Below are 57,671 nucleotides of genomic sequence, written 5' to 3' on the forward strand. Positions count from 1 at the left end.
GCGATCGGTAAAATCGCGAAGCGGCCCAAACAGAATTCGTTTCGGCTGCGCGATCGGCATGCCCCGTATCAGGACAAGCCCGGAATTAGGATTCGGGTTTGCGTCCGATATAGATCGATGCCACACCCAGGGTCAGCGGTGTGTATCGCACGTCAGTTAAACCGGCGGCGGTGAAGTGTTTCAACAGGTCAGGTCCGGACGGAAAGTGTCCGACCGATTCGGGAAGGTATTCATAGGCGGATTGGTTATTCCGCGCCATCCACTGGCCGATGCGTGGCAAGACGTGTGAAAAATAGAAGCCGTAAATCTGTTTCAACACGGGGATGCGTGGTTTGGAAAATTCCAACACGACGACGTGACCGCCCGGGGCGCACACACGCGTCATTTCTTGTAGGCCTCGGGCGGTATCGGCCACATTCCGCAAACCAAAAGCGACGGTCACGTATTGAAAGCGGTCCGATTCAAACGGCAACGCTTGGGCGTCGGCTTCCAGGAACCGAACGGGTTTGACCGGGCCTTCGGGTTCGGCGTTCTTGTCGGTGGCGATCCGCAGCATGGCATTGCAGAAATCGCTGCCGAAGACACGCACGCCCTGGGGGACTTTCCGGGCGATCGAAAGGGCCAGGTCGCCGGTTCCCGTGCAGACATCCAGCACGGGGCGGGTGGGCTGAAAATCCATCTTCCGGACCGTCCGCCAACGCCAGTAACGATCGATGTTCAGCGACAGCAGATGGTTCATCCGGTCGTAGCGTGGAGCGATCTGGCGAAACATTTCGCGGACGCGGTCGCCGCTTTTGTCGACGGCGGATGAATCGGACGTCTGGCTCAAGTGATCAACGTTGGGAAAGAGATGCAAAACGTGTGTGATGAAATCGGCGTCGGTCACGCCCCGACAATCCAACGCCCAGACATTATGATCGTCTGGGCAGTGGGGCCGTGCCCAAACGCATGGGCAGTGGGGGGCCGTGCCCAAACGCATCGGGTCGGTGCCGGGCACGACGGGTCCGGCACCATGTGGGTCCCGGACCAGGCGAAGTGTCGGACGGGCCAGCCTAGTATCGGAATCCGTGGGACGATGGGCTAGCGGGCGGAAGAAAAGCCGACAAACGGCCAAACGGATCAAACGCCAGCCGGATAAACGCCAGCGACCGCATTGCTCTGCGTGGGGGCCGCCCCTGCCCGAAACACTTTGCCGTTTCATCCTTCACCGGTCCATCCCATCGTCATTGAATTTGATCTTCGCCGACTGAACCATGCGGACGTTACTGTTTGACATCGATGGAACGTTGTTGACCGCGCATGGAGGCGGTCGTCGGGCGATGCTGCGAACGCTGCGGGAAGAATTCGGCTTGGAGCATCCGGAAATGGTCGGATCATTTCACGGCCGCACCGACATGGGGCTGATGGCCCAGATGTTGGAGATGAACGGACTGGAGCCCACCCAACAGCGACGTCGACGATTCCGCGTGGGTTATGCGGAACGGTTTCCCGGTGAATTACAACGCAGTGGTGGCGAAGTGTTTGTGGGCGTCGCAGAATTGTTGAAGGCGTTGGCACCAGTGCGGTCTTGCCGGCTGGCATCGATGACGGGCAACTTGCCGGAAACCGCGACTCGCAAATTGGAGCACTTTCATTTACGACAATTCATCCAGTGGATCGTCGGTGGGGACTTGGATGCCCAGCGGAATGATCTGGCATCACGAACGTTGGAAACGATCCGACGCCGACACGGCGACGATGCGTGTCAGGACGTCGTGGTGATCGGTGACACGGTGGCCGATATCGTTTGTGCGCGTCACATCGGGGCGTCGGTGGTCGCGGTATGTACTGGGGGCGAGACGTACGAGGAATTGTCGGCGGCAGGTCCGGATGCGATCTGGCACGATTTTTCGGATCACCAGGGCGTGGCCGAGTGTTTGTTGGGCGACTTATGAGCCGCCGCGTAATCACGTTCTTTTTGAAAGCGAGCGTTGGTGCGGTTCGCCGACCCGACAATGATGGGACGATCCGGTCGGTGCGATTGAGTTTCGAATTGACCGCTTTGACATTCGACCAGCGGACAACGGGATGATTCTGCATGTCGACATGGACGCGTTTTATGCGTCGATCGAACAACGTGATCGTCCCGAACTGCGTGGCCGGCCGGTGGTGGTCGGTGGAACCGGTGGGAGAGGTGTCGTCCAGGCGGCCAGTTACGAAGCACGCCGATTCGGCATTCACAGCGCGATGCCGGGACAACGTGCCGTCCAGTTGTGCCCCGACGCGGTGTTCGTCAAAGGTCGCATGTCGCACTATGTCGATGTGGGGCGACAGGTCCGCGCGATCTTTCATCGATTCACGCCACTGGTCCAACCGTTGTCGTTGGACGAAGCGTTCTTGGATGTCACCGGCAGTCGCCGGTTGTACGGTTCGGCCGAAACAATCGGACGCACAATCAAACAGGCGATTGCCGATGAAGTCGGCTTGACCGCCAGTGTCGGGATTGCACCGCTGAAGTTTGTGGCAAAAATCGCCAGCGATCTGCAAAAGCCCGATGGCTTTGTGATGGTCGACCCGTCGACGGTGCAAGCGTTTTTGGACCCGTTGCCCGTGTCACGTTTGTGGGGCGTCGGCAAAGTCGGACAGCGAAAACTTGGTGAGCTGGGGATTCGGCACATCGTCGATATCCGAAAGCAAGACGCCGACCAATTGCGACGTCGTTTCGGCAGTTGGGGCGAACACCTGTGGCGACTGGCCAATGGAATCGATCCCCGCGGGGTCGTGCCTGACCGTCAGGCAAAACAAATCAGTCACGAACGAACGTTTTCCGAAGACCAGACTTCCGGCGAAGTTCTGTCCAGCGTCGTCAGTTATCTAAGCGAACAGACCGCGTGGCGTCTGCGTCGCAGCGATCGCGTCGCAAAGACGGTGACGCTGAAGTATCGTCGCGAGGACTTTGAGACATTCACACGGGCACGGACGCTGCCGCAGACGACGGATTCGACCGGGCTGATTCTGGAAACGGCGATGACGTTGTTGGAAGAAATGCGACAACGCCAACCCAGGCCGGTACGGCTGATCGGTGTTTCCCTGGGAGGGCTGACCGACGTGCGACCGGTGCGTCAAATGTCACTGTTTGACGACGAGACCCATCAGGCCGATCAGCGAGCGATTGATCGCGTGTCGGACAACCTGCGCGACGCGATGGGGGACGGCGTCATCCACCGCGCCAGCAGCCATGTTTGGTCACAACGAAGGAAACAAAAACCGTCGGATCCGCCCAGCGATGCGGATCCGACGGGCGATTCGCAGGACGGTCATCGTCGCACGTAAATCGGGTTGCTGATCACAACCGGCGGCTGTTTGCCGAAATTATCGCCGTAGACCCGGCCCAGTTCACGTTGTTCGCCGATCGCCGCGACGACGATGAACGTGTCGCCATCAAGCGACAGCGGTAAACGCTGATCGAATTTTATGACGCCATCGGCAAAGGCATCCGGATGGGTTTGACGACGGCGTGTCAGTTCTTCCACGCGGCGGGCGCCGACGAAGACTTCCACGCGAGTGACGTCCAACCAGTTGGGACATTGGATTTGGACCGCCAGTTCGGCGTTGCCGTCGCTCAGGGTGACTTCGTCGCCGATCTGTGCCGGGCGGTCCAGTTCCTTGGCGTGCAATTGGACCGTCATGAACGGACCGGTCGACATGATCGCGCGACCGGCTTCCAAATTGGCCGTCATTTCATCGATGTCGATCTGCGCCGGATCGTCGGTGGATGATGCGACCCAATTGCGAAGCCAGCCACTGCCGTGATGGTTGTAATGGGCATCGGTGTTGACGACGCCGGGGATGCGTTGGCCTTCGCTGATCAGTCGCATCCACTGCAAGATTCGGTTGTCTCGTAAATCATCCGGCGTGATCTCGTCGGGATCATCAAAGATGGCTTCCGGCGGGTGGACTTCGACCACGTCGGCGAACTGGAACATCGACGCAAAGCCACCGTCGTCGGTGCCGTCCTTGTCTTTGTCACGAGCCATCTGGTTCAAGTTGGGGTGATTGATCTGAACCACTTTGTCGGATTCGTCGTCCCACATCGCCAGCCGTTGGATTTGCGTGATCGGGTTGGTGTCAGTGCGCGGGCCGCCGCCGCTTTGGGCATGGGGCGTCCATTTCAAGGGAAACGCGTTTTGGTGATTCAGTGGCAACGGTCCGCCGGTCAATTCCATTCCGCTGCACGTGGCCATCAGGTCCATGGCGCCCAGTTCGCCAAGGAAGTCTTCGTATGATTCGATGCGCTGGTGTTCGGTGCACGGTCCGAATTCGATGTGTTCGCACACCAGGTTTTCGACGCGTCCACGCTGGGACGACGTGTTGTCGCCCGACGGGGTGCTGTGGCTATGCAGTTCGGCACTGACCCAACCGTCGGTGTTGATCACCCGGTTCAGCGTGACGTCGACGGTGATCTGTTGACCGTCGGCAACCTGGATGGTTTGGATTTCGGCGTCGAATTCCGGCCCCCGGCTGATGATGCATTCATAACGTCCAGCCGGAATGCTGCGGGTGAAGTTTCCATCAACGGTGTAAACACAGTTTTCCACACTACCGTCGGCGCTGTCGGGGCCGAACATCGGGTTGGCGGTTCCGTCGATGCCGTAAAAAGTCCACTTGGCAGGCGACGGGTTGCCAAGGCTGTCACGGGTGGAGGCAACAATGCTGGTGGCGGCCGACAGTTTGATCGTGTGATCGGCGGCACTTGGACCCACGGTTAGTTCGGTGGTCACCGCTTGATGGCCAATCGCTTCGGCACGGACCTGGTACTTGCCGGGGCTCAGGTGCAACGACGTGTTCCCGTTTTCGGGGAGATGAATTTTGGTTTGCGATTCCGGCGTCAGCGATGCCAATTGGTCAGCGTCGGCCGACAGGATCGTCAGCGTCGGACGCGGTTGGTCACCGACCAATCCGTCTAGCTGAATTGTTTGCGGGGCGGATCCGCGAATGACGCCGACCAGATCGACCAAATTGGCGGCCGGATACAGGCGAACCGTCCACCGGATTGTCTTGTCGTCGTTGCCCGAATCATCGTCGGCGGCCGGCGGGTAGGTCACGCGGCGCATCCGTTCCCTATCCCACTGCATCACCCCGTTGCCGAAACCCTGTCCGGTGATGCCATAGCACTGGCGAAAGAACTCGTCACGAAAGAACGCCACGTTTTGGCCGTCGATCGATACCGTGTCGAACTGGAACGTACGGTCGGCACGAACGCCGTCGGCCGCGGAGTCTTCGCCACGGATGGCCGTGGTGACTGTCACGAAATCGTCGCCGTCGCGCAGTTCGTATCGCACCGTCGCGTTACCGCCGGAACCGTTGCGTGCGGACGACGACGTGCATTGCCAAAAAACGCCGCCGTCGACGTCGCCGCTTTCGACCGCAGATGGGTCTTCGAACAAGAATCGTGAAGCGGCCGGATAGAACGCGCTCAATTGATCGCTCATTCCGTCCCGCCGAGTCAGGTCGATCAATCCCGCACCCGCATCGCGGACGGTCATGTTGGCATCACGGCCTTCGACGGGGTTGGCGATGACGGCGATGATTTCGTCGTTGCGAAGGACGAAATCGCCGTCGATCCAGTCGATTTCCTTGCCGCCGATCGACGGTCGGTTGGTGGGATTAATCTGGAACAGGTCGGCGGCGGGTGCGACGGTGCAGCATCCCAGCCACCCCACCAAAACAAATTTGCCAAATGAGATCGGCATAACAGCGGCTCACTACTTTGTGTCTGTGCAGAGACATGAATTCCTCAAACCAACATCGCAACTTTCCCGACAGGAAAGTTGGGTGGGGTGGGAATTAAAGCAGACAGCAGTGCCAAACGCTTCCGATCTTCACGCCGAATTGATGTTTCGACTGTTCAGATGTGAGCCAGGGCGGTAGGTGGAGCAAAATCGGAGTTTGCCAGCCGCCTGGTTTGCGCAGGCGGCCCAGGTGGCGACTTCGCCAGGGTCTGGCTAGCGGATCAAGCTCATGTAGAAGCTAAACATTCGCTCGTCGTCGGTATCCGCTTTGGCGACCGGGAAGGCGAAGTCAAATGCCAACGGGGCGGGGCCCATCATCGGGATGGCCACACGCAGACCGACCCCGGGCGCGACCCGGAAATTGTCTTTGTTGATTTCGATGTCCTGTTCGACGGTCCCGAAGTCGACAAAGGCGACACCACGGAACGCATCGTCTGCGGTGATCGGGAACATGTATTCGATGGCGTTGAGCCATTGGAATCGTCCCCCCACCTCCACACCGGCGATCGACGGGCTGGCGCCGCGGAAGTCAAAACCACGCATGGTCGCGTAACCACCGGCGAAGAAGTTTTCAAAGATCGGTGTTTCTTCGCCACTGATTCCGATTTGAGTCGAATACGACAGCGTCTGTCGGCCGGATCCGTCGGCACGTTGTGCCAGCAACCAGTACTGGCGGAATTCCGTTTCGAATCGGGCATAGTCGTAATCCCCAAAGACTTCTTCAAAACTGAATTCGAAGTAGTGTCCTTCGCCGGCTTGGATCGGGCTGTCACGGGTGTCGTGGACCAGGGCGATTTGGCCGCTGTACAGTTCGTTGTCACCAAGAGCGCTGTCCAGTTGCGGAATGCCCAAGACACGCGGGTTGGTGACGTCGACGTTTTGCCCACTGATACCCAGGCTGATTGAAAGGTCGGGCGTGATGCGATAGCCAAAGCTCAGGCGACCGCCCAGGCGTTCTTCGTCCCAGTCATCGAATCGCCGGTCATACAGGAACCCGCTGACGTTCATGCTGATGGGCAGATAGCCGAATAGGTTGGGATCACCGAACGATGCGGTGTAGCGTTGGAATTGGCTGCCGGGGACCGCTTCGATCCGCAGGGTTTGACCGGCACCGCGAAACGCCGTACCGCCGATCAGGTCGGACCAAGACGTTGGAAAACGAGTGATGTCAAAGTTGCGTTCGTCAATCGTGATTTGACCGGTGACGCCGGCGTCGCTGTTGACGGCACCGCCGAACATGATCCGGCCGGTTCGGGCGGGGTATCCGTTGACGATCAAATCGGCGTCACGAATGGGCGGCATCATGGGGGCCGGCGGTGGCGCGTTCAGCACATCGCCGCCCATCGGGGAACCGAACGGCGAACCGTACGTGTCGACCGTGTTGCCCGGCATCGGTGCGGGAACAGGGACGGCACCAGGTGTCGTCGGGTATTGTCGCGAAACATAGGGTTGGGGTTGGCCAAAGCCGACGCCGTTGTCGACGTTACTGGCGCGGCCGGTTTGTCCGGTGGTCGGCGTGGTGGCCGAGGCGGGGATGACCGTCGAAGCGGGGGTGGCGGTGGTGCCGAGATTCGGCGACGAAGCTTGGATCACCGATCCGTCGGCGGTCGCCGGGGTACCGGCAGTAACGCCGCTGGTAGCCGAAGCCTGAGCGATCGACGGTGTGGCGGATTGCAAACTCGGACCGGTGACCGGTGGTCCGGCACCCATCGATAATGATGATCCGGGACCGGGGTTGGGGCCGAATTGGTTACAGCCGGTCAGCGCGATCAGTCCGCCGACTATCAGCGTCTTGGCCCAGCGACCGGTTCGGTCGGCGGTCTTCGCAGGTTCACCGTGCGTGTTGTTCATGCAGAAACGTTCCATGGTGTTCATCGAAGCTCCTGCCTTGGCACGACTTTGATGTCCGGTGGTTCGGCGATATTCATGTCGGCTTCCAACAGTGGGCTGGCTCCCAGACGACGCCGGTCGCTTTCCAGTTTCCGACGGTCGATGACATCGCCTTCGCGCAATTCCATCAGGTTCAGGATGGTGCTTTCTTTCATCAGGTGAGGTTCGCCGTCGATGTTGACGTGAATTTCACCGATCCGCCAACGATCGCCTTCTTCGATTTGGTAAACCAGATCGACCACACCGGCTTCGTCACGGATGATGGTTTTGGGTTCGACTTCGGCATAGATGAAACCCAGTTCGCCGTAGCCGTAGATCATTGATCCGATGTCCAGTTGCATTTTGGTGCCACTGAACGTTGCACCGGAGGTCAATTCGTGTCGGGCACGTAGTGATTCTTCGGTGACATATTGATTGCCGACCACTTGGATGTCGCCGATGCGGAACCGGGGGCCTTCGTGGATGTCGAAGGTGACCGACATGAATTTGCCGTTCTCTTCATACTCGATGCTGCGGCCGACCGATGCGGTCAAGAATCCCAGGTTGTGGTAATAGGCCTGAAGGATGTCGACGTCACGATTGATCTTTTGCAGATCAGCGGTGTTGCCGACGTACAGCGTGGCACCGTACCGAGCGTCACGACTCTTGATGATGCTTTTCAATCGCGAGTCACTGACGATGGTGTTGCCCACCATGCGGATTTTGCGAATGCGTTCTTTTTGGCCTTCGTTGATGCGAAAGACGACTTTACCGCTGGACAGTCGTCGACCCTCCGGTGCATCGGGTTGTCCGTATTCCACGGAGATCGCGACGCGGTTGAAGCCTTCTTCGTGATAGTAGTCGATCAGACGACGTTGGGCCGATTCGATGGCGTACGGGTTCAGCGGGTCGTTTTTGGTCAGCCCCGCCCTGCCCCGCAGTTCGCGGTCGTTGATGCGAGTATTGCCGAAGAAGATCACTTCGGTGATGACCGGACGTTCGCGAACCTTGAAGGTCACGATCACGCCGGGCTGGGCGGCGTCGGCGGGTGTTTCTTGGATGTCAAACGTCACATCATCAAAGGATCCCATTTCGATCAGGCGATGGACGTCGGCCAGCACGGTTTCGTAGTCGAAGAACCGGTCTTTTCGGGTTTGCAGTTTTTGATGAATCAGGTGGGGGCTGACCGATCGGTTGCCCACCAAGCGAACGGCCAGGACGATTTTGTCGCCTTGTTCGCGGCCGATGGTCAGGCCGTCGGTTTCGTGGATCGCGTCACGGAATTTGGCCCGCTGGGGCGGTCCCGGGGCACCGGCCCCACCGCCTCCGCCGGGCATTCCGCCCCCCATGCCGCCCATTTGGCCGTTGGCGGGTGATGGGAAACAGGAAAGGATCGTCAGGGTCAGGAACAACCCCAGCCACGACGCCGCCATGACCGGCGGACGCACCACGGGGGCGCGTCGGGCGCGGACCCCGGTCGGGCCTTCCTGCCCGACCGGACCGGCGTCACCTCGGAAAATGTCGGTTTGCCTAGCCACAAGCATCCTTGCACAGCCGCATCGCGAACGAGACGGAATCGCTGTTTATGAGTCGCTAAAGGGGGATGAAACGTCTTGGGTGGCCGCATCCGGTGGGGCGCGGCATTGCGGGAAAAACGTCCCGGTTGCTGGCTAAGTACCAACGTGGCAACGGCAGCGGCAAGGCGGATTGTGACGTTTCTAGGGAAGATGCTGGATTCGGACCTGATTCGTTCAAGTTTGGCCAGCTTTTGTAGGCCTAAAAGTTTGCCAATATTTCGCCGTGACCAACGTTTGCAGCGGAAGGCAGAAAAGTGTTGCTGCCCTCCGGCAGGTGTATCGGTGTTCGGTGCCTGCCCAAATTCGAACGCACCGCTGCCCGGTTGAACTTGTTTGAGCGGCGGAACGCACATTCCGCCGGCAGCGATGCCGCAGCATAGGGGAAATCACCATGACACGGATCAACACCAACGTTTCGTCTCTTGTCGCCCAAAACCGACTTCAATCCAGCAACGCCGACCTGCAAACTCGCCTGACGCGTTTGTCGACCGGTTTGCGTATCAACACGGGTGCGGACGATCCGGCCGGTTTGATCGCCAGCGAAGCCTTGCGGGCTGAAATCACCGGATTGAACAAGGCGATCAGCAACACGCAACGAGCCAGCCAAATCATCAGCACCGCTGACAGTGCCTTGGGCCAAGTCAGCAGCCTGCTGAACGACGTCCGCGGCCTGGTCGTCGAAGCAGCCAACAGCGGTGCCCTGTCGTCCGAGGAAATCGAGGCGAATCAACTGCAAATCGACAGTTCGCTGGAAGCGATCAATCGGATCGCCCAAACGACCACTTTCCAAGGCCGAAAATTGCTGGACGGCAGCCTGGATTTCAACACCAAGGCCGGCACAGGCTTTTCCAACGTGAAAGACTTGGAAATTGACCAAGCCAACTTGGGCAACCTTGGCAAGATCAGCGTGAACGTCGAAGTTCAATCCGCTGCCACCAAGGCGTCGGTCACGTCCACCGGGATCCCCGCAACGACCACGGCAGCCAACTCCACCGGGACGATCAGCTTCGGTGCACCGTCGGCCGATGCCGAAGCAACCGGCACCGCGTCCTTCAGCAATTCCTACACCGTTGGCGCCGAAGCGACCGGGACGATCAACTTCGACGATGCGTTCACGCCCAATGCCGAAGCGGGCGGTACGTTGACGCTGGGCAGCGGCGTGACGTTGGACATCGATGCGGTCGACGGCGGCCTGGCCGATGGTTTGAAGGGTGACAGCACGATCATCGAAGTCGTCACGCAAGTCGGCGGCGATTCGTCGGCCAGCTATGACGCCGACAGCGACACGCTGACGTTGACCTTGGTCGAAGGCGACAACGCCGCGGCAATCGTGACGGACCTGACCGGCGACCCGAACTTCACCGTTGCAGCCAACGGTGGTACCTCGGGTACGATCGCCGCGGGCGATGCGGGCACGTACACCGGCCAATTGACCGGCGGTTCGAACACGACCAGCGGCACGACGGGCTTTGACCTGACGGCGGTCAACGGTGGTGCGGCCGACGGTGCCAAGGGGAACGACACGGACATCGTGTTGACCAGTGGTGCGACGACCGGTGCGGCCTACGACGCCGACAACGACTTGCTGACGATCACGGTTGCCGACGGTGACACGATCGCCGACATCGCCGCGGCGATCAACAATGACGTCGGTGACGATTTCATCGCATCGAACACGGTCAACGGCGACTACGCCTACGACGCGGCCGACAACACGGCGATCGGCAGCCCGCTGACGGCTCAACTGGCCAGCGGCACCGACCCGACGTTGGCATCGTCGTTCGACATCGAAGCGGTCAACGGTGGTGACGCCGACGGCACCGCGGGTAACGGCGTGACGTTGAACCTGACCAGCGGTGACACGACCGAAGCGGTTTACGACGCCGACAACGACGTGATCAACATCACGGTGGCCGATGGTGCGACGACGGCCGACATTGCCGCCGCGATCGACAACGAAGGCACGTTCATCACCAAGAACGTGCAAAACGGCACGGCCTTGTTCGCCACGGCGGATCTGGGTGCGAACGACCCCAGCCTGACCGGTGGTACCGACGCGACAGCCGACGACGTGATCACGGTCACGGCGGATGAAGCCAGTGCCGATAGCGATGGCGTTTCCATCACACTGAACGCGGACAACTCGCTGGCCGCCGGTGAAGCTCAGGCATCGCTGGACGACGACGGCAACATCGTGGTCGCGGTCAGCAGCAATGGTGCGGTCAATGTCGGAACGATCTCCGCCGCCATCGATGATTTGGACGGCTTCAGTGCCGAAGTCACCGCGACCGATGGTGACGGCAGCTATGACATCGACAACGACACCGCGGCGACCACGACCGACCTGTCCGGCGGTGTGTTCGGCGGCGGACTGAACGCCGACCTGGTGGTTCAGTTGACCGGTTCGCTGGGGGCCGAAGTCTTCCAATTCGATAAGGGAGCTTCGCTGGACGACGTGATCCAGTCGATCAACTTGGTTGCCGACGCGACCGGCATTCAAGCCGAAGACGACGGCGGTTCGTTGAAGCTGACCAGCACCTCGTACGGTTCGGATTCGCTGATCGATGTCGAAGTCATCAGCGAAGGCGAAGGCGGAACGTTCAAGAGCGGCCTGTCCGCCGAACGTGCCACCGGTACCGACCTGTCGGCAACGGTCAACGGAATCGCGGCCAACGCATCCGGCAACACTTTGTCGATCAACACCAGCACGTTGGACTTGACCATGACGGTCGAAGAAGGCGTCAGCAGCGACATCAGCTTTGACATCACCGGTGGCGGTGCGACGTTCCAATTGGGACCGGAAGTCACCAGCACGCAACGAGCCAGCTTGGGCATCGGCAGCGTCAGCACCGGTCAACTCGGTGGTGCCAGCGGTCGACTGTACGAACTGGCCAGCGGTCAGGCGAAGAGTCTGACCAATGACATCAGCGGTGCCACCGAAGTGATCGACGAAGTCATCAACAAGGTCACGGGACTTCGCGGCCGATTGGGTGCGTTCCAAGCAACGACGCTGGACAGCAACATGGTCAGCCTGAACGAGACGAAGGCCAACCTGCAAGAAGCGGAAAGCTCGATCCGCGACGCCGATTTCGCCGAAGAGTCCGCCCAACTGACCCGGGCTCAAATCCTGGTCCAATCGGGCACGAACGTGTTGGCCATGGCCAACCAAAACCCGCAGAACGTTTTGTCACTGCTGCGATAAGTTCGCCGAAACAAAAAGTTCGCCGAAACATATTCCGCCGGCCGAAACCCGATTTTCGGGGCATCGGCCGGCCACCGGAAAGCCGCGAAACGCCCCGTCGAATCAGTTCGACGGGGCGTTTCTTCGTTTTGAACAGGGACATCGGCTCAGTTCGGCGGCCCGAGTATGTCAAAGCTTAACGGTCGTTTCGAATAATGCAGGCACCGGGTCGACAGTCGTCCAGATTCGGACGCTGTTCGGCCAGATTTGTGGGGAAGGAATTCCGATACCGAGTGTGACGCAAACAGATTTCCAAATCGGGGACGCGAGTTTCACACCGCTCCGGTTCGGAATGTTTTCCGGTCTTCGCGTGGCCGGGCCACGCGGTCGGAAGAGACTGCGATTCATTAGTCTCACTTGATATGGAAGTCCCGCCATGACACGGATCAACACCAACGTTCCTTCGCTTGTCGCCCAGAATCGGCTGCAAACGAGTAACCGGGATTTGCAGACCAGCCTGACGCGGCTGAGCACCGGCTTACGCATCAACAGCGGATCGGACGATCCGGCCGGTTTGATTGCCAGTGAAGCCCTGCGAAGCGAAATCACCAGCCTGGGCAAAGCCGTCAGCAACACGCAACGGGCCAGCCAGATCATCAGCACCGCCGACAGCGCGCTTGGTGAAGTCAGCAGCTTGTTGAACGACATCCGCGGTCTGGTCGTTGAAGCGGCCAACAGTGGCGCTTTGAGCCCCGACGAAATCGCTGCAAACCAGTTGCAGATCGACAGTTCGCTGGAAGCGATCAACCGGATCGCCCAAACGACCACCTTCCAAGGCCGTCGACTGTTGGACGGCAGCTTGGACTTTGTGACCCAGGGCGGATCGAACTTTGGAACGATCACCGACTTGCAGATTGATCAAGCCAACTTGGGTGCGTTGGGCGCGATCGACGTCGACATCGAAGTCGTCGCGGCGGCGACCAAGGCGGAAGTCAGCACGACGGGAATCCCGGCATCAACCACCGCGGCATACTCCACCGGGACGATCAACTTCAGCGCCCCATCGGCCGACGCCGAAGCGGCCGGCACCGTGAACTTTGCCAATTCGTTCACCGTTGGTGCCGAAGCGACCGGGACGATCAACTTCGACGATGCGTTCACGCCCAATGCCGAAGCGGGCGGTACGTTGACGCTGGGCAGCGGCGTGACGTTGGACATCGATGCGGTCGACGGCGGCTTGGCCGACGGTTTGAAGGGTGACAGCACGATCATCGAAGTCGTCACGCAAGTCGGCGGTGATTCGTCGGCCAGCTATGACGCCGACAGCGACACGCTGACGTTGACCTTGGTCGAAGGCGACAACGCCGCGGCAATCGTGACGGACCTGACCGGCGACCCGAACTTCACCGTCGCAGCCAACGGTGGTACCTCGGGTACGATCGCCGCGGGCGATGCGGGCACGTACACCGGCCAATTGACCGGTGGTTCAAACACGACCAGCGGCACGACGGGCTTTGACCTGACGGCGGTCAACGGTGGTGCGGCCGACGGTGCCAAGGGGAACGACACGGACATCGTGTTGACCAGTGGTGCGACGACCGGTGCGGCCTACGACGCCGACAACGACTTGCTGACAATCACGGTTGCCGACGGTGACACGATCGCCGACATCGCCGCGGCGATCAACAATGATGTCGGCGATGACTTCATCGCATCGAACACGGTCAACGGCGACTACGAGTATGACGCTGTCGACAACACGGCACCGGGCAGCCCGCTGACGGCTCAACTGGCCAGCGGTACCGACCCGACGTTGGCGTCATCGTTCGACATCGAAGCGGTCAACGGTGGTGACGCCGACGGCACCGCTGGCAACGGCGTGACGTTGAACCTGACCAGCGGTGACACGACCGAAGCGGTTTACGACGCTGACAACGATGTGATCAACATCACGGTGGCCGACGGTGCGACGACGGCTGACATTGCCGCCGCGATCGACAACGAAGGCACGTTCATCACACGGAACGTGCAAAACGGCACGGCCCTGTTTGCCACGGCGGATTTGGGTGCGAACGACCCCAGCCTGACTGGTGGTACCGACGCGACGGCCGACGACGTGATCACGGTCACGGCGGACGATGCCACTGCCGACAGCGATGGTGTTTCGATCACGCTGAACTCGGACAACTCCTTGGACGCGGGCACCGCAATCGCATCGCTGGATACCGACGGCAATATCGTCGTCGCGGTCAGCAGCAACGGTCCGGTCAACGTTGGTGCGATCTCGCAAGCGATCGACGATTTGGAAGGCTTCAGCGCCGAACTGACCGCGACCGATGGCGACGGCAGTTATGACATTGTCAATGACACCCCGGCAACCACGACCGATCTGACCGGCGGCGTGTTCGGCGGCGGACTGAACGCCGACTTGGTGGTTCAGTTGACCGGATCGTTGGGTTCGGAAGTCTTCCAGTTTGATAAGGGAGCTTCGCTGGACGACGTGATCCAGTCGATCAACTTGGTTTCCGATTCGACCGGCATTCAAGCCGAAGACGATGGCGGTTCGCTGAAGTTGACCAGCACCACGTACGGTTCCGAATCGCTGATCGATATCGAAGTCATCGAAGAGGGCGAAGGCGGAACGTTTGAAAGCGGTTTGACCGCGTCGCGGGCCAATGGAAAAGACATCCGCGCCACGGTCAACGGCACGTCCGCCACCGGCGACGGCAACACGTTGTCGATCAACACCAGCACGCTGGACTTGACCGTGACGGTCGAAGAAGGCAGCGACACCGACGTGTCCTTCAGCATCACCAGTGGCGGTGCCCTGTTCCAACTGGGCCCCGACGTGACCAGCAATCAGCAAGCCCGTATGGGGATCGGCAGCGTCAGCACCAGCCAACTGGGCGGTGCCAGCGGCCGGCTGTACGAATTGGCCAGCGGCCAGGACAAGAGCCTGACCAACGACATCAACGGTGCCGCACGCGTCATCGATGACGTCATCAATAAGGTCACCGGGCTGCGTGGGCGGTTGGGTGCGTTCCAGGCAACGACGCTGGACAGCAACATGGTCAGCCTGAATGAAACGATGGCCAACCTGAAGGAAGCGGAAAGTTCGATCCGGGACGCCGACTTTGCTCAAGAATCGGCCAACCTGACGCGAGCCCAAATCTTGGTCCAATCCGGTACCAACGTGCTGGGGATCGCCAACCAGAACCCGCAAAACGTCCTGTCGCTGTTGGGATAAGCCGATAATCAACGCTGACCGACCGCCGCCATGGCCTTGGGCATCCGGCGGCTCGGTCCGGCATCGGCCACGAAATGTCCGACAAACCGCAGTTTTTCGCGGTTCCAACGCCGATCGGCAAGCTAGGTTTCGGACGGGGTTAAAAGCAGATCATCCGCACGGGTGGTCAGGCGGCTAGTTCGATCGCATCGATCCGATTGAATTGGTGAATGCTTTGGCCCGAGTTTGACGATGACAAGGATTGAATCGATTCGATCGATCCTGATTTTCACCGCTTGGGCGTTCTTGTTGCCATGGGCCGTATTCAATCTTCCGTCGGTTTGGTTACCGGTACCGATATTTTGGGTACCGTTGAACAGCTGATGCAGATCAGCGCCCAGCCGCGCGATCGATTGTCGGCGCAAACCGAAACCTTGCGGCAAGAACAATCGGCGGTGAATTCGCTGATGGCCATGGTGATCGGCGTCCAGTTGGCCGGAAATGGACTGGGCAGCGAGGCGCTGTATCACAGCAAATCGGCCAGTTCCAGCAACAAAGACGTGCTTTCAGCCACCGCGGGCGAGAACGTCGAAACGGGCGACTACAGCGTCCGCACGCTGGCCACTGCGGCGACCCACAGCGTTTCGTCACGGCGGCGATTTGATTCCGCCGAAGAAGCATTGGGCTTTGAAGGAAAGCTGACCGTTGCACCGGAGGGTTTTCTGGACCAGTCCGCCAGCCTTGCGGATCTGAACGGCGGACGTGGGGTCGAAGCGGGAACCATTCGCATCACCGACCGCAGCGGCGCGTCGGCGGAAATCGATCTGTCCGACGCACGCACCGTGGATGACGTGATCACCGCCATCAACGACGCCGACGTCGACGTCCGGGCCACCACGGTGGGCGGTGCCTTTCGTCTGATCGACGAAACCGGGAAATCGACATCAAATCTGATCGTTGAGCAACTTGGCAGCGATGAAACCGCCGCCGATCTGGGGCTGTGGGGCGTCAATGAAGCGTCGGATTCGGTCACCGGCGCCGCACTGGAACTTCCCGACGGCGTGCAAACGTTACGCGGGGTCGCGCTGGACGAATTGGCCGGCGGTGCGGGCTTGGACAGTTTGACGACGCTGGACATCACTTTGTCGGACGGTTCGTCCGCGTCGGTGGACTTATCATCGGCGACATCCACCAGCGAAGTGATCGACTTGATCGACGCCGCGGGCTTGGACCTGATCGTCGGACTCAATGACGCACGAAACGGATTACGTATTCGTGACGTGTCGGGCGGTTCGGGCAACCTGCAAATCGATTCGGCCGACGACACCGCTTCGGCCTTGGGCCTGCAGGCCGACACCACCGACGACATCGTCGTGGGCACCAATTTGAATCGTCAATTGGTCACGGCCGATACCAAGCTGGAAGACATGAACGGTGGCGCCGGTATTGGGCTGAGTGGTTTCACCATCAAAGACAGCGCCGGGGTTACCGGTGCGATCAATTTGAAAGCCGATCAGATCAGCACGATCGGCGAATTGGTCGACGCGATCAACGATTCATCTGCCGACGTGACCGCGTCGATCAACGAAGCGGGCGATGGCATCCAGGTCATCGACAATGCGGGCGGCGAAGAAGCACTGACAATCACCGATGGCGGATCGGGAACCGCGGCGGCCGACCTGGGCATCGCTGGAACCGCGACCGAGCAGACGATCGGCGGCCAGACCGTTTCGGCGTTGGTGGGAACGCAAGCCGATGTCATCGAAGTCACCGCCGAGGACACCCTGACGTCGATCGCGGAAAAGATCAACAACGGGCGATACGCCACCGCCGGAATCCGACAGAACGACGACGGAAGCTTTTCGCTTTCGGTTCGCAGCCAAACCGCCGGGGAAAGTGGCCAGCTGGCGATCAACACCAGCGGCTTCAACTTAGATCTGGACACCACGTCGATCGGTCAAGACGCATTGATCGGTGTGACCGACGCCGACGGCAGCGAACGCTTTTACACGTCGACCGACGGCGTGTTCGAAATCGGCGATGCGGGATCCGCCGGCTCCGCCTTGGGATCGTTGACGGCGCTTAGCGATCTGGGCATCACCAGCGGAAGCCTGAAGATCCAGGATTCCACCGGCGCCACCGGGGCGGTCAACATTACGACCGAAGGTATCACCAGCGTTGGTGCATTGGTGGATCGGATCAACGCCCTGGACATCGGCGTCACGGCTTCGATCAAGGAAGACGGTTCGGGCGTTCAAATCATCGACAACGCCGGCGGCGATGAAGACTTGGTCATCGAAGACGTCGGCAACGGCATTGTCGCGTCGACCTTGGGATTTGCGGGAACGGGCGAAACGCAAACCATCGACGGTGTCGAAGTCTTGGCGGTCACCCCGGAGGAATCCGACAGCAGCGATTCCAGTGGTGGATTGGTGTTGACCGTCAAAGAACTTTCCGACGAAGCCATCAAAGTCACCGTCGGTGACAATCCCGACGCCGCGGTCAATGCGGTCAAGCGTCTGGTCACGCAGTACAACACGTTGGTCGATGAAGTCGGCAAGCTGAGTTATTTCGACAGTGAAACTGACGAAGTCGGGCTGTTGTTCGGCAGCAGCGAAGTCTTGCGAATCGAAACCGGATACAGCCGGCTGATATCGGGACAAATCCGCGGCGCCGGTGACATTCAATCATTGGGCCAAGTCGGCTTGCGACTGGATAGCGAAGGCAAGCTGCAGTTCGACGAAAGCAAGTTCAAGGACACGCTGTCCGAGCAACGCGAATCGGTGGTTGATTTCTTCACCACCGACGACACCGGTTTGGTTGCCCGCATGGACAGCCTGGGGGAACGCTTGGCCGGCGATTCCAGCAGCCTGTTGCTGACGCGAACCCAAACACTGACGACCCAGATCGAACGCAACGACCAGCGGGTCGAGTATTACAACGCACGTCTGGAAACCGAACGTGAACAATTGTTGTTGCAATTCATCGGTATGGAAGAAGCGATCGCCAAGTTGCAAGGCAACATCAGCGCGATCGAAAGCATCCAACCGATCGAGATCCCGGAATAGGCCGTCTTGAAAAACGACGTCGATCCTTGATCCGACCGCTTATCGCCAATCACTCGAAGGGAGTCGAGAATCTATGAACGAAGCCACCAAGCAGGGAAGCGGACAGTACCTGGAATCTGCGGTCATCAATGCCCCGCCGGCAAAATTGCGGTTGATGCTGATCGAAAAAGCGGTCCAAGTGGCCGATCGCCTGTCGCGGCGGTGGCGGCACGAAGACACGCCTGCGGTTTGCGAAGATTCGATCTGGTTGCTGGACCTGTTGAACGAACTGCTGTCCGGCGTGACGGATAAAGATACCGATTTGGGCAAACAGGTTTCCGACCTGTACGTCTTTCTGTGCAAACACCTGATCGCCGCCGAAGAAACGCGGGACGCCGGTGCCATCGATGAAATCCGTTTGGTTCTGGAAGTCGAAGCGGAAACGTGGCGGCTGTGTTGTGCCCGACAGCTGGCCGGCGAACAACCGAATACCGAAACCCCCGTGCCCGATGCCGGTTTGACCGGTCTGGACCTGTGCGGCTGAACCAAGCCGACGGTCATTGCATTGGCGGCGAATCCGTCGCCAAGGTTTGACGGGCTTGAGCGAACGCTAGGATAGAAGGGGTTCGGCGAACCCGAATCGGATCCCCATCATCACGCCCCCCGGTAATGCCATGCGTCTGCTGTTCGCTTTTTTGTTCGCCCTGTTTCTGGTTTTTGCCGATCGGGTACGTTCCTTCGCCCAAGCGGTTGCCGAACGCCCCGCCGCGACCGAGAAAGATACGGCGGAAACCAAACAAGCGGATTCGTCCGACGCGACCGCAACGGACCAGGATCCGCTGTACGTCCGCATCGCCAAGAGCGACGACCAACGGCCCGAAGCCCTGCAGACCGCGATTGTCCGATACCGGGGCAAAAAGGGCTCGGAGTTCGAAGGCAAGGTGGTGGATTTGGTCGGCGTGGTCCACATCGGACAGCGTGAGTACTACACAAAACTGAACGGTCTTTTGGCCAAGTACGACAAGGTCTTGTACGAGCTGGTCGCTCCCGACGGGACGCGAATTCGGCCGGAAGATCTGAAGCGTCGTCGGTCGCTGTTGGCGTCAATGCAGACCGGCATGAAATCCATGCTGAATCTGGAATATCAGCTGGAGTTGATCGATTACATGGCGGACAACTTTCGTCACGCCGACATGTCGCCCGATGAATTTGTCGAAGACTTGGAACGACGCGGCGACAGTTTGCCGAAAATGGTGGCCCGCATGATGGGGGCGGGACTGGCATCGTCCACGCAAACCGGCGGCGATGCAGGGTTGCTGATGGCTTTGTTCAGCAAAGACCGCAGCAAGATGATGAAACAGACGATGGCGCGCCAATTGATCGACATCGAATCGGTCACCGCCGGCATCGATGATGCCAACGGTGAAAACACGTTGATCAAAGGTCGCAACGCCAAAGCGTTCGAGATCTTGCGTGAAGAATTAAGCGGCGACAATCAAAAGATCGCCGTCTTCTATGGTGCCGGTCACCTGCCCGACATGGCCGAGCGTTTGGAAGAAAACTTCGACATGAAACGTCGAAAAACGCAGTGGTTGGACGCCTGGGATCTGACGCGAAACTAGTCCGTGCCGTGATGCCGGTACGACCGGCGGTTTGGTTTGCTCCGCGACCAACGGCGACCTAAACGGCGAACGACAAACCCTGCAGTAGCCGTTCGGCTGCTTCGGTCTTGTTCAGCACGTAGTAATGAATGCCGGGCACGCCGTTTTCCATCAGGTCGATGGTTTGACGTCGGGCATGTTCGACACCGATTTCGAATTCTTCGTCGGCGTTCTGGCACTTGCCAAAGGCGTCCTCCAACGATGCGGGGATCGCCGATTTGCACATCGTCGCGATCCGCTTGGCTTGAGCAAAATTGGTGACCGGCAGAATGCCCGGGACGATCGGAACCGTGATCCCGGCGCGGTCGCAGTCATCGCGGAAACGATAAAAGTCGGCGTTGTCGTAAAACAATTGGGTGACCACAACATCGGCCCCCGCGTCGACCTTGCGTTTCAGATTCGTCAGATCCGTTTGGGCATCGGGTGCCTCCTGGTGCACTTCCGGATAACCGGCGACCAGAATGCCGAAGTGATCGAAACGTTCACGAATCAATTCCACCAGTTCGTTGGCGTACCGCAGCCCGCCTTCGGTTTGCACAAACTTTTCGCTGCCCTTGGGCGGGTCTCCACGCAAGGCGACGATGTAATCGACCCCCGCGTCGGTCGCTTGCTGTAGAAAATCACACAACTGTGGCACGGTCGCCCCAACACACGTCAGATGGCTGGCCACGGGCAGATTCGTCCGAGATTTCACTTGCCGCAGAACATCCAGGGTCATGCCCTGGGATGATCCGCCGGCCCCGTAAGTGCAAGTCATGAACTTGGGGCCAAAATCGGTCAAGCGATCGACGTTTTGGCAAAGCTTGTCCAGCCCGGCAGAGGTTTTGGGCGGGAACAATTCGAACGAAATCGTGCAGTCGGCAGACTGGTAGGCGCTGGTTAGCTTCATAGCGAAGAAGGGTTGACGGGACGGACGGTTTGTCTGTTCCGATGACCGTCAACCGGACTCAGTCCGTCACCGCGAGCTCTTATTCTAATCCTTTTTGCCGATCCGCCAACCGAAACCGTCGGAGACGATCCGAAGACAACCGGGCCGGCAAAGTGCGGTTGCCGAAATGATTCTGCGGCAGAAAGCTTGTCGGGCAAACCGACCGGCGGGTCACAATCACTCGGCCGGGCGCGAGGCACCGGGCCACAGTTCGGGATCCGCCTTGCCGCGAACCGGCACGCCCTTGGCCTGCCAGCCCAGGTAAGCGGTCACATCGGCGGGACAGTACCGCAGTGTCAGCCCGCAGCGTCGGCGATCGCTGTCATTGGGTGCCGATCCGTGCAACAGCAAATCTCTGTGGATGCTGATCTGGCCGGCGCTCAGGGGCGTGTGCATCCGAGTGCCGTATTGCTCTGGGTTTTCGACGGTCTGGTCCAGAACGTTGCCCGCCCCCGCGTCGCTGGTTTCGAAATCGATCAAGCCATAAGTGTGGGAACCGGCGAAGATTTCCATTCCGCCATTTTCCAAGTCTGCATCGTCGATGGCCAGCCAAACCGTGACCGCCTTGGTCGGTGTCAAAGGCCAGTAACTACAGTCCTGGTGCCAATCGACTCGTTTGCCGTCACCGGGCATTTTGCAAAAGAAGTGGGCACCCCAACCGATCACGTCTTGCCCCAACAAATCTGAAACGTAGTCGACGATGCGGTCGTCACACAGCATGTCGTACACACGAGCGTGTTTCAGATGCGCGCTGCTGATTGAATAGCTGTCTTTGCCTTCGGCCAAGGTCTTTCGCAGCAAGTCGTCAAAGAACTTACGGATGTCGGTGATCTCGGCTTCGTCATACACATCCAGCGGCCCCAGGAACCCGGTCTCGTTCCAGCGTGTGATGTCGTCGGTGCGCAACCGTTTCGGCTCGGTCGTCTGGCTGGGAAAAAACTGGATGGTGCGGTCGACCGTTCCGATCGAATCGCGGTCGGGAATGATGGCGAAATCGGTGGGCTGTTGCATGGCTGTTTTGATCCGTAGCGCGTGGGGGAAAGGTCGACGATTCCATTCGATTCAGGCCGATGCCACTGATCGAGATCCGCAGGGAAACGGGCGATGTTCGGATCGGCAAATCGGCCCAGTTTCATCGCCGTCGCCAAGCCGCCAACTCGATCGGGGGTGCGACCCAAATTTCTCTATCATCCAATTCTAACGCAACCAGAATGGTCGCCGTCTGAATCGTGGCCATCGGATTCGGGCGGCTAGTCGCCAGCGTATCGGCGTCGATCTGCGGCGTCGGTTCGATCTTGCGTCGCCCTTTGGCGATTTGCTAACGCACCCAAGTGACGAATTTGGTTCGGCGATCGTCGCCGTGCCGTTCCCGAATGGCCGCGATGGATTCGAACATCCGATCCCACCAAAGGTGAAACCCAAGGACGCCAGTCATGTCCACCAGCGAACATGAAGCAGTTTTAAACCAAGACCTGTTTAGCGACGATACGGTCCGTTTGATGGCCGTGTTGCGTGCAATCACTCTGATCGACGAAGTGTCGTTGTCACGAATGGATTTGCCCTGTGCGTCGCGACTGGTGGAACTGACCGGGCACAGTGCGGAAATGGTCCGAATCGGATCGGCCGAGGCCCTGGAGTGCGGGCTGCCGGTGCACGCCGATGAAGTGCCACGATTGTGCGAATTGCTGGCCGATCAACAGCACGGCGATGTCAGCTATTGGGCGGCCACGTTGCTGGGACGTTGTGGTGCCGCCGGCGGACTGGGCGGACATTGGGCTGAAGCGATCATGGCGCTGGAAAGCTGCCTGACCGATTCCCATTTCTTGCCGACTCGAGAACGTGCCGCTTGGGCACTCGGCCGGATCGGACAAAAGGCGGCCGGGGCGATGCCGGTGTTGCGAAACATCGCCGAAGATGCACCGCCGCGATTGCGTCGTCTTGCCATCGAGGCGCTGGAATCCATCCGCGGTTTCGCTGCCTAGGGCGACCCACCATCCCTGCCCGGTGACTGTGGGCGGCCTGACACGACGATTCGGCGACAGGATGTTGCCGCGAAACCCCGCTGCAAGGAAGCGACGTGGGATTGCTATTCAATAAAAAGCGGCGTCGCCGCAGCAAAAGCCGCAGCCTGCTGGGGTCATTGCCGCTGGTCCGTTGGATCGGTCCTGGTCTGACCGGTGGTGGCATCCTGGCGACGATGCTGGGTGCATTCACCGGCCAAATCGATCTGCCGTCGTTGGACAAGTATCGGGGCGAATCGCCGCCGATCGAAATGCGGCCGATCAGTCTCAGACAACTGGGGGAAAAGTCTGCGGAGACCATCCGTGTGGCAACGTTCAACATCCAGGTCTTTGCCGAAGCCAAGTCCAACAACCGCACCGTGATGCAGCAGATCGCGGGCATCGTCGCCAACTTTGACGTCGTCGCGATTCAGGAAGTCAAAAGCAAAGGCGTCGCGCTGGACCGGCTGATGGAGATTCTGAACCAGGAGGTTCCCCGCGGCGGGCGGCCTCACTATCAAGCGGTGATGAGCCAGCCGCTGGGCCGCACCAATCAAAAGGAACACTATGCGTTCGTCTGGGACGACCGCCGAATCGCGTTGGTGCCCGACAGCCAATACGTCGTCCAAGACGGCGAGCCCAACAGCGAATCGGATTTCCTGCATCGCGAACCCATGGTCGCCTCGTTTCAGGTGCGTCCGGCGCCGAATCAGACCCGGCAACCGTTTCGGTTCACGATGATCAACATGCACACCGATCCGGATGAGGTTCGTGGGGATTCCCGGACCAATGAGATGAATGTGCTGGACGATGTGTTCAACAATATCCGCAGTTGGGAATACAGCCAGCACGGCGAAGACGATTACATGCTGGTCGGGGACCTGAATGTGGACGTCCCAAATTTGGGCGAAATGGGGCAGATCCCTGGGATCGCCAGCTTGGCCGGTGGTCTGACGACCAATACCGCACGCAACAAGACGTACGATCACATTTTGATCGACCGCTATACGACGCAGGAATTCATTACGGGGCGGGCCGGTGTGGTCGACTTCGTCAACGATTTGGGCGTCACCAGCGAACAAGCCAAGGCGATCAGTGATCACCTGCCCGTTTTTGCGGAATTTAGCGCGTTTGAGATTCCACCGCCCTCGCCCGATCAATCCACGACCAACGTGGCGTCACGGGGGGCTGCTGAGAAAACAAGCGGCAACAGCGCCGCGAATCGTTTGCGGCGTTGATGCAACTTGGGTTTGGAACGCTTGGCCGAATCGATCAGATCTTGTCTTCGAAGTCGACCGTTTCCATCGTCTTGGTGTTCCGTTCGACCGCGATCACGGTGGTGCGTTGACGTGATCCGTCACGGCTTTCGGCGGTCACCGGCAAGACTTGACGCTTGTCGGGCATCTTCAGACGGACGGTGAACGAGCCATCGGCCTGCAGTTTGACGGGGTTGCCACCGATCATCACCGAAGCGGTGGGCGACGTGCTGCCGAAGACGATCATTTCTGCGTCGACCTTGAACGGCAGCCGGTTTTCACGCAACAACGTGGGTTCGGCGGTCAGGCCGTTCTCGCCGCGTTGGGGCATGGTGCGTTGCAGGCGTTCTTCGAACATTTCCCGCAGGTCGCCACCGTCGGTGTCGTAGCCACCGCTAAGCGAATAGATCCGCTCGTAATCTTCGGCGATGTCCGACCAGTGTTCGTCCAGTCGTTCGCATTCACCCGGCTTGGGAGTTTCGACGATGTTGCTGCGGCACAGCGAGAAGAATTCGCCGTTGTCGGCCAAGTAGCCAACCATGACACGGAAACGCGACGGCGGTTCGTCGACGTCGATGTACCACGTGTTCACACCGCCGTGAATTTGGATGTCGCGTTCGATACTCTCAGCACGGTTGGACGAAACGTCACCGACGGTCAACAAACGCAGGGTCGGCACTGCGGTGTGCCAACGCTCGGCCAAGGCGGATTGAGCACGCTGGACGCTGGCGCGGGTGATTTCCCAGCTGGCCTGGAGCCAAAATGCGTCACGAACCAGCAGGACGACGCGATCCTGGTGCGGTTCGTCGCCACGGGTCCGCTGGGCACCATTTTTCAGGGCCGCACCGCCGACCAGGGTGCCGGTGGACAAGTCGCGATTGCGTTGGACCGATTCACGACGCTTGCGGATCTGAGCCCGAATCCTCGCGGTCTTGGGCGATACGCGTGGCGGTTTCATTTCGGCCACACGCCCTTGGGTGCCCGTCCGGCGTTTCTTGGAAGTCGATTTTGCTTTCGCGGTGGTTGATTTCGTTCGGTTGGGAGCCATCGACTTGGCGGAGCGTGATTCCGACTTGGTTTTCGATCCGTTACCGCTGCGGCGAAGCGAACGCTGCATCTTTTCGATCGCTTTGACCAGTTCGTGCTTCCGCATCCCGTGCCAACCGCTGATCCCGTAGTTCTTCGCCAGATCGGCCAATTCACGTCGTGTCTGGGCTTTTAGGTCGGCTGTTGTGATCACGGCGTCGGTCTCCTGGATGTATACAACCGGCCCGCTGCAGGGGCGGCTGCCATGGCGGTTTGGATGTTCGTCGCAAGGTGGGCAGGGGCGACGAGAACGGCAGGATTTGAAGGAGGGAGGCTGGTCGACGACCCCTTTTAACGGGATAATCGATACCTGTGACATTATGCCAAGGGGAGATGGATTGGTCTAGGGTTGAGATGTTCAAAACCGCGACGGGAACCCTAGTTTCCCCGCTGGTGGGTTGCCCAGGCGGCATAACTCGGACAGTTTTTCCCCGTTTATTCATGTCAGCCGGACCCTTTTGCCCCGTTGGGGTGGTGTCGGGTTTTGGTCGATGCGGTCCGCCGCGATTTGTTCAAGAATGTCGTGAAGGTTGTCGTATGAAACTGCTACGCCGGGGCTGCTGGAGCCGCAATGGTTATGGCCTTGGTGGATCGGTCCGGACTGCCGGAAGGTGCCAGTGATGGGAATGTTTCTTACGCCCGCGACCCGACGTCTGGCCGGGGTTGGCGTGGAGCTGGCCGGTGGGGCGTTGGGGTTTGGTGCGATCGGCTACTTGGCGGATCGGTGGATCGGTTGGCAGACGCCTTGGCTGGCTGTTGTCGGCGTGTTGATGGGGTTTGCACTTGGGATGTATCGATTGATCCGTATGGCCAACGAAATTAGCCAACGCTACGACCAATCGACGTCGGGAGTCCGGGGCGGCGGTGAAGGTCGAGGGTCCGATTCGCCGGCAGGTTCGGGTGCACCGGCGGATCGCACCGAGGTTGCGGAGACCGATCGGCGCGGCCAAGCGGGGCAAGACCGCCAGTCGGGTCAGGGAAGAGGTCCAGGGTGAAGGACCAACGGCGGCCGCTGCGGCCATTCGAAACATCGCTGCGTTGGATGCTGGTCGGCTGGGCCGCGATGTTGCCTGCTGCGGCGGTGGTGGCTTGGGCGGTGCCGGTTCTGGCGGCCGGGCTTCCGGCTCGGCACTGGTTGGCGTTGGCCATCAGCAGCTTGATCGTTGCGGTCGCCGCGGTGACTCCGGCGATGGTCCGCGGGCGGCTGCGGGAGGCGGCCACTGCCGGTCAGGATGTCGGCGGCAGCGATGGTGAAGATGCCCTGGCCTATCAAGGTTTTGGGGCCGAGTTTGTTTTATCTGCTTTGCTACGGCTTGTTGGTACCGTTGTACTGTTTATGCTCTGCCGCTATCACATGGCTGCTTCGGATCGCATCACGGCCGCTTGGCTGTTGGCGTGGTACGTGTACCTCGTGACGCTCGAAGTCATCAGTCTGGCCCGGACCATCCCCAAGGCCGACCCTTCGCCGACCGGTCGGTCGGATTGAACTGTCCAATTCTTACGCCGATATCCGCATGTTTCTGGCTGCCCACAGTCCGCTCGAACACGCCGTTCCACACGCCCTGCACAGCGAACCGCTGTTTCGTTTGCCCGCGTCGTTCATTGGTGAAGACGTGCCGGCGTTGGGCATTCGCGACGGGTACTATGAGTTCTTTATCACCAATCATTTGATGATGTCGGCGGTTGCCGGCCTGTTGGTGATTCTGACGTTTGCTTGGGTCGGCCGCCGCGTCGGGACCGGAACGGGCAAGGGCCTGGAGCGGTTTCAGACCAAGGGTCGGATCAGCCAGTTGTTCGAAACGATGTGTGCCTTCATTCGTGACGAAGTGGCCGCACCGAACCTGCACGGTCTGACCGATAAATATATCTACTACATCTGGTCGATCTTCTTCTTCATTCTGTTCGCCAACGTGCTGGGTGTGATCCCGTTCGGTGCGATGTTGCAGTTGATCACCGGTGATTCGCACTACAGTCATTGGGGCGGCAGCGCGACGGGGAACCTGTCGTTGACCGGCGTGATGGCCGTGTTGTCGTTCATCGCGATTCTTTACATCGGGATCAAAGAAACCGGTGCCAAGGCGTTCTTCAATCACTTCAACCCGCTGGGCTGGGATCAAGGGTTGGCGATGCTGCCGATTTCCTTGCTGTTGTATGTCTTGGAATGGCTCAGCTTGTTGGTCAAGTGTTTCGTCTTGGCCATGCGGTTGTTCGGAACCATGATGGCCGGCCACTTGGTGTTGGCCGCGTTCATCGGGCTGATCTTCACCGCCAAGGAAGCGATCGGCGAAGGCGGTGCTTGGGCGGTTTCGATTCCCGTGATGCTGGTCGCGACGGCGTTGACTCTGTTGGAGTTGTTCGTCTGTTTCCTGCAGGCCTTTATCTTCACGTTCTTGACGGTCCTGTTCATTGCGGCCACGGCGGTCCACGAGCACGACGATGAACTGGATCATGATCCGGATGCTTTGACGGATGCCGCGCAAATGGATCCCGACAAAATTTTTGACCCAGGCCGGCTCGGGCCGGCCGTCTAACCCTCAACCATCCTTTACAACCACCTTTGGTTTTCCTTTTGTTGGAGCTTTCTCTCGATGTTTGAATTGGCAACGTTGTTGGCACAAATCACCACCGATTACGGCCGCATGGGGATCGGCCTGGGAATCGGTCTGATCATCATTGGTGCCGGCTTGGGAATCGGCCGCATCGGCGGTTCGGCAGTCGACGCGATGGCGCGTCAGCCGGAAGCGGGCGGACGTATCCAAACCGCGATGATCATTGCAGCCGCTCTGATCGAAGGTGCGACCGTGATCGCATTGGTGTTCTCGCTGCTGGTCAGCTAGACGGCACCGCCCCATCGCGTGACGGTCGTTCGGATTTCCACAGCCTGCTCGGTGCACCGCATCGTCGCTGTGAGGTTTTCGGCCCGGCGGTCGCGTCAAGCAAATTTCCTGTTCCCCTTTCGATGCTGAAAATCATGAGCGTGATTTCGATGCGCTTTCCCATGCTGTTGATGTTCGCCGTGCTGGCGATGTCGGCGGGTTCGTACGTCTCGGCCGCCGATGAACCGGAGGACGCCGTGGAGGTCGAATTGACTTCTGCCGACGGGTCCGACGCGGACGCCGCCGATCACGAAGGTGACGATCATGCCGGTGACGATCACGGCGAAGGGGATCACCAGCACGATGGTGACGATGGACACGGCGACGAAGCGGAGGGCGGCTTGCTGTCGTTCGATTTCGGTTCGGCCATGTTCAACGTTTTGATCTTCCTGTTTGTGTTCTCCGTCTTGTCGGCGTTCGTCTGGCCCAACGTGTTGGGCGGCTTGCGGGCCCGCGAAGATAAGATTCGTAGCGATCTGCAGGCGGCCGAACAGGCCAACTCGGATGCCGCGAAGCTGTTGAAGGAATACCAGGTGAAGTTGGACGACGCGGCGCAACAGGTTCAATCGATGTTGGCCGAAGCCCGCAACGACGCCCAGGCCACCGGCCAGCGAATCGTCGACGAAGCCAAGCAGGAAGCGTCACGCCAACAGGAACGTGCGGTCGCCGAAATCCAGACCGCGAAAAAGGTCGCGCTCTCGGAGATCGCCGGCCAGACGTCCGACTTGGCGATCAAGTTGGCCGGTTCAGTGGTCGGCCGTGAACTGAACGAACAAGAACACTCCGAACTGATCCGACAGTCGCTCGATCGTTTGCCCAGTAATAACTAAGCCCATCCGGTCACGGCCGTGATGTAGCGGTCATTCCTTCGCGTTTGTGTTCCGCACCGCGTCGGACCCCTCGCCCGCGATCGGACACCATTCCAGCGATCACGTCACTTAGCGAAACGTCAACCAGCGAACCTCATCAAGTGTCAGAAGCCACCGAATACCCCACCGTGCTTGATATCGGTGCCGAGCAACTGGGCAAGACCTACGCTCGTGCTCTGATGGCGGCCGCGGACAACCAAGGCGTCGCCGATGAAGTCTTGGGGCAGTTGGGCGAAATTGTCGACGACGGTTTGTCGGCGAACCCTCGTTTGGCCGCGGCACTTGCTTCGCCACGGGTCAGTGAATCGGAAAAGAACGCGGTCGTCGATCGTTTGTTCGCCGGTCACATTCACCCCGTTTTGACAAACGCTTTGAAGGTCATGAACGCGCACGGCCGTCTGGGGTATCTCAGTGCGGTGCGTGATGCGGCGGCGGATATTCGTGACGAACAGCTGGGCCGGGTCGTCGCAGAAATTCGTACCGCGGTGCCCATTACCGACGATTTACGCGAAGACGTTTTGCGTCGGCTGGGTGAAACCCTGGGACGGCATGTTCGTTTGAAAGAACGAATTGATACCGATTTGATCGGCGGCATGGTCGTTCGCGTCGGCGATACGGTGTTCGATTCGTCGGTGGCCGGCCGCTTGGCCAAAGTTCGACAGAAGGTCCACGACGGTTTCAGCCAGCAACTGATGCGACGCGCCGAAGCATTCGTGGCCGCCGATGTCGGTTCATCCGACGATACCCAGTCCTCCGATGCGGCCGCTCAGTAGCAGCGTCCGAAACTCATTCATTCCATCTGGTTAGATTCATCCGGAATAACCTGCCGTGAAATTCAATAGCGACGAAATCGCATCGGTCTTGCAACAAGAGATCGAGCAGTTTGAAAGCAAGATCGACGTCCGCGAAGTCGGAACCGTGCTGGAAGTCGGCGACGGGATCGCCCGCGTTTACGGCTTGTCAGGCGTCATGGCCGGGGAAATGGTCGAATTTCCCAACGGTGCGATCGGCCTGGCGTTCAACTTGGAAGAAAACAGCGTCGGTGTGATCATCCTGGGTGATTACCTGACCATCGAAGAAGGCGACGAGGTCAAAGCGCTGGGCACCCTGCTGTCGGTTCCCGCCGGTGATGCGGTGGTCGGCCGCGTGCTGGACCCGCTGGGCAATCCGCTGGACGGAAAAGGCCCGGTGCAAACGGATGCGTCGCGACCGGTCGAAATCATCGCCACCGGTGTTGCCGAGCGTCAGCCGGTGACCGAACCGATGCAAACCGGGATCAAAGCGATCGACGCGATGACCCCCATCGGACGTGGCCAACGGGAACTGATCATCGGTGACCGTAAAACCGGTAAGACGGCCATCGCCATCGACGCGATCCTGAACCAAAAGGGCAAGGACGTTAAGTGCTTCTACATCGCGATCGGCCAAAAGGACAGCTCCGTCGCTAGCGTGGTCGACGTTTTGGAACGCCACGGCGCGATGGAATACACCACGGTGATTGCCGCCGGTGCCAGCAGCCCCGCCCCGCTGCAGTACATCGCACCGTACGCCGGTACCGCGATGGCCGAACACTTCATGTTCAATGGCGGCCACTGCTTGGTCGTTTACGACGATTTGTCCAAGCAGGCCACAGCGTATCGTCAGATGAGTCTGTTGATGCGACGTCCGCCGGGACGCGAAGCTTACCCCGGGGACGTGTTCTATTGCCACAGTCGCTTGCTGGAACGATCGGCCAAGCTGTCCGACGAATTGGGCGGTGGTTCGATCACCAGCCTGCCGATCATCGAAACGCTGGAAGGCGAAGTTTCGGCCTACATTCCGACCAACGTGATTTCGATCACCGATGGCCAGATTTACGTCCAGCCTGACCTGTTCTTTGCCGGGGTTCGTCCGGCGATGAACGCGGGGATTTCGGTCTCACGCGTCGGTGGTGCCGCCCAAATCAAAGCGATGAAGAAGGTCGCCGGCGGTTTGCGGTTGGACTTGGCAGCGTTCCGGGCTTTGGAAGCTTTCGCCCAATTGGGCACCGACCTGGATGCCGCGACCCAAGCACAGCTGGACCGCGGGTACCGAATGGTCGAATTGCTGAAACAGCCCCAATACCAGCCGCTGCCCGTCGAAGAACAAGTGCTCAGCATTTTCGCCGGCACGCGAGGCCACCTGGACGACGTCGAAATCAAGTCGGTCCAGCAGTGGGAACAAGACTTCCTGCAGTTCGCCAGGAACAAGCACCAACCGTTGCTGAACGACTTGCTTGAAAAGGGCGAATTGTCCGACGAGATTGTCGAGCGAATCGAATCGGCGATCAAAGAATTCAAGGCCGGCTATAAACCACCGGCCGCCACCTAAACGCCCCGGCGATGACCGGGCCCATCAGGAGTGAAGTCGTATGCAACCCAATGATCCGAATTCACCGCAAGGCCCCGGTTACGATCCCTATGCCAATCGCCCCGATTCGGGGCAATCCGACAACCCGTCGTACCAGACCCATTCCACGTCACCCGAACCGATTCCCCAAGTGGGAGCCCCGCCGACCACTGACGAAAAGAACTTAGCCCTGATCGCCCATTTGTCGGGCATCGCGGGAATCATCGCCGGGGGCCTGGTCGGATTTGTCGGACCTCTGGTGGTTTATCTGATTAAAAAAGACACGTCCCCGTATGTGGAGTCGCAAGCGAAAGAAGCGTTGAACTTCCAAATCACCCTGTTGATCTTGTCGGGGGCCTGCTTTGTGCTGACCCTGGCGACTTGTGGACTGGTTTGGCCGCTGATCTTTGTCCCGGTCATCCTGCAAGTCGTTTTCGGCATCCTGGCAACGTTGGCGGTGAAAGATGGACAGTTTTATCGATACCCCTTCAATCTCCGTTTGCTTCAATAAGTAATCCATGGCCAACGCTAGAGCACTCGATAAGCGACGCAAGTCGATCAAGAACATTCGCAAGATCACGCGAACGATGGAATTGATCGCAACGGCGCGATACAAGAAAGCGATGGATCGTGCGTCGGCGGCGACGGCCTATACGGATCAAATCACCAAGATCGTGCGACGTCTGGCCGCCGCCGGCTTGGAAGTTAGCCATCCGCTTTTGGAACCGCGTGACGAAATCAAAAACGCTCGCGTCCTGGTGCTTTCCAGCAACCGGGGACTGTGCGGTGGATACAACGCATCGATTCTGCGAACTGCGATGCCGCTGATTCGCAAATTGCGCGAAGACGTTCCCAATGTTGCGGTCGACGCCAGCGGTAAGCGAGGCGTCAATGGTCTGAAGTTCCGCGGGATGGAAACCGACCAGCAGTTCTATCAGTTCGAAGATCAACCGCCCTATGACGATGTTGAAACCATCGCCAACGGTTACCTGAACGACTACATCACCGGGAAATTGGATCGCTTGGATGTCGTGTACACCAAGTTCAATAGCACCAGTTCCCAGGTCGCCACCGTCGAACAGCTTCTACCGCTCGGTTCACTGAGCGACGACGAAGAAGCCACCGGGGATGAGTCGGTGGCCGAATACGAATTCTTGCCGTCGGCCGAAAGCATTCTGGAAGAAGTCGTTCCGACCAGTTTTAAGGTCAAGCTATTCAAGTGTTTCTTGGACTCGGCGGTCAGCGAGCAGGTCGCCCGAATGGTCGCTATGAAGGGCGCCACCGAGAACGCCGGCGAAATGATCAAACAACTTTCCATGACGTACAACCGCGCCCGTCAAAGCCAGATCACCGGCGAGATCATGGAGATCATCGGCGGCGTCGAAGCTTTGGAAAATTGAAGCCTTGGAAAATCAACGGAGCAGCTGAATCGCAAAGCGGCCGTCAAACGATCGATCGCCCTGCCCCGCTCCGACACCCGTCCACCCGTTAACCTTTCAACCTTTGCCTCTGATCCATGTCCATCGCTACTGAACAGCAAGTGACCGGTAAAGTCACCCAAGTCATCGGATCCACCTTCGATGCGGAGTTTCCCGAAGGTCAGCTTCCGAAAATCTATAACGCCCTGAGCATCAAGAGCCAGCACAAGGGCGTTGACATCGACTTGGTCGGTGAAGTCCAACAGCACCTTGGCGGTGGCCGCGTGCGGGCAATCGCACTGGGCAGCACCGAAGGCATGATGCGGGGCATGGACGTGGTCGACACCGGGCAACCGGTATCGGTGCCCGTTGGAAAGCAAACCTTGGGTCGCGTTTTCAACGTGCTGGGACGTCCGATCGACAAACGCGGCGACGTCCAGGCCGATGATTACTGGCCGATCCACCGCGAAGCCCCGCCGGTCAACGAACTTTCGACCAACACCGAATTGTTCGAAACCGGGATCAAGGTGGTCGACCTGCTGACCCCGTTCGTTCGCGGTGGTAAAGCCGGGCTGTTCGGTGGTGCGGGATTGGGCAAGACGGTGATTTTGACCGAGTTGATTGCTCGGATTGCCAGCAGCCACGGTGGTTATTCCGTGTTCGCGGGTGTCGGTGAACGGACCCGCGAAGGCACCGACCTTTGGTTGGAAATGCAGGAGACCGAAATCGGGTCGACCGGCCGCAGCGTCATCGAGCAAACCTGCATGGTGTTCGGTCAGATGAACGAACCGCCGGGGTCACGTCTTCGTGTCGCTCTATCCGCACTGACGATGGCGGAATACTTCCGCGATACCACCGGTGCCGACACCCTGTTGTTCGTCGATAACATTTTCCGATTCTCGCAAGCGGGTAGCGAAGTGTCCGCGTTGTTGGGACGGATGCCGTCGGCCGTGGGTTACCAACCGACCTTGGCGACCGAGATGGGTGCCCTGCAGGAACGCATCACGTCGACCAAGAGCGGTGCGATCACGTCGGTGCAAGCCGTTTATGTCCCCGCCGATGACCCGACCGACCCCGCGCCGGCGACCGCATTCGGCCAGTTGGACGCGTTCATCTATCTGGAACGATCGATTTCGGAAAAGGGAATTTATCCCGCCATCGACCCGTTGGCATCCAACAGCCGGATCTTGGACCCGCAGTACGTCGGTGATCGTCACTACGCGATCGCCCGCCGGGTGCAAACGATTTTGCAACGCTATCGTGAACTGCAAGACATCATCGCCATTCTGGGTGTCGATGAATTGAGCGAAGAAGACAAGACGATCGTGCACCGCGCACGTCGGATCGAACGTTTCTTGTCCCAGCCGTTCTTGGTCGCCGAAGTCTTCATCGGTAAGCCGGGTGAAATCACCTCGCTGGAAGACACGATCCGCAGCTTCGAAGAAATCTGCGACGGTAAATGGGACCACCTGCCCGAACAGGCCTTCATGTACGTCGGTCCGATCGAACAGGCCGAAGAACAGGCCAAGAAGATGGAGTCGAAGTAAACGATGGCCATTCGTTGTATTGTCGTCACGCCGGAACGCACCGAGCTGGACCGCGAAGCTGACTTTGTGGCACTGCCGATGTTCGACGGCGAACTGGGGGTCCAAAGTGGGCGCGCACCGATGATCGGCCGGCTCGGGCACGGGGTGTTGCGGATGCAGACCAATGCCGGCCCGGAACGCTATTTCGTCGACGGTGGGTTCGCCCAGGTCGAAGGCGATGTGGTCAACGTGCTGACCAGTCGTGCGATCTCCGTCGATCTGCTTGATGGCGAAGAAGCCCAAAAGAACTTGGACGAGGCGTTGGAAATGCCGTCGCTGTCACCCGAGCAGATTCAAATCAAAGAAGCCGCGGTTCGCCGGGCTCGGGGTATGTTGCGGGCGTCTCGATAGGCTCGTCCGCTGGGGCGGCGTTGACTTCATCCGCTGCCAGGCCGAATCAGATTTTCATCACGCCACGACCGGCATCACTGGTCGTGGCTTTTTTTCTGAACACACCAATGCCACGGGCTCGCCTTACCCTGGGAGTATGACGGTTGTGCCGGCCATGACGATTCGGCCAGGCCACCGAATTCCGGTTGTGACGGCGGCACCGTTTTGGCTGGTTCGGTGGGAAGCGTCCCGCCGATTGCGACGAAGGTGTCGGTTGTAGCTGATTCGCCGACTGTTTTTCCCGTTGCCCCGTCGCCCACGCTTGGTTCCCGTGACACCGATTCGTGAAACACGAACGCTACCATCGGCCACCCGGTGGTTGGCGGCGCCGCTGCGTGTCGCGGACACGTTGGGCGGTGCGGCGTTGTCGCGTCTGCATACCGTGGCGTCGATTCTGTCGTTGTTGTGGGCCACCGGGTATCTGTCCATTCGACCGGCGTCGTGGACCCCGCCGGTGCGTCTGGTGATGGTCCGGCAGTTGTTTTTCACCGCGGTCGATGCGGTTCCGGCGATCGTCCGGTTTGGGATCGCCGCCGGGATCCTGTTGATCGTCCAGGCGTTGCTGTGGTCGGACCAGATCGGTGTCGGCGCGGATTTCGTCGCGCCGTTTCTGTGGCGGGCCGTCGTGCGTGAATTGGGACCGCTGTTGGCTTGTCTGGTGGTGATCGGACGCAGCGGAGTCGCGATCAGCACAGAACTAGCATCGATGGTGGTCGCCGACGAATTCGAAGTTTTGGAAGCCCAAGGCATCGATCCGATGACCTATTTGATCATGCCGCGGATCATCAGCATTGTGACCAGCGTGTTTTGCTTGGCCGTTTTGCTGACGACGACCATGTTGATCACCGGTTTTGCCGTTGGCTGGGCAATGGGGGCGGTCCGCGTGGGGTTGACGTCGTTCTTGGAATTGATGTTTCGCAAAGCCAATTCCTTGGACCTGTTGTTCTTTGTCAGCAAGACGTTGATTGCCGGCGGTTTCGCCGGTGCCATTTGTTGTCAAGACGGTGTCAGCGTCCGCGGAACCGTGACCGATGTGGCACGGGTCTCCAGTCGCAGTGTCATTCGGGCTTTGTCAGCCGTCTTGGCGGTGTCGGCATTCCTGTCGGTGCTGATCTATGGCCGAATCCTGGTTTTCAAGATTGGATAAAGCCATGACACGAAACACCAGTTCGCGTGAATCCGCGGGAACGAAAGACGCTGCATCCAAGCAACCGGTTTTAAGTTGGGTCGATCTCAACGTCGGCAGCGACTCCGGTGCAAGTGTTTGTTTAAGAAATTCGGACCTGACCTTACGGCAAGGTGAGTTGCTGGTCGTGCACTGCGAGATGTCCCACCAAACGCGATTCTTTGCTTCGGTGTTGCAGGGGGTGAAGTCGCCGTCGGCAGGAACGGTCCTGTTTGATCAAACGGATTGGACGGCCATGGGCGATGAAACCTTGTTTCGAAGTCGAGGTCAGATCGGCCGTGTCTTTGACGGCGTCAGTTGGATCGCAAACTTGAACGTGACCGAAAACATGATGCTGTCGCGGCAACATCATGGTGATGATGACGCGGTGATTTTGCGTCAAATGGAACACTGGGCCGAGCAGATCGGGTTGCATCGAATCAGTCGACAACGTCCGGCGTTTGTCCCAGCGGGCCAACTTCAAATTCATCAATGGATTCGTGCATTCTTGGGCCCGCCCAAACTGGTCATCTTGGAACGCCCGATGCGATACGTCGCGTCCAAATGGCGTCAGAAGTTGACCGATGCGGTGCAATCGCTTCGGAAACAAGGCACGGCGTTTGTGTGGATCAGCGACGTTTGGAATTCTGATCATCTTGAATCCTTGGGGGCCGAGCACCAAATGGATGTTCGGCATCCGGAATTGACCGATGGAGACGACGCATGAACGAACCCTACCGATTGCGATACGCCAATCAGGCGGTGGGATTTTTTCTGCTGTTGATTTTGATCCTGATGGTCGCGCTGGCGTTCCTGGTGTTACGAGCAGGGAACTATTTCGTCGAACAAGACAGCTACTACCTGAATATCAAACAGAATGAGATCGGCGACCTGCACAAGGGGGCCGACGTGATGATCTTGGGCGAAAGAGCCGGATCGATCGAATCGATTCGCTATGTCGATTCGACCAATCTGGTGCGCGTCAACTTGAGCGTGCGTCCGGAAATGAGCCGCCAGATCTTTACCGATTCGATTGTCAGCCAAGAGCGAAGGTTCGGGCTGGGCAATCCCGTTTTGGTCATCCGACGTTCGGACGATCCGGACGATGACCGGATGCCGCTGCCACCGGGCAGCGAACTGGAAAACTACATCGGTGAAGCGGACGCGATCGATCTGATGACTCGCGAAGTGGAATTGGTTAGCCAGTCGATTCAGATGATTGAACAACAGTTACGCCCGACCTTGGAAAGCATCGCGGGGGCGACCGACAAGCTTCAAGACACTTTGACGGCGACCGCGGATCCCGCCTTGGTTCAGTCCCGACAGGCGGCCGAATCGTTCTATCAAACCAGCGAAACCGTACGGCCTCAAACCCTGGAAACCATGCGAACGGTGCAAGACGCCGCGGCCAATCTGGAAAACAAGGTTGCCGGGTTGACCGATCAAGTATCTGACTTGGTGGAAGGCGATATCACCGAGGCCTTGGACCAGGTGCAGGTGTCCAGCCGCAGCGTACGCGATGCATCCAATGCGGTCGCGCAAACGGCCGAAAGCGTGAACGAAGACATGGCGGTAACACTTGACACACTTCGCAGCGCGGCCGAACAGGTTCAAAAGTTGGCGGTGCAGACGCAGGAATTGGTTGCGGTGCTGCAAGACGAGGCCCAGGATCTTCCCGGTACCACACGACGTGTCAACGATACCGTCAGCGACACCCAGGACTTGGTGGAAGAAATTCGTAGCCATTGGCTGTTGCGTCGATACAGCAACCAAGGGAAACCAAGCGTCCAGATCTCACCGTCCAACGTCCGCGCCGGAGGAAGTCTGCGATGATCGATGAAAAGCATCATCGACAACCGCTCCGGTGCACGGTGCTGTATGTTTTCCTGTGGTTGAGCGCGATGGGGTGTCAGAGCCCGACCGTGGATGTGGCTGATACCGATTCGTCATTGGTGCGATACGCCAAGTCTGGACGCGAAGCGTTTGCCGAAGGGAATACCGATGCGGCAATTCAGCAGTACTACCGGGCGATTGCGCGAGCTTGGATGTTGGATGATCCGGCCGAAGCCGGTACGCATGCCTATAACTTGGCCGCCTGTTTTGCCAGTTTGGGGCGGTATCCCGAAGCCAAGGATTGGTTGGTCGATTCACGAGTGGAACTGTGTCGCGCGGGATTGTCGACGGGCAACACCTACCTGCTGCAAGCCAAGATTGCGCAGGACGAAGGCGATTTGGCCACCGCGGCGGATCTGATTCAAAATGCGGCCTGTGCTAAGCCGCCATGCGGGCCAGAGGCGTCAAGCTGTTGTTGTGGCTGTGACCAAGATCCATGCAAGCAGTCTTGTCTGACCATGGTTCCCTGCGTTGGACCTCGGTTGCACCAAAAGAAGTTGCGCAAGCAGTGTGAAGACAAATATGACGCCCAGGTTCAATTAGCAGCCGCACGTTTGGCGGCGGAGCAATATCAGTTAGCCTGCGCCAAGAAGCGGTTGCAGACCGCTTGCGAATTGGCCGACGGCGTTTGCAGCGAAGCGTTGGTGGCAGAAGTGCACGACGTCGCCGCGCTGATTCATTTGGCCCAGGCAAACTACCTCTGTGCCGCAAGCCATCTGGACCGCGAGGCGTATCATTTGCGATTGGCGGGAAATTACCGGGAGATTCCCAACGTGCTGGAATTGGCATCGGCGGCCTACACCGAAGCGGCACGCACCGATTTGGCCGCACGAAGATTGTGTCGTGTCGCCAGGATTTGGTTTGGTCGTGGCGACTATCAAAAATCGTGGGATTACTTGCAGCAGGCTCTGCCGATGGCGGAGACCTCCTACGACCGCCCGACGTGCATTCAATTGGCACTGTTGGCGCACCGGATTGAACAGGTTTTGTCGGCCGATGGAAAATCCACGTCACAGTGGGATTCACCGGCGATGATCAGCGACACCGCTGACGCCGAACTACTTGGTGACGATTTGAATCTGGTCGACTCATCTACGACGAATACGCAGGCTGCGGAATCGCAGGACACCGAAAGGGTGGATGACGCCTCCGTTGAAACGATTCCAATGCAGCAACCATCGCAACCGAAAGCTGAAATCCTGGATCCGCGGGATCCGCTGCCGCCTTCGAGCGATGCAACGCTGGAATTACCGATCGACGAAGCCACCGACGGCGCGTCTGGGCATTCGGTGCATTGGGCCGAACCCATTGGGATCGATAGCCTGTAAAAGCCGGTTTGAACAGACAACGTCGATGACCGACAGCGATCAATCGCTAGTGGGATTCAATGGTGATGCTTGCCCCGCCCCGATGTTTTGCTGACCGGCGTGGACGCTGAACCGTCTGGTGACAAGTCCGGGTTCCAGCAACGTTCCAGCCCTTCGTGGCCGGCTTCGGTGCAATGTCCTGTTTGATTGTCTCGGCTGACTTCAAATTCCAAGGTGGAATGCTGGATATCAAACGCTTCGTGCAAACGACGTTTCAATTGGTGTTTGATGTCTTCCATTCGATCAAGATCATCGGAACGGATTGAGACATGGGCTTCCAACGCCCGATGGTCTTCGTCCAGTTCCCAAACGTGTAGATGGTGGATGCCGACGACATCCGGCATTTCGACGGCGACACGAATCAATTCGTCCACGTCCAAATCCGGCGGAGTACCTTCCATCAAAATGCGAATGGCTTGCGGCAGCATCGACCAGACTTGATACAGAATGTAAATCGCCAATCCGAACGTCAGCGCGGAATCCACCCACGTCCAATCCGTCAACGTGATCACCACCGCGCCGATCAAGACGACGGCAGACCCGGCCGCGTCGACAAGGTTGTGCACAAAGGCGGCGCGAACGTTCAGCGATCCTCGGCTCATCGCCCACAGCAAGCCGGCCGTCGCGATGTCGATCACCAATGCGATCGCGGCGGCGGCTCCCATCAACCAACCGATTACCGGTTGCGGATCGAGCAGACGGTGGGCGGCCTCATAAATCAAAAAGCAGCCGACGGTCGCCAACAGTGTCAGGTTGATGGTCGCACCGATCAATTCGGCCCGGCGATAGCCGAACGTGAACCGCGAACTTGCTTTCCGACGTGAGATTCGACGTGCGATGTAGGCGATCAGCAATGCATTGGCATCGCTGAAGTTGTGGGCGGCATCGGACAATAGGGCGACGCTGCCCGACCAAATGCCGGCGATCACTTGGGCGACCGTTAACAACTGATTCAGTGCGACGGTCCACAGCAAACGGCTGTCGGGAATGGAATCGTAGGCACTGCCGCTGGTCAGCCCGTGGTGGTGCGGTACCACACCGTGCCCGCAATCATGGCAATCGTGGCTGTGGTCTGCGGGCATTGATTCCCTGCTGGGGAAGATGGGGCGTCGTGTGAATTGGCTCGTTGGAGCAAAGTTTGACGAGCCGTCTGACTCAAAAAGGCACGCTCCAGCTGCAAAAAACGGTTATATTCAACGCTGTCGGAAAATTCGCCTTGTCGACAGGTTCAACACTAGCAAAGTTGGCGGCGAGCGTGTTTTTTCCATCTTTCCCCCGGTCTTTTTGGGGCATTCTGGGGCGTAGGAAGGGGGGGGGCACGCGTCCTAATCCAGGCTTGGCTGATTTACCAATTCCTTCATGTTTGCCCCCGACCATCCGACCGGATCTTTTCTTGCACACCTGGACCCGCCGAATCGCTTTGATCGCCTATTTGGTGGGCGGATGGCTGATGCCTGCGGCGCACCATCACGGGCACGGCAAGTGTGTTCTCCACGCGGTTTGCTCTGACGGCGCGGTCGACCAATCGGGCTGTGGGTGCGAACACGGCACGGTCGGATGCGACGATTCATCACCGTCAGCTCTCTCAGGTCAGGATCGGTCGTATTGGCGGGTGGCGACGGCGGAAGATGTTTGTCACGGCCTGTGCACGCTTTGTGTGGTGCGTGGCATGTCGGGTTCGCACGAACAATCGATATCGGCAATCCAGGGAGTGGTCGCTGCGCAAGCGTCGGGCGAGTTTACTGATCGACGCCAGGAAGTCTGGCGTTGGGGGGCGTCCCCTCCCCGCGGGCCTCCGGCGAAAGTTTGATTTCATCGTTTCCTTTCTCGTTGGTCCAATCGGACAGGTTCGTCGGCTGCGCCGCATGGATCATTCATCAACGAGACCGGGAAATTCATTCCACGAAAATCGAACTTCACTTGCCGAACCATGAATCTCTTCTCTGGCGTGACCCGCCGCAACAAGACAGATTCGTCATCGAATCGAAACGCATTTACCTTGGTCGAATTGCTGTTGGTGATCGCGGTCATCGGCATCCTAATTGGCCTATTACTGCCCGCAGTTCAAGCCGCACGCGAATCAGCGCGGCGGATGTCCTGCCAAAATAACTTGCGGCAGATCGGAATTGCACTTCACAACTACCACAGTGCGTACCGGCGACTCCCCAGCGGTTGGATTGCCGCCGACGAAGACCATCATGAACCGGGATGGGGGTGGGCGGCTGCGATCTTGCCGCAGATGGAACAAGTCTCGGCCTATGACCGAGTCAATTTTTCACTACCGATCGAAGAAGCTGAGCATGCGGCCGTTCGTACCAGCTCGATTCCATCGTTTGTTTGTCCCAGTGACACCTTAAGCCTGTTGTTCGCCATTGCCGAAGGCGAAGAACACGAGCACGATGATCATGAAGACGAAGATGGGCACGAAGGTGATGACGATGACGAGGATCATGCACATGATCACGAAGACGGCGTGAACGTCGACTTAGGTCCCCATTTCCTGTTTGATGTCGCCAAGAGCAATTATGTTGGCGTCTATGGTACGACAGATATTCACGACGATCTGTATGACGGGGATGGACTGTTCTATGGAAACAGTCAGCTGCGTTTCCGTGACATCTACGACGGATTGAGCCAGACCATCATGGTGGGCGAGCGTAGCGGGCGACTAGGCGGTTCGATTTGGCATGGAGTCATTCACGATGCCAACGAACCAGCCGCCCGAATCGTGGGGGCCGCCGACCATGTTCCCAATGATCCGGTGGGACACTTCGAAGATTTTGGTAGCTATCACCCTGGCGGTGCCCAGTTCATTCTGTCCGACGGTTCGGTTCGAATGTTGACCAAGTTTATCGATTTGGACATCTATAAAGCGCTGGCGACACGCAACAACAAGGAAGTCATCGGCGGCGATGATTTCTAGATCGTCGACGCCAAGTTCAGTTCGGCGAATCGACGGAGACCAACAGCCCGTCGATCGCCGCGGCGGCCACGTGGGCCTGTTTGGCAGCGTCCAGCACATTCAATCGCGCCGCGAACAACGTTCGCTGAGCGGTCAACAATTGCAGAAAATTGGTCTCACCGGCTTGGAATGCTTGCCGCGACAATTCAAAGGTTTCTTCGGCGTCGGCTAGAACTTGGCTACTTAGACGGCGGTACCTTTGAAGTGCTGTTTGGTAATCGGTGATGCTTTGTGACAGTCGCGATGCCAAGTCCAAACGCGTCGCGTCGATGGACGCGCCGGCGGCGGTGATGGCTGCTCTGGCGGCACGAATGTTTCCTTGATTTCGGTTGTGGATCGGCAACGGGACGCTGATGCCGAACCTGGCGAAGGTGTCATCCGATCCCGTGTCCACGCCGACGCCGATTTGTCCGGTAATGTTGGGCGTCACCTGGGCACAAGCCAAACGAAGTGCCCAGCGGGCACGTTCCAGTTCGCTGCCCGCGGCAGCCAGTTCCGGGCTGGTGGCGTCGATCGTTTGCAACCATCGGTCCCACGGTCGGTCGGTCAGTCCAGCACCTAGTGTGCCGTCCACTCGAGACGAACCGATCGAATCGCTGCCTGACGCGGCCGCCAGAGCCCGCCGTGCGACGTCGGCTCGCACCTTTGCGTTTTCTGCTTCGATGCGTGCGTTTTCCAACTCGACTCGCGCTTGCAGCAGTGCGATTTTGGAGACCTCTTCGGCATCCAACAGGTCTTGAACCGACTGCAGCGACTGTTCGGCCAAATCCACAATCCGGTCGGTCAGTTCCGCTTGCTTCTGAGCGGCCAAAGCATTCCAGTAAGCCGTGCGAACACGGGTCAAAACTTGCAGCCGAGTTCTTTCGCGATCCGCGACCCGCTGTTGGACGACTTGACGCAGGGTCTGGTTGGCCAATGCCAGTTTGTTGGCGGTCACGATGGACTGGGATACGCCAACGCTGTGCAAACCAGCGCTGCCTTCATTCCCGACTTCGTCGGCTTGGTACTGCAGCGTCGGATTGGGCGAAAGGCAAGCCTGGTATGCGCGGCCCTGCGCCTCACGGACGGCCGCATCGGCGGCGGCAATTGCCGGATGCGCCATGGCCATCGCTTCGACGTCCACCAAGGAAAGTGTGGGCGGCGAAGATGCGTCAAAGGCCACTGCCGTTTGCAAGCCATCGGAGGCGGCCGGCGCAACGGCCAGCGGATCTGAAACGATGACAGGCTGCACGTTTCCTACGGACGTATCGGCTGTTGCTGGCGACGGGGGGGATGCCGATGGGATCTCGGATTCGAAGTCGACCGCTTGAACTGTTGAGGAATCCGATCGCCGTTGCGTTTGCTGCCGCGTCACCGTTGATGCGACCGGTGGCTGTGAAATGCCCGTAACAACCGGCGGTGGTTGTCGTTCGCGCAAGGTGCCGTTGCAGCCGGTCAGGCTGCAAGCCAAAAGCGTCGCGAGTGCCAAACGTCGATTTCGTGCGGTCATCGATCCCGATTCCTTTCGGTACAGCCGTGCTCGCCAGTCTGGCAACACCCCCATCCGCCAAAGTGCAGGCTGGTGAAGGTGGTCAAGCGTTTCGATCCGGTGCGGGGCCAGTCAGATCAACGCCATCGAAAGAATCGACGTCCCTGTCGAATTCACGGACGGCATGGTTGAAAAATCGGAATCAGGCGGATTGTGACATTACCGATATTTGCTCAACCGGTGGCTGGATCAAGCGACATTGCCGGCCGAGCATCACAATGCGCCCACAGGTGCGGGCTGGCTGGACTTTGCCGAATAGGCAATCGATGTGCCTATTGAGGATCACGCAACAGTTTGTCCAGATTGAACAGTTGCGATTGACTGGACGGGGACGAATTCAGGCACTTTGCGTGCGTTTTTGCACCGACTCGTTTGGCCCACTGGTCGTAAGATTCCGCCAGACGTTTCGCAACGTCAGGGTACTGATCAATGATATTGTCGGTTTCGCATCGGTCGCGCGAAACATCGTACAGTTCCCAATCTTTGGTACGCTCGGCGACCAGTTTCCAATTGCCATCACGGACGGCATGGTTGTTGGCGAATTCCCAGTAGATCGGTTTGCGTTGTCGCGACGCCTCTTTGCCTTGAAGCGTAGCCGCCAACGAAACGCCCTCCATCGGGAAGACGTCTTGTCCGTTTCGCTGCGTCGGATACGTGGCACCCGCTAGTTCCACCAACGTCGGCATGATGTCGACCAAGTGTGACGGGAAATGGTTTAGGCCGCCGGTGTCTTGAATACCATTGGGCCAGTGCGCGATCATCGGCGTCAGCGTGCCGCCATGGTGGGCATACTGTTTGTAGTTCCGCAGCGGCGTGTTGCACATGTTGGCCCAGCGGGCGTCATAAGCGATGTCACTGTCGACCGACCCGGGAACAAGCATGTCACCCTTCAGCCGCTGGTAAGGGCAAGCGCCGTTGTCGGAAAAGAAAAAGATCAAGGTGTTGTCCAGTTGGCCAGTGGATTCCAAGTGATCGACCAGCCGACCGATGTTTTGGTCCAGGCGGTCCACCATCGCCGCGTACACCTCCATCATGGGTTCCAAGAATTCACGCTCCTTCGCAGTCAGCGATTCCCATGATTCGACTTTGGAATCACGATCCGACAGATTCCATGTTTCGTCGGCGATCCCCAGTTCCTGTAATCGTTGATACCGACGGCGACGAATCTCATCCCAGCCGACGCGATAACGCCCGCGGTATTTTGCGATGTCTTCCTCCGGTGCATGTAATGGGAAATGAGGGGCGTTGTGGGCCAAGTAAAGGAAAAAGGGGCGATCGTCGGATTCACCTTCATTCAAAAATTCGATCGCATAGTCGGTGATCGCATCGGTGGAATAGAAATCATCCGGAACGTCAAAGACGTTGCGGTCCAGCCGCATCAGGTTCTCACCGCTGCCCCAATCGTTGCCTGTAAAGAAGTTGATGCAGCCGCCTAGAAATCCGAAGTATCGATCGAATCCGCGTTCCGGCGGCTCGCTAGCCAGATGCCATTTTCCGCTCATCAATGTCCGGTAACCGGCAGGCTTCAAGACTTCGGCAATGGTGACGTTGCCGGGTTTCTTTAGGTTTTTGGACTGCTGATGCCAGAGTCCGGTCATCAGCGACGCCCTCGTTTCAGAACACTTGGCGTTGTTGTGGAAATCAACGAAACGCAAGCCCGACGAGGCCAACCGGTCCAGATGGGGCGTCTCGATTTCACCGCCATAGCAACCCAGATCGGAAAATCCCATGTCGTCGCAAACAATGACAATGAAATTGGGGCGTGATGATTCGGCGGCAAGCAGTGTGGGGCTCAGGCATGGCGGGCTAACCAGCACACCTACCAACGCGAGAGCGCAGAGGACACGAACATGAAGTATTTGCATGGGATTGATGGCGGGGTTGAAAAGGGGGGGAGCTTACGGGTGGGAACAGACGGGGCCACGCCACCGTCGAAGGCGAAGGTGGCTTTTTCAGCCGTGCCCCGTTCAGCGGAAGCGAATCATCGATTATAGATCCGTCAGCTGACCAAAGGTGGCGCCGATTCGTATGTCGCATATGCAGGGGCCCGTGACGGCGAAAGGGCTCCAGGTCAGCGGAAATTGCCGCCTGACTAGCGGTTCGCCGTGGACACGGAAAATTCGACCGCGAACAATTCAATCGGAACCGCTTTGCCCTTCACGTTCTGCGGCACCTGCGGGTGCAACGTGAACAATTGCGTCAGCAAGGTTTGGGTCGACGCGGTGATCAGAATGGGCTGCGACAACGTCTTGGTCAACGATTCGACTCGGGCCGCGACATTCACCGTGTCGCCCATCGCGGTGTATTCCTGTCGCCGCGGTGAGCCAATGCTTCCGACGATGGCATTGCCTGAATTGATTCCAATGCCGATGGCGAAACCGGGCCAATGAAGATCATTGAACGTGTCGGCTTGGTCGACGACAAACGACTGCAAATCAATGGCGGCGGCAACCGCCTGGTCGGCGTGTCGTTTGGCGTCGGTGCCGACGCCGAAAATGGCCATCAAACCGTCGCCTAGGAACTTGTTGACCATCCCACCGTGGCCTTCGATCCGTTCCACCGCAGCGGCGAAAAAGGCATTCAACGCGGCAACAATTTCATGAGGCGGTTGCTGTGACGAATGCATGGTGAAGTTTCGCACGTCGACGAACATGATCGACACGTTTTGTTCCCGGCCGCCACCGGCGTCGCCCTGTTGAAGGATCTGCTTTGCCGCTTCCTGGCCGACGTGACGTCCGAAGGTTTGATGCAAGCGTTCTCGCTCGCGCAAACCGCTGGCCATGCTGTTGAAGCTTTCGATCAGCAACCCAAACTCATCAGCGTGCTGCAAAGGCACATGGGTGTTCAGATGCCCGTCGGCGATGCGTTGTGACGCAAGTTTCAACGCGCGGATCGGCCGAACGACCAAGCGTCCCAGCATCCAACTGGTGGCGAATCCAAACGCAATCGCCACCACCGCAACGGCAATCGCGAACAGTGGTGCGCGGTGGGCGGCATCCGGAACCAACACGATCAACAACAGTGAAACGACCGGGCAAACAACGGCGGTAAACGACCACAGCAACCCACGATGGGTGATCGATAGTGGTCTTGCGCCGGGCACACTGGCCGGTGAATCCGATTGGAAGAATACCGGAAACAGTGTCTTTTGAATGGTCAGTTCGACCGCAAAGAAGCTTTGGGTCACCGCAATCAGCGAAGCGATCAAAAACGAAGTGATCAAGTGCGTGATCACTTCGCCGAAAACAGGTTCACCCAGTGCGACCAAGGCAAGCGGGAAAACCGGAATGCAAATCAGCCAGCCGATCGCCGCAACGATCAAAAACCACCACGGCAGATTGATGATCAATCGCTGGGCCGATGACAATTCATCGCGATCGACGGGATCGCCGTTGATCAGCCGGCGATGAATTGGACGCAGCCGCGTGACCGGAACCACAAAGCAGGCGATCGCGATGGGATACACGACCAAGTTGAACCATTTGACGACTTCGAAGAAGCGGTCCATCTGGCGTTCGGTCAACAGTGGCTGTACTTGCGTCTGGTTGTACAGGATGTTGAACAGGCTGCCGACCAAATTTGCCAACACCGGTGACAGCAACACCAAGATCAGTGCGTGGCGTTGTGCAAATGACCAGGACCGCGGTCGCGGCGTTACGGCATCGGGAATCCGGTTCACTTCAAGCCAAGGCCGTTGGGACGATTGGTCAATGCGCCGCGGACGCCCAATTGTCGTGGATCTCGCGCGACTTTATCGGTGAAGACCCGAACGTCGTCCAGGATCGGGCGAATCCGCGCGGTGGCGTTTTCAATATTTTTCACGGTGCGAAGCACGTCATAGTACATTTCGTCGTCCTCGATCAGCCGACGTAAGGTTCCGTCGCTGCGGTTGATCATCTGGCCGACCGATTGTAGTTCAATCACGGCGTTGTCCAGGTTGGCCAAGCTGGTCAAGACTTGTTCAATCAATTCGCCACCGCGTGCTCCCAAGGGTTCGGTAAAGCGTTCAACATTGGCGATGGTTTTCTCAAGACCACCCAGCGTCGCGTTGAGTTTAACGACCGCATCTTCGACCGCCGTGTCCACGTTTTGCAGTGTTTGATCTGCGGTGGAACCGACTTGTTCGAATTGCCGCCCTGCCCTTTCAAAGCTGTCAAACGAATCGCTTGCGCTTTGCAACGTCTCGGTGGCCTGGTCGATAAAACCGGGAACCTTTTCAATCGACGTTTCGATGTTTTGCCGGATGTCGGGATTGCTGACGATCTGACGGACGTCGCGGATCGCCCCCTGGAATTCTTCCAGAGTCCGGATGGCTTCATCCGCTAGGTCCCGCAGTGTGGCATCATTGCGTGGCGAAATGGTTTGGCCCGGGGGCTGCGGCTGGGCAAAGCTGGGCGGCGTGTTTTGAGCCAATTTCATCGAAGGTGGGTTTTGATAACCCGCGGTTCGGACCGATGGATCGTCGGAAACCGCGCCGCGTCCGGCCGGTGGTGCCGGGGCCATACCGATCACCGATCGAAGGTCCCCGACCATCGATTGGACACTGCGACCGGCCTGTTCGACTGAAACCCCGGCCCCGCGAATTGATTCCATGGTCAACCGAATATCGTCTTCCAAGTCGAATAGGACGCTGAACGGATCCGCCGCCTTTCGTCCGTGCTTGAAATACTCGCCGTCGGAATAAGGTTCGTCGATCAGGTCCAAGTTGCCGTCCAGCAGCGTTGCCAGTTCCGTTCGGCTGGCACGAACGAATTCCAGCTTGGAATCACCCGTGATGAAAGATCCGTTGCCGATGCGAGGAACGTATTCGTGAGTCAACACGAACTCTTGACCCAAACGCAGCGTCAAGATCACGCCGCCTTCGGGGTGTTCGTCAAAGTCATCGACCAGACGAATGTTGCTGACCCGCCCGATCCGAAAACCGTCACGCAGCACCGGTGTATTTGTGCTGACGCCCTCGGATGATGGAAACCAGACGTCCAACGTGTATTCGCGATTCAGCACCGTCGGAAACGCGCCGAATAGAAAGGTCAAAATGATTCCGATTCCGATGGCGGCAATCACGAGGACGCCGACGCCGAATCGCATTCTGTTTTCGTCCATGATGCAATCCTTTATCCCGAAATCGAATCCACTTGTCGGGTCATTTCATCCAAGCGTTCACCGGCCTCGCCGCGGACGAACTGTCGAACGCGGCGGTCCGGCGCGTTTTCCAATTCACTCGGTGGACCATCGAACAGAATTTGACTGTCGTCAGGTTCCAATCGCCAGCGTGGAAAGAACATCAACACGCGATCGGACACCTTGCGTGCGGTATGCATGTCGTGCGTGACGACGATACTGGTGACGGGGTAGCGACGTCGGGTGTCCAAAATCAATTCATTGATCACGTCACTCATGATCGGATCCAAGCCAGTGGTCGGTTCGTCGTAGACGACCAACTCGGGCTTTAAGATCAATGCCCGGGCCAGACCAACGCGTTTGCGCATCCCGCCGGAAAGTTCCGCCGGGCGTTTGGCGGCCGCTGAAGTCGGCAAACCAACTTCGGCCAAGTGTCGCATCACACGGTTGCGCACGTCTGATTCCGGCGGCTGAACCTTTTCCTGACGAAGGGGAAAGGCGACGTTTTCATAGATTGTCATGCTGTCAAACAACGCGGCGTTTTGAAAAACAAAACCAAAACGGCGTCGCGTTGCCGTCAATTCACCTTGTGACATCTGGCCCAAGGACTGCCCGTCAAAACGGACTCGGCCACGTGTGGGGTTCAGCAAGCCGACCAGTGTTTTCATGAACACGGTTTTGCCACAGCCGCTTTCCCCAATCACGGCCACGGTTTGGCCGCGAGTGATTTGCACGTTGATGTCTTGCAAAATGCATTGGCCGTTCAAGACCATGCTGACGTTGTCGACATCGATCAATGCGCCCGTATCGGATTCGGGCAGGATGGAATCATCGATCATAGCAGCGATGTTCCTTCGGGGTAGATCATGAAGTACACCGCGTCCAGCACGATGTTCAAAAACAAATCGATGGCCAAGATCAGCACGAACGAATAAACGAATGCCGCGGTCGCCGCTTTACCGACGCCTTCGGCGCCCGGATCACAATGAAAACCACGGTAACAAGAAACCACGGCGATGATGCCGCCGAAAAACACACTCTTGAACACGCCGGAAAACAGATCGAATCCGACAACGCCTTCGCGTGAATGGTTCAGATATGCCGCGTGATCGATGTGCAGGATGATCACGCTGTAAAAGTACCCACCAACGATGCCCATGAAATCGGCCATGATCGTCAGTGCAGGAATCAACAGGATGCAGGCAAGGAATCGCGGCACCACCAAGTAGTGGATCGGATCGGCCCCCATGGCCGTCAACGCATCGATTTGTTCGGTCACTCGCATGGTGCCCAACACCGCTGCCATCGCACCGCCCACACGTCCGGCCAACATGGTGGCGGCCAGCACCGGCCCCAGTTCACGGACCAGTGAGGTGTTGATGACAACGCCCAGGCGGCTTTCCAAACCGATGGCGTGAAACTGGTAGTAGCTTTGGACGGCCAAGACCATTCCGATGAACGTTCCGGTCAACGCCACCACCGGCAAACTGAGCACGCCCACCTGGTAAAAGTTTGTCAGCAGGGTTCCGCGCTTGGGTAGCCGCGTGAACATCCAAGTGCACATTTGCCATGCGAACACGGCCATGTCGCCGACGGTGCTGACGCCATCGATGACCGCGGATCCCCAATCGGTGACCCACTTTTCGACCGGTCGCATCGTGCCGCTGGGGTCGCCCGGGCCCTCGCCAACGGGCGATGGACCGTTGGGATCTTGGCGCACCGGCAGCCAGCGGTGCAGCACCGAACGCAGCGATCGAGACGTACGTGAAACTTGGTCGGCCAAAATCAAGCATCCTGGTGGATATTGGCGGAATCCGGTTGTGGCGCACCTTTGGCGCGGGCGTCCTTCGATTTTATCGGTCAGTGAATCTGTGCGGATGAGGAAAACCTTTCGGCGTGGCGTGGCTTCCCTGCGCAGCGAGGCACCGATGATGCTCCACTGCCGCTACGATTGTTTCCCAGCGGTGTTGTGAAACTTTTGATGCGGTGCCGAACCAAGATCATGCGGCGGCGCGCGAAAGTGGTCTGTTTGTCCGTCTTGACTGCGATGGCGTTCCCGAATCCTGATCGGAGCGTCTTGCCTGGTCATCGCATCGGCCCGGCCGGCCAAAATGATCTTTTTCGTCCAGCACATCCGCCGCCGGCGGTCGGATAGGGAACGCATACAAATGATTCGCCAATGACGTCTGAGTCTTACGTCGTTTCCATCGACGGTCTTACGAAGCGGTATCGAGAGTTGGTGGCACTGGATGACGTGTCATTGAAGATCCGTCCTGGCGTCACCGGTCTGTTGGGGCCCAATGGCAGCGGTAAGAGCACATTCATCAAAGCGCTTTTGGGGTTGGTGCGGACGCAAACCGGCGCGGGCGATGTCATGGGGATGCAATGGCCGGAACAGGTACGTGCAATCCGAGACGCCATCGGATATTCCCCCGAAGACGATTGCTATGTCGCCGGGCTGACCGGCATCGAATCCGTGGCCTTGATGGCTGAGTTGTCGGGGCTGCCCAGGATCGAAGCGTTGCGTCGCGCGCACGAAATCCTGGACTTCTGTGACGTTGGTGAAGAACGCTATCGCGAAGTCGAGTCGTATTCGACGGGCATGCGGCAAAAACTGAAGTTCGCCCAGGCGTTGGTGCACGACCCGGATCTATTGATCTTGGACGAGCCCACGACCGGATTGGATCCAAAGCAACGCCGTTCGATGTTGGACCGCATTCGTACGTTGGGCCATCGGCACGGCAAAAGCATTTTGTTATCCACGCACATCTTGCACGACGTCCGCGCGGTTTGTGACCACGTCATCATTCTGGTCGGAGGAACCGTTCGCGTCTCGGACAGCTTGGCGAACCTGAGCCGTCCGGCCGAACCGTCGGTTCAAGTGGGGGTACAAGGCGATCCATCGCTTCTGGTCCGCGACCTACAAAACGCGGGACATGAGGTCAGCGCGACGATCGACGGACGATGGAAAGTCAGCGGGATTGATCCGAGTGACTCGGCGGCTATCTGGCAGACGGCCGGGCAATCGGGTGCCGCCATTTCCAGATTGGAGCCGGCAAGGAACTCGCTGGAACAGATCTTCTTTGCAGCCACCGGAGCGACCATGCCCATTGATGCGGAACCAGTTTCCGTTGGTTTCGCCGCCACGGTGTCGGGCCAAGAAGCGACAAGTAAAGGCACCGGAGGATCCGATGGCGCTTCATGATGTCGGGTATCGCGGTTGGAACCAATCGAAAACGAATCGCATCACGCGACCTTTGGCGATCGCTCGCAGCGGCGTATCGCTGGTGTTGCGTGCCAAGTGGCTGCGATTCGGGCTGATGTTGGGGTGGCTGCCGGTGATTTTCCCGGCCGCAATCATCTTTATGTTCGAATACACCACCCAGCAGGAACCCGACCGAGTCGTCGGACTGTTGATGTCGCCCCCGATCGATCGGCCCGATTTGGCGGCAGAGTACATGACGGATCCTGCGGCGGTGCGTCATGAGATTTGGTCCAGCGCGATTCTGGCTTTCTTTCGGTATCCACAGCTTTATGCGATGGTGATTCTGGTCGGGCTGATCACACCCAGGCTGGTCTGTTACGACATGCGCAGTCGTGCTTATCTGCAATACTTTGCTCGTCCTTTGACGCCAACGGAATATGTCTTCGGAAAATCTGCGGTGCTGTGGTTCTTTCTTGCCTGCATCGTTACGGTTCCGGCGCTCGTGTTGTATGTGACCGGTGTCCTGTTCTCGCCCGGCTTGATGGTGATTGCCGAAACGTGGGACATCCCGCTGCGGGTCCTGGTCGCCAGTTTGTGTTTGATTTTGCCGACGACGACGCTGGCGATGATGTATTCATCGCTGACACCGGAAAGTCGCTATGCAACGTTTGCTTGGTTCGCCACTTGGGTTCTGGGGTACGTGGCATACACGTTTTTGACCTTTGCACCAGGCGTGGGACGTCCACCAAGACGACGGTTTGGCGGACGTGGCGGTCCATCGATGTCCGACGTCGGCGATTGGATCGACCTGGATCGTTGGCGTTTGGTTTCGCCCTATCACATGTTGGGCAAAGTGCAGTCTTGGGTTTTTGATGTGCAGGACACCGACGGCAGCGTGTGGCCGTCGATCGCCGTTTTAGTGGCAATGACCGTGATGGGGACTTGGATCATTCGCAACCGCATTTTGTCGAGGCTGCGTGTCTGAAATGATCGAGCTTCAAGGTCTTTCGAAACTGTACGGTCGCGTGATCGGTGTCAACGATCTGTGCGGCCGTTTTCCCGCCGGCGCTTACGGGTTGATTGGTCCCAATGGAAGCGGCAAGACGACGATGATTAACTTGCTGACGGGGCAGTTAAAACCGACGACCGGCCGTGTTCGGATCTTCGGTCGTGACCCGTTTCGCCAGCGTGATGTGCTGCGACGCATCGGTCTTTGTCCGGCGACCGATGTCTTGTACCCCAACGTGTCCGCCCGACAGTGGGTGCGTTGCCTGGTGCGTTTGCATGGCTTTGGTGCGGCCGAGAGTCGACGCAGGGCGGATGACGCTCTGGAACAGGTCGGCTTGTCTGATGCGATGGATCGACCGATGGGCCGGTATTCATTGGGCATGCGTCAGCGTGCCAAGCTGGCCCAGGCGATCGCCCACGAACCGGATCTGCTGATTCTGGATGAACCGTACAACGGTCTGGATCCGGTCGGCCGCTATGAAATGACGGCCCTGCTTCGTCGTTGGCATTCTGCCGGGCGAAGTTTGCTGTTCGCCAGTCACGTGCTGCACGAAATCGAATCCATCACCCGTTCATTTCTTTGGATCCACGGCGGGAGATTGTTGGCCAGTGGGACGGCCGAAGAAATCGATGCGATCGTGGCGTCGACGCCTCAAGAGATTGTGTTGCGTGGCGATGGGGTCGGACGTTTGGTGCAACATTTGGCCGATCATCCACAGGTTCAGCGGATCGAGTTGTCGACGTCGGATAACCGTTTGACCGTCGGAGTGCGGGAGGTCAACCAATTGATTCCGCAATTGACACGTTGGATCGCGGATGATTCCGTCAAGGTCGATCAATTGCTTTCGGCCGATGGAGACTTGTCGGCCATGTTTGAAGCATTGCTACGTCGACACCGGGGGGAGCAATGATGTCAGACGAATCAACGGTATCACTCGAAACGGCGGACGATGAATCAACGGTGGGGCGAACGACGGATCAGGATTCATCACCATCGGAATTGATTCATCCGACAAAGCCTCAAGCGGTGCGGTCCACGCTCGGGATGATTGTCGACTTTGTGCGTTTTGAATTATCGCGATCCGTCACGGCCGGCCGGCTTGCGGTTTGGTTCTTGTTGATCGCGTTTCCCATTGTGATCGTCGCGCTGCTTCGCATGCAAAGATCGGTTGATGCGATCGATCCCTGGGGCAATGCGGTGTACTTCTTGATCCCCGAAGTGACCTGTTTGTTGGGGTTGTTGCTGTGGGCAACGCCCGCGGTGGGAACCGAACTGGAAGGCCAAACTTGGATCTATCTGGCCACCCGCACACGGGGACGGATGATCGTCTTGGTGGGCAAATACATGACTGCCATTTTGTGGACGTTCGCCGCGGCAGCCATTTCGTTGATCGGCTGTACGGCGCTAATAGGGCCTGATGATCCGGGTCGTTTTTGGGGTGTTTTGACCTTGCTTGCGGCCCTTTCCTGTTTGGCCCACGGCGCCCAATACCTTTTGATCGGCGTGTTCTTTTTTCGGCGAACGATGGTGGCCGCCGTGTTCTACACGCTGGTCGCCGAGTACGGGTTGTCGTTTGTTCCAGCGATCATCAATCAATTGACGGTGAACTATCAGTTGCGTGGCTTGCTGACCCGTTGGACGTCCTGGCGTTCGGTGCAAGTTTTCGATGACACCACATTCGGCAACGAATCGATCGCTCGTCACTTGCTGGCGCTGTTGATCGTCACCGCCGTGTGCTTGACGTTGGCGATGTATCGCGTGCGGACGGCCCAATACCCGACGCAGCAAGATGGTGGAGGGTGACCGATCGAACCGAGTCGACGGAATGGGAACGCCGCCGGCCTGAATCAGGAGCTGAATTGAAGTCGAGGGTCGTCCAGTCCCAGACGCTTCATCTTTTTGTACAGCGTGGTTCGGTTGATTTCCAAAGCATCCGCGGTTGCGGCCCGATTCCAATTGTGACGCCGCAACGATTGCAGAATGATTTGACGCTCGGGGCCTTCCAAGGCGTCACGCAGGCTTTTGCCTTGAACGTCGCCCAAACGCGGCGCCAATGACGGTTCATTGGCGTCGTTCGATGGGGTCGGGACGGCCAGCGGATCGGCGTGCCCCAAAACTTCGGGCGGCAAGTCTTCGACCGTCAAATCCGCATCACGCGATAGCAGGACGGCGCGTTCGACCACGTTTTGAAGTTGGCGAACGTTGCCCGGCCATTGGTATCGTTGCAGCCGGTCCATCGCGTCGGCGTCAAAACCGTTGATCGGTCTGCCGCTGGTTTCGCTGGCTTCGCGTAAGAAGTGTTCCGCCAGGATCGGAATGTCGCCGGGACGTTCACGCAAGGAAGGAAGCTGAATGTTGACGACGTTGATTCGGTAATACAGGTCTTGTCGGAACGCACCGGACGCGACCTGCTGCTGCAGATTTTCATTCGTGGCCAGGATCACGCGTGTATCGACGGATTGCGTTTCGGTTCCGCCCAAGCGTTCGAACTGGAACTCCTGCAAAACCCGAAGCAGTTTGACTTGCATCGCGGGGGAAGCCGTTCCGATTTCGTCCAAGAACAGTGTTCCGCCGCTGGCCAATTCAAACTTACCGACCTTATCGACCGCAGCTCCGGTGAAGGCGCCGGCGACGTGGCCGAACAATTCACTTTCCAGCAGCGTGTCGGGCAAGGCACCGCATGCGACTTCAACAAACGGGCCACCGCGGCGCGAACTGCGTCCGTGAATGGCGCGGGCGATCATCGACTTACCCGTTCCATTTTCGCCGGTGATCAAGATGGAGGCTTTGGCGTCGGCGACGTTGTCGATGATGTCAAAGATCTTCAGCATCCGGTAATCGTGGCTCAGGATGTTTTCCAGGCCGCTGCGCCGGTCAAGCTGTTTCTTTAGTGATTCATTCTCTTTGGCGATATCACGTTGGGCCATCGCCCGGTCCATCGCCAAAGCCAGTTCTTCATCGATCAACGGTTTGGTCAGCACGTCAAAGGCGCCTTCGCGAACGGCCGCCACCGCCGTGTCGGGCGTGGCGTAGCCCGTCATGACCAGCACCGCGGTTTCCGGGTGCGCTTTGCGACTGAACCGGATCAGGTCCATGCCATCGTCGGCACCCAAACGCAGGTCGGTCAGCAAGATGTCGTAAGACGTCGACGAAAGCTGGGATCGTGCTTGGGCAGCGTCGGACGCCACGGCGACCTGCATCCCCTGCTCATGCAGCCAGTCCGCCATCGACTGAGCCAGATGGTGATCGTCGTCGACCAGAAGCAGGGAAATTGGTTGATTCATGCCGAAAAGCGTCATCGCGTGTCGCGGATCGATACTGTCGCGACGCCCAAGAACAAGCGTCCTTCTTTATCTAGGTCGCCGAACCGGTACGGTCAAAAAACGACGCTCAATTCCAGATAGGTGTTCGCTTGTCTTCCCTCGGGTGGTTGCATTTCGCCTTCCGTAATGACTGTAAGTGTTGAATTTCAAACCGTTTACAATGGCGGGGGCTTACCTTGAGCATCGTAACGGTGAACAATAGGTTAGACCTTTTAGAACGACGACATGATGAACTCGGCCGGGGCCGGAGGAGTGGCCAACGTTGTTTAGCCTGATGATTGTCGACGACCACCCGGTCGTTTGTGACGCACTATCGCTATTTCTCAGACAGTACGACATCGATACCGTCGCCACCTGCGGCACGGGTAAAGACGCACTGCGCCACGCCGAAAGCCGAACGTTTGATGTCGCTTTGTTGGATGTGCGACTGCCCGACATGGATGGCTTGTTGGTGCTGGAAAAACTAGTGGAAGCCGTCAACGATTTGCCGATCGTGATGTTCAGCGGTCATGAAAACCCGACCTATGTGGCTCGTGCCGCGGCCATGGGGGCGGTTGATTTCCTGGACAAATCGGCTTCGGTCGCGGTGGTTGCCGCGACGCTGGTCGAAGCGGTACAGAAACGATCCGGCCGTAACGGCAGTCAGCTTTTACGGATTCAAAATCTGATGCAGGCACCGGTGGAACCGGAAGAATTGCCCGACGGGATGCCTTTGACGTCCCGCGAGGCGCAGGTGCTGCGGCACATGGGGTTTGGGCTAAGCAATCGCGAGATCGCGAATTCGCTGCGGATCAGTGTCGAAACCGTCAAGGAGCACGTGCAGAACGTGTTGCGGAAGTTGAACGCAAGCGATCGGACCGCCGCCGCGGTTCGCGCCGTCCGCGAAGGCTTGGTGTAGCCAAACGATCGTTGTTACGCCGCACCCGACGGCATCGCATGGGTGACGCCCGCTCGCCGAATCCACGGGGGCATCGACCTTGAACCAGGGCC

General features: G+C 58.5%; 45 protein-coding genes. 30 read left to right on the forward strand and 15 right to left on the reverse strand.

The window, feature by feature from the left end:
* Positions 1 to 85: 85 nt before the first annotated feature.
* Positions 86 to 886: a bifunctional demethylmenaquinone methyltransferase/2-methoxy-6-polyprenyl-1,4-benzoquinol methylase UbiE gene (gene ubiE, locus HFP54_RS00880; RefSeq protein ID WP_315853821.1), complete on the reverse strand. Its 801-nt coding sequence runs from the start codon at positions 884 to 886 to the stop codon at positions 86 to 88.
* A gap of 367 nt (positions 887 to 1,253) precedes the next feature.
* Here ubiE and HFP54_RS00885 point away from each other — a divergent pair, with 367 nt between their 5' ends.
* The gene (locus tag HFP54_RS00885) at positions 1,254 to 1,934 is read left to right on the forward strand and encodes an HAD family hydrolase (protein WP_168563735.1); all 681 of its coding nucleotides are present in this window, start codon (positions 1,254 to 1,256) and stop codon (positions 1,932 to 1,934) included.
* A gap of 133 nt (positions 1,935 to 2,067) precedes the next feature.
* On the forward strand, positions 2,068 to 3,312 hold the full coding sequence (locus tag HFP54_RS00890; RefSeq protein ID WP_168563736.1) for a DNA polymerase IV: 1,245 nt from the start codon (positions 2,068 to 2,070) through the stop codon (positions 3,310 to 3,312).
* Here the strand turns inward: HFP54_RS00890 and HFP54_RS00895 are convergent.
* From HFP54_RS00895 to HFP54_RS00905, 3 genes are all read right to left on the reverse strand, one after another.
* On the reverse strand, positions 3,297 to 5,732 hold the full coding sequence (locus HFP54_RS00895; RefSeq protein WP_168563737.1) for a CehA/McbA family metallohydrolase: 2,436 nt from the start codon (positions 5,730 to 5,732) through the stop codon (positions 3,297 to 3,299). The two genes, HFP54_RS00890 and HFP54_RS00895, sit on opposite strands and share 16 nt — an antisense overlap.
* Before the next feature lie 252 nt (positions 5,733 to 5,984).
* Entirely contained in the window at positions 5,985 to 7,646 is a 1,662-nt protein-coding gene (locus tag HFP54_RS00900; RefSeq protein ID WP_235951169.1) for a BamA/OMP85 family outer membrane protein, read from the reverse strand.
* On the reverse strand, positions 7,643 to 9,184 hold the full coding sequence (locus HFP54_RS00905; RefSeq protein WP_235951170.1) for a BamA/OMP85 family outer membrane protein: 1,542 nt from the start codon (positions 9,182 to 9,184) through the stop codon (positions 7,643 to 7,645). The genes HFP54_RS00900 and HFP54_RS00905 overlap by 4 nt, the downstream gene beginning before the upstream one ends.
* A gap of 424 nt (positions 9,185 to 9,608) precedes the next feature.
* Between HFP54_RS00905 and HFP54_RS25390 the strand changes: the two genes are divergently transcribed.
* The 5 genes from HFP54_RS25390 to HFP54_RS00930 all read left to right on the forward strand — a co-directional run bounded on the left by HFP54_RS25390 (position 9,609) and on the right by HFP54_RS00930 (position 20,293).
* Entirely contained in the window at positions 9,609 to 12,419 is a 2,811-nt protein-coding gene (locus tag HFP54_RS25390) for a flagellin N-terminal helical domain-containing protein (protein WP_197136131.1), read from the forward strand.
* A gap of 415 nt (positions 12,420 to 12,834) precedes the next feature.
* Positions 12,835 to 15,645 (forward strand): flagellin N-terminal helical domain-containing protein, encoded by a 2,811-nt coding sequence (locus HFP54_RS00915; RefSeq protein WP_168563738.1) that lies wholly within the window; start codon positions 12,835 to 12,837, stop codon positions 15,643 to 15,645.
* Between the two features lie 293 nt (positions 15,646 to 15,938).
* Positions 15,939 to 18,692, forward strand: a complete 2,754-nt coding sequence (gene fliD / locus HFP54_RS00920; protein WP_168563739.1) for a flagellar filament capping protein FliD — start codon at positions 15,939 to 15,941, stop codon at positions 18,690 to 18,692.
* Between the two features lie 73 nt (positions 18,693 to 18,765).
* Positions 18,766 to 19,215: a flagellar protein FliS gene (locus HFP54_RS00925; RefSeq protein ID WP_168563740.1), complete on the forward strand. Its 450-nt coding sequence runs from the start codon at positions 18,766 to 18,768 to the stop codon at positions 19,213 to 19,215.
* A gap of 130 nt (positions 19,216 to 19,345) precedes the next feature.
* On the forward strand, positions 19,346 to 20,293 hold the full coding sequence (locus HFP54_RS00930) for a hypothetical protein (RefSeq protein WP_235951171.1): 948 nt from the start codon (positions 19,346 to 19,348) through the stop codon (positions 20,291 to 20,293).
* Between the two features lie 58 nt (positions 20,294 to 20,351).
* On the opposite strand, the gene metF is transcribed toward HFP54_RS00930, so the two are convergent.
* Together metF and HFP54_RS00940 are read right to left on the reverse strand one after the other, a co-directional pair.
* A complete protein-coding gene (metF, locus tag HFP54_RS00935) occupies positions 20,352 to 21,221 on the reverse strand; it encodes a methylenetetrahydrofolate reductase [NAD(P)H] (protein ID WP_146411658.1) in 870 nt (289 codons plus the stop codon).
* A 216-nt stretch (positions 21,222 to 21,437) separates the two neighbouring features.
* Positions 21,438 to 22,271, reverse strand: a complete 834-nt coding sequence (locus HFP54_RS00940; protein WP_168563741.1) for a phytanoyl-CoA dioxygenase family protein — start codon at positions 22,269 to 22,271, stop codon at positions 21,438 to 21,440.
* 422 nt (positions 22,272 to 22,693) lie between these two features.
* Here HFP54_RS00940 and HFP54_RS00945 point away from each other — a divergent pair, with 422 nt between their 5' ends.
* The gene (locus tag HFP54_RS00945; RefSeq protein ID WP_146411665.1) at positions 22,694 to 23,242 is read left to right on the forward strand and encodes a HEAT repeat domain-containing protein; all 549 of its coding nucleotides are present in this window, start codon (positions 22,694 to 22,696) and stop codon (positions 23,240 to 23,242) included.
* A gap of 95 nt (positions 23,243 to 23,337) precedes the next feature.
* Entirely contained in the window at positions 23,338 to 24,498 is a 1,161-nt protein-coding gene (locus tag HFP54_RS00950; RefSeq protein ID WP_390656223.1) for an endonuclease/exonuclease/phosphatase family protein, read from the forward strand.
* A gap of 34 nt (positions 24,499 to 24,532) precedes the next feature.
* Here the strand turns inward: HFP54_RS00950 and HFP54_RS00955 are convergent, their stop codons facing one another.
* The gene (locus HFP54_RS00955) at positions 24,533 to 25,756 is read right to left on the reverse strand and encodes a DUF4912 domain-containing protein (RefSeq protein WP_146411668.1); all 1,224 of its coding nucleotides are present in this window, start codon (positions 25,754 to 25,756) and stop codon (positions 24,533 to 24,535) included.
* A gap of 466 nt (positions 25,757 to 26,222) precedes the next feature.
* On the opposite strand from HFP54_RS00955, the gene HFP54_RS00960 reads away from it, so the two are divergent.
* From HFP54_RS00960 to HFP54_RS01030, 15 genes are all read left to right on the forward strand, one after another.
* Positions 26,223 to 26,597, forward strand: coding sequence for an AtpZ/AtpI family protein (locus HFP54_RS00960; RefSeq protein WP_168563742.1), 375 nt, complete (start codon positions 26,223 to 26,225; stop codon positions 26,595 to 26,597).
* Positions 26,594 to 27,088, forward strand: a complete 495-nt coding sequence (locus tag HFP54_RS00965) for a hypothetical protein (protein ID WP_168563743.1) — start codon at positions 26,594 to 26,596, stop codon at positions 27,086 to 27,088. Before HFP54_RS00960 ends, HFP54_RS00965 begins: the two co-directional genes overlap by 4 nt.
* Before the next feature lie 22 nt (positions 27,089 to 27,110).
* Complete coding sequence (gene atpB / locus HFP54_RS00970; protein ID WP_146411677.1) at positions 27,111 to 28,133, forward strand: F0F1 ATP synthase subunit A; 1,023 nt, start codon at positions 27,111 to 27,113, stop codon at positions 28,131 to 28,133.
* 57 nt (positions 28,134 to 28,190) lie between these two features.
* Positions 28,191 to 28,439 carry an ATP synthase F0 subunit C gene (atpE, locus tag HFP54_RS00975; protein WP_145301864.1) on the forward strand — a complete coding sequence of 83 codons (249 nt, stop codon included), beginning with the start codon at positions 28,191 to 28,193 and terminating at the stop codon, positions 28,437 to 28,439.
* Positions 28,440 to 28,573: 134 nt separating this feature from the next.
* A complete protein-coding gene (gene atpF, locus HFP54_RS00980; protein ID WP_197136139.1) occupies positions 28,574 to 29,308 on the forward strand; it encodes a F0F1 ATP synthase subunit B in 735 nt (244 codons plus the stop codon).
* A gap of 140 nt (positions 29,309 to 29,448) precedes the next feature.
* The gene (atpH, locus tag HFP54_RS00985; protein WP_168563744.1) at positions 29,449 to 30,120 is read left to right on the forward strand and encodes an ATP synthase F1 subunit delta; all 672 of its coding nucleotides are present in this window, start codon (positions 29,449 to 29,451) and stop codon (positions 30,118 to 30,120) included.
* A gap of 55 nt (positions 30,121 to 30,175) precedes the next feature.
* Positions 30,176 to 31,696: a F0F1 ATP synthase subunit alpha gene (gene atpA, locus HFP54_RS00990; RefSeq protein ID WP_146411687.1), complete on the forward strand. Its 1,521-nt coding sequence runs from the start codon at positions 30,176 to 30,178 to the stop codon at positions 31,694 to 31,696.
* A gap of 40 nt (positions 31,697 to 31,736) precedes the next feature.
* Positions 31,737 to 32,225, forward strand: coding sequence for a DUF4870 domain-containing protein (locus HFP54_RS00995; protein WP_146411690.1), 489 nt, complete (start codon positions 31,737 to 31,739; stop codon positions 32,223 to 32,225).
* A 7-nt stretch (positions 32,226 to 32,232) separates the two neighbouring features.
* A complete protein-coding gene (gene atpG / locus HFP54_RS01000) occupies positions 32,233 to 33,114 on the forward strand; it encodes an ATP synthase F1 subunit gamma (protein WP_146411693.1) in 882 nt (293 codons plus the stop codon).
* Positions 33,115 to 33,230: 116 nt separating this feature from the next.
* The gene (gene atpD / locus HFP54_RS01005) at positions 33,231 to 34,679 is read left to right on the forward strand and encodes a F0F1 ATP synthase subunit beta (RefSeq protein WP_197136141.1); all 1,449 of its coding nucleotides are present in this window, start codon (positions 33,231 to 33,233) and stop codon (positions 34,677 to 34,679) included.
* A 3-nt stretch (positions 34,680 to 34,682) separates the two neighbouring features.
* Entirely contained in the window at positions 34,683 to 35,069 is a 387-nt protein-coding gene (locus HFP54_RS01010; RefSeq protein WP_145301849.1) for a F0F1 ATP synthase subunit delta/epsilon, read from the forward strand.
* 283 nt (positions 35,070 to 35,352) lie between these two features.
* Positions 35,353 to 36,255: an ABC transporter permease gene (locus HFP54_RS01015; RefSeq protein ID WP_168563745.1), complete on the forward strand. Its 903-nt coding sequence runs from the start codon at positions 35,353 to 35,355 to the stop codon at positions 36,253 to 36,255.
* 4 nt (positions 36,256 to 36,259) lie between these two features.
* Positions 36,260 to 37,000, forward strand: a complete 741-nt coding sequence (locus HFP54_RS01020; RefSeq protein WP_168563746.1) for an ATP-binding cassette domain-containing protein — start codon at positions 36,260 to 36,262, stop codon at positions 36,998 to 37,000.
* On the forward strand, positions 36,997 to 38,106 hold the full coding sequence (locus HFP54_RS01025; RefSeq protein ID WP_168563747.1) for an MlaD family protein: 1,110 nt from the start codon (positions 36,997 to 36,999) through the stop codon (positions 38,104 to 38,106). Before HFP54_RS01020 ends, HFP54_RS01025 begins: the two co-directional genes overlap by 4 nt.
* Positions 38,103 to 39,494 carry an ATP-binding protein gene (locus tag HFP54_RS01030; RefSeq protein WP_168563748.1) on the forward strand — a complete coding sequence of 464 codons (1,392 nt, stop codon included), beginning with the start codon at positions 38,103 to 38,105 and terminating at the stop codon, positions 39,492 to 39,494. The genes HFP54_RS01025 and HFP54_RS01030 overlap by 4 nt, the downstream gene beginning before the upstream one ends.
* A gap of 56 nt (positions 39,495 to 39,550) precedes the next feature.
* On the opposite strand, the gene HFP54_RS01035 is transcribed toward HFP54_RS01030, so the two are convergent.
* The gene (locus HFP54_RS01035; RefSeq protein ID WP_168563749.1) at positions 39,551 to 40,615 is read right to left on the reverse strand and encodes a cation diffusion facilitator family transporter; all 1,065 of its coding nucleotides are present in this window, start codon (positions 40,613 to 40,615) and stop codon (positions 39,551 to 39,553) included.
* 848 nt (positions 40,616 to 41,463) lie between these two features.
* Here HFP54_RS01035 and HFP54_RS01040 point away from each other — a divergent pair.
* Entirely contained in the window at positions 41,464 to 42,456 is a 993-nt protein-coding gene (locus tag HFP54_RS01040) for a DUF1559 domain-containing protein (protein ID WP_168563750.1), read from the forward strand.
* A 16-nt stretch (positions 42,457 to 42,472) separates the two neighbouring features.
* Here the strand turns inward: HFP54_RS01040 and HFP54_RS01045 are convergent, their stop codons facing one another.
* The 6 genes from HFP54_RS01045 to HFP54_RS01070 form a co-directional block, all read right to left on the reverse strand.
* Complete coding sequence (locus tag HFP54_RS01045) at positions 42,473 to 43,984, reverse strand: TolC family protein (RefSeq protein WP_168563751.1); 1,512 nt, start codon at positions 43,982 to 43,984, stop codon at positions 42,473 to 42,475.
* 311 nt (positions 43,985 to 44,295) lie between these two features.
* Positions 44,296 to 45,888 (reverse strand): arylsulfatase, encoded by a 1,593-nt coding sequence (locus HFP54_RS01050; protein ID WP_168563752.1) that lies wholly within the window; start codon positions 45,886 to 45,888, stop codon positions 44,296 to 44,298.
* Positions 45,889 to 46,115: 227 nt separating this feature from the next.
* Entirely contained in the window at positions 46,116 to 47,627 is a 1,512-nt protein-coding gene (locus tag HFP54_RS01055; RefSeq protein WP_315853822.1) for an adenylate/guanylate cyclase domain-containing protein, read from the reverse strand.
* 71 nt (positions 47,628 to 47,698) lie between these two features.
* The gene (locus tag HFP54_RS01060) at positions 47,699 to 49,126 is read right to left on the reverse strand and encodes an MlaD family protein (protein WP_146411725.1); all 1,428 of its coding nucleotides are present in this window, start codon (positions 49,124 to 49,126) and stop codon (positions 47,699 to 47,701) included.
* Positions 49,127 to 49,137: 11 nt separating this feature from the next.
* Entirely contained in the window at positions 49,138 to 49,983 is an 846-nt protein-coding gene (locus HFP54_RS01065; RefSeq protein WP_146411728.1) for an ABC transporter ATP-binding protein, read from the reverse strand.
* Positions 49,980 to 50,801: an MlaE family ABC transporter permease gene (locus HFP54_RS01070; RefSeq protein ID WP_145305075.1), complete on the reverse strand. Its 822-nt coding sequence runs from the start codon at positions 50,799 to 50,801 to the stop codon at positions 49,980 to 49,982. Before HFP54_RS01070 ends, HFP54_RS01065 begins: the two co-directional genes overlap by 4 nt.
* Before the next feature lie 522 nt (positions 50,802 to 51,323).
* On the opposite strand from HFP54_RS01070, the gene HFP54_RS01075 reads away from it, so the two are divergent.
* Genes HFP54_RS01075 through HFP54_RS01090 form a run of 4 tightly spaced genes read left to right on the forward strand, consistent with a single transcriptional unit; the run spans position 51,324 to position 55,161 of the window.
* The gene (locus tag HFP54_RS01075) at positions 51,324 to 52,349 is read left to right on the forward strand and encodes an ABC transporter ATP-binding protein (protein ID WP_168563754.1); all 1,026 of its coding nucleotides are present in this window, start codon (positions 51,324 to 51,326) and stop codon (positions 52,347 to 52,349) included.
* Complete coding sequence (locus tag HFP54_RS01080; protein ID WP_146411734.1) at positions 52,336 to 53,334, forward strand: ABC transporter permease; 999 nt, start codon at positions 52,336 to 52,338, stop codon at positions 53,332 to 53,334. The genes HFP54_RS01075 and HFP54_RS01080 overlap by 14 nt, the downstream gene beginning before the upstream one ends.
* Before the next feature lies 1 nt (position 53,335).
* Positions 53,336 to 54,268: an ABC transporter ATP-binding protein gene (locus HFP54_RS01085; protein ID WP_168564153.1), complete on the forward strand. Its 933-nt coding sequence runs from the start codon at positions 53,336 to 53,338 to the stop codon at positions 54,266 to 54,268.
* Positions 54,268 to 55,161: a hypothetical protein gene (locus HFP54_RS01090; RefSeq protein WP_235951173.1), complete on the forward strand. Its 894-nt coding sequence runs from the start codon at positions 54,268 to 54,270 to the stop codon at positions 55,159 to 55,161. Before HFP54_RS01085 ends, HFP54_RS01090 begins: the two co-directional genes overlap by 1 nt.
* Before the next feature lie 44 nt (positions 55,162 to 55,205).
* Here the strand turns inward: HFP54_RS01090 and HFP54_RS01095 are convergent, their stop codons facing one another.
* A complete protein-coding gene (locus HFP54_RS01095; protein WP_146411737.1) occupies positions 55,206 to 56,642 on the reverse strand; it encodes a sigma-54-dependent transcriptional regulator in 1,437 nt (478 codons plus the stop codon).
* A 301-nt stretch (positions 56,643 to 56,943) separates the two neighbouring features.
* Here HFP54_RS01095 and HFP54_RS01100 point away from each other — a divergent pair, with 301 nt between their 5' ends.
* Positions 56,944 to 57,579, forward strand: a complete 636-nt coding sequence (locus HFP54_RS01100) for a response regulator transcription factor (RefSeq protein WP_168563755.1) — start codon at positions 56,944 to 56,946, stop codon at positions 57,577 to 57,579.
* Positions 57,580 to 57,671: the final 92 nt, after the last annotated feature.

The sequence above is a fragment of the Crateriforma spongiae genome, from assembly GCF_012290005.1.
Lineage (GTDB): Bacteria > Planctomycetota > Planctomycetia > Pirellulales > Pirellulaceae > Crateriforma > Crateriforma spongiae.

What these genes read in the sequence shown, in the direction of transcription:
- HFP54_RS00885 (WP_168563735.1), top strand. Translation starts at nt 1,254, where the DNA reads ATGCGGACGTTACTGTTTGACATCGATGGAACGTTGTTGACCGCGCAT.
- HFP54_RS00890 (WP_168563736.1), top strand. Translation starts at nt 2,068, where the DNA reads ATGATTCTGCATGTCGACATGGACGCGTTTTATGCGTCGATCGAACAA.
- HFP54_RS00895 (WP_168563737.1), bottom strand. Translation starts at nt 5,732, where the DNA reads ATGCCGATCTCATTTGGCAAATTTGTTTTGGTGGGGTGGCTGGGATGC.
- HFP54_RS00900 (WP_235951169.1), bottom strand. Translation starts at nt 7,646, where the DNA reads ATGAACACCATGGAACGTTTCTGCATGAACAACACGCACGGTGAACCT.
- HFP54_RS00905 (WP_235951170.1), bottom strand. Translation starts at nt 9,184, where the DNA reads ATGCTTGTGGCTAGGCAAACCGACATTTTCCGAGGTGACGCCGGTCCG.
- HFP54_RS25390 (WP_197136131.1), top strand. Translation starts at nt 9,609, where the DNA reads ATGACACGGATCAACACCAACGTTTCGTCTCTTGTCGCCCAAAACCGA.
- HFP54_RS00915 (WP_168563738.1), top strand. Translation starts at nt 12,835, where the DNA reads ATGACACGGATCAACACCAACGTTCCTTCGCTTGTCGCCCAGAATCGG.
- fliD (WP_168563739.1), top strand. Translation starts at nt 15,939, where the DNA reads ATGGGCCGTATTCAATCTTCCGTCGGTTTGGTTACCGGTACCGATATT.
- HFP54_RS00925 (WP_168563740.1), top strand. Translation starts at nt 18,766, where the DNA reads ATGAACGAAGCCACCAAGCAGGGAAGCGGACAGTACCTGGAATCTGCG.
- HFP54_RS00930 (WP_235951171.1), top strand. Translation starts at nt 19,346, where the DNA reads ATGCGTCTGCTGTTCGCTTTTTTGTTCGCCCTGTTTCTGGTTTTTGCC.
- metF (WP_146411658.1), bottom strand. Translation starts at nt 21,221, where the DNA reads ATGAAGCTAACCAGCGCCTACCAGTCTGCCGACTGCACGATTTCGTTC.
- HFP54_RS00940 (WP_168563741.1), bottom strand. Translation starts at nt 22,271, where the DNA reads ATGCAACAGCCCACCGATTTCGCCATCATTCCCGACCGCGATTCGATC.
- HFP54_RS00945 (WP_146411665.1), top strand. Translation starts at nt 22,694, where the DNA reads ATGTCCACCAGCGAACATGAAGCAGTTTTAAACCAAGACCTGTTTAGC.
- HFP54_RS00960 (WP_168563742.1), top strand. Translation starts at nt 26,223, where the DNA reads ATGGGAATGTTTCTTACGCCCGCGACCCGACGTCTGGCCGGGGTTGGC.
- atpE (WP_145301864.1), top strand. Translation starts at nt 28,191, where the DNA reads ATGTTTGAATTGGCAACGTTGTTGGCACAAATCACCACCGATTACGGC.
- atpF (WP_197136139.1), top strand. Translation starts at nt 28,574, where the DNA reads ATGAGCGTGATTTCGATGCGCTTTCCCATGCTGTTGATGTTCGCCGTG.
- HFP54_RS00995 (WP_146411690.1), top strand. Translation starts at nt 31,737, where the DNA reads ATGCAACCCAATGATCCGAATTCACCGCAAGGCCCCGGTTACGATCCC.
- atpG (WP_146411693.1), top strand. Translation starts at nt 32,233, where the DNA reads ATGGCCAACGCTAGAGCACTCGATAAGCGACGCAAGTCGATCAAGAAC.
- atpD (WP_197136141.1), top strand. Translation starts at nt 33,231, where the DNA reads ATGTCCATCGCTACTGAACAGCAAGTGACCGGTAAAGTCACCCAAGTC.
- HFP54_RS01010 (WP_145301849.1), top strand. Translation starts at nt 34,683, where the DNA reads ATGGCCATTCGTTGTATTGTCGTCACGCCGGAACGCACCGAGCTGGAC.
- HFP54_RS01020 (WP_168563746.1), top strand. Translation starts at nt 36,260, where the DNA reads ATGACACGAAACACCAGTTCGCGTGAATCCGCGGGAACGAAAGACGCT.
- HFP54_RS01025 (WP_168563747.1), top strand. Translation starts at nt 36,997, where the DNA reads ATGAACGAACCCTACCGATTGCGATACGCCAATCAGGCGGTGGGATTT.
- HFP54_RS01030 (WP_168563748.1), top strand. Translation starts at nt 38,103, where the DNA reads ATGATCGATGAAAAGCATCATCGACAACCGCTCCGGTGCACGGTGCTG.
- HFP54_RS01035 (WP_168563749.1), bottom strand. Translation starts at nt 40,615, where the DNA reads ATGCCCGCAGACCACAGCCACGATTGCCATGATTGCGGGCACGGTGTG.
- HFP54_RS01040 (WP_168563750.1), top strand. Translation starts at nt 41,464, where the DNA reads ATGAATCTCTTCTCTGGCGTGACCCGCCGCAACAAGACAGATTCGTCA.
- HFP54_RS01045 (WP_168563751.1), bottom strand. Translation starts at nt 43,984, where the DNA reads ATGACCGCACGAAATCGACGTTTGGCACTCGCGACGCTTTTGGCTTGC.
- HFP54_RS01050 (WP_168563752.1), bottom strand. Translation starts at nt 45,888, where the DNA reads ATGCAAATACTTCATGTTCGTGTCCTCTGCGCTCTCGCGTTGGTAGGT.
- HFP54_RS01060 (WP_146411725.1), bottom strand. Translation starts at nt 49,126, where the DNA reads ATGGACGAAAACAGAATGCGATTCGGCGTCGGCGTCCTCGTGATTGCC.
- HFP54_RS01065 (WP_146411728.1), bottom strand. Translation starts at nt 49,983, where the DNA reads ATGATCGATGATTCCATCCTGCCCGAATCCGATACGGGCGCATTGATC.
- HFP54_RS01070 (WP_145305075.1), bottom strand. Translation starts at nt 50,801, where the DNA reads ATGCGACCGGTCGAAAAGTGGGTCACCGATTGGGGATCCGCGGTCATC.
- HFP54_RS01075 (WP_168563754.1), top strand. Translation starts at nt 51,324, where the DNA reads ATGACGTCTGAGTCTTACGTCGTTTCCATCGACGGTCTTACGAAGCGG.
- HFP54_RS01080 (WP_146411734.1), top strand. Translation starts at nt 52,336, where the DNA reads ATGGCGCTTCATGATGTCGGGTATCGCGGTTGGAACCAATCGAAAACG.
- HFP54_RS01085 (WP_168564153.1), top strand. Translation starts at nt 53,336, where the DNA reads ATGATCGAGCTTCAAGGTCTTTCGAAACTGTACGGTCGCGTGATCGGT.
- HFP54_RS01090 (WP_235951173.1), top strand. Translation starts at nt 54,268, where the DNA reads ATGTCAGACGAATCAACGGTATCACTCGAAACGGCGGACGATGAATCA.
- HFP54_RS01095 (WP_146411737.1), bottom strand. Translation starts at nt 56,642, where the DNA reads ATGAATCAACCAATTTCCCTGCTTCTGGTCGACGACGATCACCATCTG.